We start from the raw sequence: 56,636 nt of genomic DNA, 5'->3' as shown, positions 1-56,636 counted from the left end.
GAGGAGGACCTGCGGAGGGTGATGCGGGAGCAGTAACCCCCGCGCGAACACTTCCACCAAAGCTGCCCACCTGCCCTCCACACTGTGGAAAACACCGGGAAGACCCAGGGGGTGTTCTAGGCTCTTCTGGTGCATGATGTCGGCGGAGGCGGCGGATCCCCATGACTGTGAGCTGGTCCGCCTACCGCCGTGCCCGCCGTCGCTCACGGCAGGCCTGGGGCATCCTGGCAGTGGCCGCCGTCGTTGCACTGGCGGCACTGTCCTGGTTCTTTACTGCCGGCCAGTTTGCGTTGACGGAGCCCGCCGCTTCCGGCCCCACCGAAGCTCCGGTGTTCGACCCCGACTGGATGAAGCCTGTTGTGCCGGTGCATCCCGTGCCCTCCGGTACTGCCATCACCGCGCTGGAACGGCTTTCCGTCAAGGGCCGGGCCGCGAAGGACAACTATGACCGCGAAGCGTTCGGCCAGGCGTGGCTTGACGTGGACCGGAACGGGTGCGACACCCGCAACGACATGCTCAGGCGTGACCTTACCGCAGTGGTATTCATGGAAGGCTCCAGGTGCCGGGTGGCAGCGGGCTCCTTCCGCGAGCCCTATACCGGGCAGCCCGTGGACTTCCGGCGGGGCTCCGAAAGCAGCCGGGCAGTCCAAATAGACCACGTCGTGGCCTTGGGTGACGCTTGGCAGAAGGGTGCCCAGGGACTGACAGCCAAGCAGCGCCAGAGCCTGGCCAACGATCCGCTGAACCTCATCGCGGCTGACGGCCCGGCAAACGAGCAGAAGGGTGCCGGCGATGCCGCAACCTGGCTTCCCAGGAACAAGTCCTTCCGCTGCCACTACGTGGCCCGCCAAATATCGGTCAAGGCAGCCTACGGACTATGGGTCACCGAGGCGGAAAAGGACGCCATGAAGCGCGTGCTGGGGTCCTGCCCGGACCAGCCCACCATTGCGGCGAAATGACCCGGTTGTCCTAGTGTCCGAACGGATCCGGGTCGACGCCCGGCATCCAGGTCAGTCCGGGAACGCCCCAGCCGCTCTTCTTGGCCTGCCTCATGGCTTTGCGTGCATAGCGGTCAATCAGCCGGTTGACATACAGTTTTCCGTCCAGGTGGTCATATTCGTGCTGGATGACCCTGGCAAACCAGCCGGTGGCTTCGAACCTGACCGGCTGTCCAAAGCCGTCAAACCCTTCAACACGCGCCCACTCGGCGCGCTTCAGGGGATACTGCCCGCCGGGGAAGGACAGGCAGCCTTCTTCTTCCTCGTCCGGGTCCGGTACCGCGCCGGAAACCTTTGACAGGGTCAGTACCGGGTTGACCAGCACGCCGGTAGGCGGAGCGCCGTCGTCGTTGGCGTACTTGTAGACAAAGATCCTCTTGCCCACGCCTATCTGCGGCGCCGCGAGGCCCACGCCGTTGGCGGCGTCATTCGTTTCAAACATGTCCGCTATCAACGTCCGCAGCTCGTCGTCGAACACTTCCACTTCGGAAGCCCGGCGGTGCAGTACGGGTTCTCCCCAGATGGTGATTGGCAGAACGGTCATCTTCAGCGGTCCTTCAGCGGTGTCTCGTGCCAGGGGCAAGTGTGCAAGACGGTGAAAAAAGAAGAAGGCCGCACCGGATATCCGGTGCGGCCTCCTTCTTGGACGGCTGCACATACCGTCCCGTGAGGGTGAGCTACGGGGGTTGAACCCGCGACCTCCTGGACCACAACCAGGCGCTCTGCCAACTGAGCTAAGCCCACCATGTGCCTGCAGATTTACCGGCGTACCGGCCCTCTGGAAAGGCAACTCATATAGCTTACCTGCTCTTCAGGGGTGCTTCGTCCACTTTTGGGGTTTTCGCGGAAAATTCCGTCGAAGGTGGCGCAGATTACCCTCCCTGCTGCCCCGCATTCCCGGCGGATGTGATGCGGCGGGCAATCTGAAGGGCGGTGGCACTGTCCGGTCCCGGTGCAGGCACGAAAACGGCCTCCCGGTAATAACGGAGCTCGTCGATGGAGTCCTTGATGTCCCCCAGCGCACGGTGTCCGCCCTTTTTGGCCGGCGACTGGAAGTATGCCCTCGCGAACCAGCGGCGCGAGAGTTCCTTGATGGTGCTGACGTCGATCACCCGGTAGTGCAGGTGTTCAACCACTGCGGGCATGTCCCGGGACAGGAACACACGGTCGGTCCCCACGGAATTGCCGCCCAGCGGCGCCTTGCGGGGGTCCGGCACCCATTTTGAGATGTATTCCATGACGGCGGCTTCCGCCTCGGCCATCGTCTTGCCGTGCGGCAGTTCCTTCAGGAGTCCCGATTTGGTGTGCATGTCGCGGACGAAATCGTTCATCTGGGCCACCGCTGCATCATCCGGCTTAATGACCACGTCGACGCCGTCGCCGAGGATGTTCAGCTCGGAGTCGGTGACCAGGGCGGCCACCTCGATCAGGGCGTCGTTCTTAATGTCCAGGCCGGTCATTTCGCAGTCGATCCAGACGATGCGTTCGTTAGATATAGGCACCGGACAAGCCTACCGTTACCCCTCCAGGGCACCGGCCGATGCTAGGATTTCGAAGACGCGGCGGGTCATCCCGCTCCCGTGAGGATGCGCCACGGCCGGCCGTTGGCCCGCCGGGCAGAATCGCAGACGAGATAGATTGGACGATCCTGAAATGACGGCGCCTGTGCCCGCGGCGGGGGAGATGGCGCCCGCCGCCACTGTCGCAGCGGGCGGCGCGGAAGTGGATAATCCCCGGTCCCCGCTGCTTGCCGGCTTCGTGGGCTCCATGTTCATGCTCATCGGATCCTTGGGCGTTGGCTGGCTGGCCCCCGTCTCGGAACTCCGCCGGATGCCGCTGTTCATTTGGATGCGTGCCGAAGCGGTTGGCGTTGCCCTCTCGATTGTCCTGCTGGCCATAGGAGGGATGCTCCTGGTCCGCGCCTGGCTCAGGCTGGGGCAGCGGGTCAGGGTGTGGGGCGAGCAGGCCCGTAAAGCTACCCTGATGGCGGTTGTGGCGTGGGGCCTGCCCATGATGTTCAGCGTGCCGCTCTTCAGCCGTGACGTCTACGCCTACATCGGGCAGGGACGGCTGATGGTTGAAGGATTCAACCCCTACGAGAACGGCATTTCGGCACTGTCCAACTACTTCCAGCTGGGCGCGGACAAAATGTGGACGGAAGCCCCCGTTCCGTATGGCCAGCTGTTCCTGTGGATTGAACAGTTCGTTGTGTGGTCCACGAATGTCCAGCCAGAGGCAAGCGTGATGCTGTTCCGGCTGGTGGCCATGGCCGGAGTCATCCTCTGCGTGATCTATGTTCCGCGGCTCGCCGAGCTGCACGGCGTCAATCCGCACCGGGCCCTGTGGCTCACCGCGGCGAACCCGCTGTTCCTGACGAACTTCATCGCCAGCGTCCACAATGACGCACTGATGATCGGCCTGGCGCTGGCCGGACTGTACTACTCCGCGACGCACCGGGTGGTCCGCGGCATTGTGCTGGTAACACTTTCCATTGCGGTGAAGCCCATCACCATCGTCTTCCTGCCCTTCATCGGGCTCCTCTGGGCGGGCAAGGACGCAGGCTGGCTCCGCAAGTTCGCGTTCTGGGGCCTGACTGCTGGATTGAGCCTCGGAATCCTGGCCTTGATGAGCCTGGTGAATGGTTTCGGCTTCGGCTGGGTCAATGGGCTCTCTGCCCCCGGAAGCATCTCCATCTGGTATGCGCCCGTGGGGCTCATCGGAATGGTGGTTGCCTCCTTGGCCAATGCGTTTGGACTCGACGGGCCCACCTTGGCCGGCTTTGTGTATAACGTGGGCAAGCTTGTTGCCGTGGGTATTGTCGCCTGGCAGATCTTCCGCGGGGACTATGACCGTCTGATGCGCCGCCTCACACTCGCTCTTGCTGCGATTGTCCTCCTGGCTCCGATCATCCAAGCCTGGTACGTCGTATGGCTGATACCGCTCTTTGCCGTCACCGGGATCAGGAATGACTGGCAGGTCAAGGCGCTCTACTTCGTTGTCTCTTTCTTCATGATCTATGCCATTTCGGACCAGCTGGAAGTCTTCCCGTACCTCCAGACCGAGGACCTCGGCTTTGCACTGGCGCTGGCCCGGGTGGCCGCGGCGGTGACCGGCCTGCTCTTTGGCCTGTACCTGGTTTTCTGGGACCCCCGCACCCGCCGGCTGTTCCGCAAGACGCACGAGGTCGTCGTCGAACGCCCCGTCATCTAGGTAGCGCTGTGCGTCGGTTTGGCGGTTCAAAACGGCACGTGGCGCTTTCTTTCCGGGGTTAGGGGATGCGCTGCCCGTACGGTCGAAGCATCCCGGACTTCCCTGACTCCAGGATGCCTGCCACCGCCGTTATGCGTCGGACGCGGCGGCAGGGAGGCGCCGGACAGCCTCCCTCCGGGACAAGGGGCTGAGGGTGGCCGCATGTTCCGCCACGAAGGCCGCCACCCACTCCGGTGCCGTCTTGGAATACTCGCGCAGGGCCCACCCGATCGCTTTCCGGATGAAGAACTCCGGGTCTGCCATTGTTGTTTCCAGGACCTGGGACAGGAGCACGGTGTCAGTGGCGGCCTTCGCCTTAAGCTGCGAGAGGATGGCAGCCCTCCTTATCCAGAAGTCCGGATCGCTGCTCCAACGGACCAGGACTGCTGACATCTCCTCACGGTTGGCTTGCAGCAGGCCGCACAGGCGCATTGCTACCGGGTCCACGAAGTCCCACCACGCGCCGCTGCGAATCATTTCCTCATAAACGGGCAGCATCAGCATGTCACCCGCTGCCAGCGGCGCCCCGGTCAGGTCGATGGCCGCATAGCGTTCCTCGCGGGCCGCAGCCTTCCGCCAGAGCCCAAGGACGGTGGCGCGCAGTTGGCCGGCCGAGGCGAAGGGAGTGCCGGCAACCGCGGCGGCGGCGATACGGCGGACTTCAGGGACGCGCACACCGAGGCAAGGCATGGTGGACTTCATGTAGGCCTGCGCTCCGGCACCCCGTACTGGATCTGCCCGTTCACGCAGTGCGCGGCGGACGGCAGAGAGCACTTCGCTGTTCACCGGGTCCGGTCTGGCCATGGGGCAACTTTATCCAGCGGAGGGCTTTCCCAGTGCCGCGCCGGGATACATGCGCTAGGCTGGTTAGCGCTCACAAGAGTCTCGGCCTCGAAGGGGATTTTCATGCCATCCACGGAACACAGCATTGTAAGTGGCCCCTACACCGCCGTGGTTACAGCCCGCGGAGGCGCCCTTCGGGAACTGCGGCACAACGGCCGGGACCTGGTGGTGGGCTTTGGTCCGGATGGCCCGGTTCCTGACTACCGCGGGGTTGTCTGCGCCCCGTGGCCGAACCGCCTGGCGGACGGCAGGTATACCTACGCCGGAACTGCCTACCGGGCCGCCGTCAACGAGCCTGAGCGCGGTTCGGCGTTGCACGGCCTGGCCACGGAGCAGATGTGGCAGGTGCGGGAGGCGGCTGAGGACCGCGTGGTCCTGGCGTGCACGATCGGCGCGGGCCCGCACTACCCATCGGATCTTGAGGTCTCCGTTTCCTACTCGCTGGATCCCGGTGGGTTGCGGAGCATGGTGAGGACTGTGAATACCGGGTCCGCCAGCGCCCCTTACGGCGTGTGTCCCCACCCCTACCTGGTGGCCGGCCCGGGACGGCTGGACCAATGGACGCTGGAATTGCCGGCGCGCCAATTCCTCGAGGTGACGCCGGACCGGCTGCTCCCCATGGGCATGAAGGGCGTGGAGGAGAACAACTTCGACTTCCGCAGTCCCCGGCCGCTGGGGCCGGTGAAGATTGACCATGCCTTCACAGGGATTTCCCGCGACGCCGCCGGGCTGGCCCGGGTCCGCGTGCAGGATCCCGCGGGAACGGGCGTGGAGCTGGAATGGGGCACGGAGTGGTCCTGGGTCCAGGTCCACACTGCCGACAAGCCGGTTGGCCCGGACAGGCTGGGGCTGGCCGTTGAACCCATGACCTGCCCGCCTGACGCCTTCAACTCGGGGACGGACGTCGTGCACCTCAAGCCGGGGGAGTCGCACTCAGCGTCCTGGACCATCCGGGCCCTCGCCTAGTTTTACACCTGGTCCCGCCTGCCGGCCGGCATCCACGGTGAGGTCCAGCCTGCTTGCGCCAGCCAGGCTGCACACAGCCGCGTCCACTGGTCCGGCCCCGGTTCCCCTGCGGCGAGGCCCAGTCCGTGGCGGCCATGGGGAAAGACATGCAGCTCGGCAGGCACGCCCGCGCCCATAAGCGCCCCGGCGTAGCCCAGGCTGTGGCTGACGTGGACGGCGTCGTCGTCCGCGGTGTGCCAGATAAATGCGGGAGGGGTAGCGGCAGTCACCCGCCGTTCTGCGGTGAGTTCCGCAAGGATGTCCGACGACGGCGCGTCGCCGAGAAGGTTGTCCACCGAACCCTGGTGCACTGACGTGGTGTAGGACACCACGGGATAGCACAGGACGGTCAGGTCCGGGACCGCACCGGGAACGTCGAAGCGCTCGCGGCCTGTTGCCACGGCGGTAGAGAGCGTGGCGGCAAGGTGCCCGCCGGCCGAAAATCCGAGGACGCCGACCCGCTGCGGATCGACGGCCAAACCATGGGACCCGCCACGGATATGCAGCATGGCTTCCTTGGCGTCCTGCAGCGGGGCTGGATGCCGGTCCGGGGCCACGCGGTACCTCAGCACGAAGGCGTGGATGCCTAGCCCGGCGAGCCATTCGGCCACGGGCTCCGCTTCGTGGTCCGCCTGGCGGCCGTAGCCGCCGCCGGGCAGGACCAGCACGGCGGGCCTGGCACCTCCGGCGCTGCCCGCTCCGGCACGTGCAGGGACAGCGGTCAGGCCGGACACCATGCTCAGGCCACGGCCTCCGTGCTGCGGCGAAGCGTGACTTCGCCCCTCACGGGCTGTGGATCTTCGACCTCCTGGCCATCGCTGCTGCCGGAACCGGCGGCCGTCGCCCGGGTAGCAAGCCGGCCGATGTCTTCCAGCGGCAGGCGGACCGTGGAGAGGGCAGGGCGGAAATCCCGCAGCGTCTCGATATCGTCGAATCCGGCAATCCTGGCGTCCCGCGGAACCCGGAGCCCTTCAGCCCGCAGTGCTGCCGAGGCCCCGATGGCCATGACGTCGTTGACGGCGAAGATGCACATCTTCGCCGTGCCAGGACCATCGCCCTCCGGTGTCCGCTCAGCCTTGATCCTGGCAGCCAGCTTGATGCCCGCGTCGTAGCCTCCGGCGCGGTTGAACGAGGTGCGCAGGATCTCCGCAGGGCCCCGGCCGGCCTTGGCCAGGCCTTCCTGGAAGCCGCGGATGCGGTCGTCCGACGTAAAGAGTCCCTCGGGACCTCCGATGATGACGAAATTGCCAACCCAGCCGGCAGCAAGCTCGGCTGCCAGGTCGCCGGCGAGTTCCTGGTTCGGCACGGCAACAACGTGGTACCCCTCAGGGGCGGTGGCACCCACTACCGGATGTCCCACCACGGCCACCCGGCCGCCGTTGCGGCAGTACCGGTCAAGCTCCGCTGCAAGGTCCGCGTTGTCGTCCCGGTCCTCCTCCCTGGACGAGCGGGATCCCGCAATCACGATCGAATCGGCACGCCGTGCGGCGAAGGCGGCCACCGCTTCCCGCTCCTCCGCCGGCGCCCCGCCGGTGGTCGCCAGAAGCACCATCTTGCGCTGTTCCCGGGCCGCTGCCTGGACTCCCCGGGCGATGGCGGCGAAATAGGGGTCCGCGATGTCGTGCACGATCAAGCCGATAAGGCCCGAACTGGACTTTGCCAGCCCCTGGGCCTGGGCGTTGGGAATGTAGCCAAGCGAGTCGGCGGCCTGCCGGACACGGTCCGCAATGTCCTGCCCCGGCTTGCGCGCGGAACCGTTGAGGACCCGGCTGGCGGTGGCGGGAGATACCCCGGCCAGCCGCGCCACCTCGGTAAGGGTACTTGCAGCCACAGCGTCTCCTGGTCGGCTTTGTTGGGTCAATGGGCGTTACCACATTATGGCAGTTTTTAGCCGCGCCGGAAAGCGCTTGCCAACAAGTGTGCCGACGTGCATCATTGACGTAGTGGGAATGCGCTTTCCCAATTTAGCTGCAGTAGAACTACAACTTCAGTAGGACTGCTCACTCACCGTGGAGGACTTATGGGCGTCGAGACAAAAACAATCCGCATTGCCATGAACGGCATTACCGGACGGATGGGGTACCGCCAGCATCTGCTGCGCTCCATCCTTCCCATCCGGGACGCCGGTGGATTCACGCTGGAGGACGGCACCCGCATCCAGGTTGAGCCCATTCTGGTGGGCCGCAACGAAGCGAAGATCCGGGAACTCGCCGAAAAGCACAAGGTCTCCGAGTGGAGCACCGACCTGGACGCCGTCATCAACGACCCCACCGTCGACGTCGTTTTCGATGCGTCCATGACCAGCCTCCGCTGGGCCACCCTGAAGAAGGCCATGCAGGCCGGCAAGCACATCTTCACCGAGAAGCCCACTGCCGAGACACTTGAAGAGGCCATTGACCTGGCCCGGATCGGCAAGGAAGCCGGCGTCACCGCGGGCGTGGTCCACGACAAGCTGTACCTGCCCGGCCTGGTCAAGCTCCGCCGCCTGGTGGACGAGGGCTTCTTCGGCCGCATCCTCTCCATCCGCGGTGAGTTCGGCTACTGGGTCTTCGAAGGTGACATCCAGGCCGCCCAGCGTCCGTCCTGGAATTACCGCAAGGAAGACGGCGGCGGCATGACCACGGACATGTTCTGCCACTGGAACTATGTCCTCGAAGGCATCATCGGCAAGGTCAAGAGCGTCAGCGCCAGGACCGCCACCCACATCCCCACCCGGTGGGACGAGGCAGGCAAGGAGTACAAAGCCACCGCAGACGACGCCTCCTACGGCATTTTCGAGCTGGAAACCCCGGGCGGCGACGAAGTCATCGGCCAGATCAACTCGTCGTGGGCGGTCCGCGTCTATCGCGACGAACTGGTGGAGTTCCAGGTGGACGGCACGCACGGCTCCGCCGTCGCAGGCCTGAACAAGTGCGTCGCGCAGCAGCGCGCGCACACGCCGAAGCCCGTCTGGAACCCGGACCTTCCCGTCACGGAATCCTTCCGTGACCAGTGGCAGGAAGTCCCGGCCAATGCTGACCTGGACAACGGCTTCAAGCTGCAGTGGGAAGAATTCCTCCGCGACGTCGTCGCCGGCCGCGAACACCGCTTCGGTCTCCTGTCCGCCGCCCGCGGTGTCCAGCTCGCCGAGCTCGGCCTGCAGTCCAACGACGAACGCCGCACCCTCGACATCCCGGAGATCACCCTCTAATGACCTCACTCATCCTGCCCTCACACGACGGCGGCACCCGGGAATACCGCCTCCAGGGCGGCACGTCCTGGGCCCGGCCCACCGCGCCGCTCATCGCCCGCCGCGCCTATGCCGCAGCGCATGTGATCCCCGAAGTCCTGGCCGACAACACTCCCGGCGCGCCCGCCCGGCTCGACTGGGACGCCACCATGGCCTACCGCCACGAGCTGTGGTCCTACGGCCTGGGTGTGGCCGACGCCATGGACACCGCCCAGCGCGGCATGGGCCTTGACTGGGCGGCCACCCAGCAGCTCATCAAGCGCACCGGCGTCGAGGCAGCCTCGGTGGTTTCGGCCGGCAACGCGGCAACGGCCGGCAAATCGGTGCGGGACCTCGTTTCCTGCGGTGCCGGCACCGACCAGCTGGACAGCGCCTCCCTGCCAGCCGGGGAGGCCGGCATCAAGGCCGTCCTTGAGGCCTACCGCGAGCAGATCGCCGTGGTCAGTGAAGCCGGGCCGAAGGTGATCCTCATGGCCTCACGCGCCCTGGCCAAGGTTGCCCGCGGTCCCGAGGACTACCTGAAGGTCTACGCCACCCTGCTGCAGGAAGTGGACCAGCCCGTCATCCTCCACTGGCTTGGCACCATGTTCGATCCCGCCCTCGCCGGCTACTGGGGTTCGGACGATGTCGCAACGGCAACCGAAACCTTCCTTGGCCTCATCAAGGACAACGCGGCCAAGGTGGACGGCGTCAAGGTCTCACTGCTCGACGCCAGCCACGAGGTTGCCCTGCGGGCGGCCCTGCCCGACGGCGTCCGCCTCTACACCGGCGACGACTTCAACTACCCCGAGCTGATCGACGGCGACGGCAGCCACCATTCGGACGCCCTGCTGGGCATCTTCGCGGCGATCTACCCCGCCGCCTCGGTGGCGCTGCAGAACTACGACGCCGGCAACGCCGCGAAGGCGCGCGAAATCCTCGACTCCACGCGGGAACTGGGCAAGCACATCTTCAGCGCCCCCACGTTCTACTACAAGACCGGGATCGCGTTTATGTCCTGGCTCAACGGCAGGCAGCCCGGCTTCCAGATGGTGGGGGGCCTCCACTCGGGCCGCTCGGTATGCCACCTGGCAAGGACCTTCGAACTGGCGGACAAGGCGGGCCTGCTGCGGGACCCGGCACTGGCAGCTTTCCGGATGTCCGACTACCTGCGCATCAACGGGGTGGGCGTATGACCAGCACATCGGGAACGGCAGACTTCGCGCGCCTTTCCCTCAACAGCGCCACCACCAAGAAGTGGACCTTGGCCCAGGTGGTTGACGGCTGCGTCAACGCCGGTATCCCCGCCATCGGTCCCTGGCGGGACCGCGTGGAGGAGGCAGGCCTGGATAAGGCGGCACGCCTCATCAAGGATGCCGGGCTCCGCGTCTCATCCCTGTGCCGGGGCGGGTTCCTTACCGCACCCGATGCCGAAGGGCAGGCCGCAGCCCTGGCTGACAACCGCGCCGCCATCCTGGAAGCCGTTGCGCTCGGCACCCGGGAACTGTTCCTGGTGGTCGGCGGGCTGGCCCCGGGGGAGAAGGACGTGGTGGCTGCGCGCCGGCGCGTGGCGGACCGTCTCGCCGACCTGGTCCCCTTCGCCGAGGAGAACGGCGTCCGGCTGGTGCTGGAGCCGCTGCACCCGATGTACGCCGCCGACCGTGCCCTGATCTCCACCCTGGGGCAGGCCCTGGACCTCGCGGCGCCCTTCGCCGCCTCAGCGGTGGGCGTCGCCGTCGACACTTTCCACGTCTGGTGGGATCCGGAACTGAAGGCGCAGATCGAGCGCGCCGGCCGGGAGGGACGCATTGCGTCCTACCAGGTGTGCGACTTCAACATGCCCATTGCAGCCGATCCACTGCTGTCCCGCGGGTACATGGGTGACGGCGTGGTGGACTTCGCCGCCATCGGAACCTGGGTGCGCGATGCCGGGTACACCGGTGACATCGAAGTGGAAATCTTCAATCAGGACATCTGGGACACGGACGGCAACGCCGTCCTGGCCACGGTGAAGGAGCGCTACGCGGAGCTTGTCCTCCCGTACGCCTGACCTGATCCAGACCGCGGGCTCCTGCCACGTTCCCAACACAACTGGCAGGAGCCTGCGCCCCACCCTAAAAGGGGACCCGGAACGCGCCGTGAATTCGCCACAGTGCGGTCCGGGTCCTTTTCTTGTGGAATGTCAGGCGTACGTCGAGGCGCAGCGGCGGTAGCGTGCCAGCACGCCGGCGTCGTCCTGCCCTGCAGGGAGGTCGACGGCGTCCAGCACCCACTGCGGAAATTCCCCGGTGAGTGCCGCGGCGGCCTGGCGGGCGGCGCCGTCGGCCACGTACTCACCCGGGCGCGGCACGGTGATGCTGATTCCCAGCAGCTGCGCCGCCGCTTCCTGGACTGCCGGGGACTGCGCTCCGCCGCCCACCAGGATGATGCGCCGCGCCTCCACGCCCTGTTCCTGCAGGGCGGCCAGCCCGTCCGCCAGGGAGCACACAACGCCTTCGACGGCGGCCCGCGCCAGGTTCGCCGGCGTGTAGTTCCCGCGGGTGATGCCGTGCAGCGAACCGGTGGCGTCGGGCAGGTTCGGCGTGCGCTCGCCGTCGAAATAGGGAACGAGGGTGAGGCCCCCGGCGCCTGGTTCGGCGGTCAGCGCCAGCTCGTTGAACTCCGCAAGGCTGACGTCCAGCAGGGCCGCAGTGGCGTCAAAAACGCGGGTGGCGTTCAGGGTGCACACCAGCGGCAGGTAGTTCCCGGAAGCATCGGCGAACCCTGCCACCAGCCCGGACGGATCGGCGGCGGGAGTATCTGACACGGCAAAGACCGTTCCCGAGGTGCCCAGCGACATCACCACATCACCCACGCCGGCGCCCACCCCCAGTGCCGCCGCCGCGTTGTCCCCGGCGCCGGCGGCCAGGAGGGCGCCGTCCGGTGTCTTGCCGGCGACCTCCAGCGGGCCCATGACTCCGGGCAGCAGCGGAACGTGCCCCAGCGAGGACTCCAGGAGCCCTGGCAGGTACTCGCCCGTCGCCGTCGAGTAGTAGCCCGTGCCGGAGGCGTCGGAACGGTCAGTGGCGAGGGCCTCGAGGTTTCCCGGACCGCTGCCCGGCCCATGGCCCGTCAGCCGCCAGGTCAGCCAGTCATGGGGCAGGCAGACTGCCGCAACTTTGGCCGCGTTCTCCGGCTCGTTGGCGGCGAGCCACTGCAGTTTGGTCAGGGTCAGCGAAGCGACCGGGACGGTGCCGGTTGCACGGGCCCAGTAGCGGGCGCCGGCGGCGGTGTCGCCGTCACCGGCGGTGCTGATCAGGTCCAGTGCCGCGCCGGCACTGCGGGTGTCATTCCACAGCAGCGCCGGCCGGACAACCTGGCCCTCGCTGTCCAGGCAGACCATGCCGTGCTGCTGCCCTCCCACCGAGACGGCTGCCACATCCTCCAGGCCGCCGGCCTGGTGCAGTGCGTCCTGGAGGGCGGCCCACCAGTGGTCCGGGTGGATCTCGGTCCCGTCCGGGTGGCCTGCCCTGCCCTGCCGGACCAATGCTCCCGTGTCCGAATCGCGAATCACCACTTTGCAGGACTGGGTGGAGCTGTCGATCCCTGCTACGAGTGCCATGGTTTAGCGGGCGCCCAGGAGGTGTTCGATGGCGAGCTGGTTGAGGCGGACGAATGCGAAGGAGCGTTCGCCGGCCTTGTCGGCGTCGAAGTCCTCGAAGGCGGTGGTGTCTGCGAGCAGGTCCGCGGTGGTTTCGCCGGCGGCGAGGGTGGACTCGCCGAGTTCGAAGACGCCTGAGGTGCGGAGGGCTTCCTGGACCTCGGGGTCTGCGCGGAACGCGAGGGCGCGTTCCTTGAGGAGCAGGTAGGTGGCCATGTTGGCTTTGGCCGAGTCCCAGACGCCGTCGTAGCCGTCGGTGCGGGAGGGCTTGTAGTCGAAGTGGCGGGGTCCCTCGTAGCGGGGGCCGCCGCCGGGGAAGCCGTTTTCGAGCAGGTCAACGGTGAAGAACGCGCTGGTGAGGTCGCCGTGGCCGAAGACGAGGTCCTGGTCGTACTTGATGCCGCGCTGGCCGTTGAGGTCGATGTGGAAGAGCTTGCCGGCCCACAGGGCCTGGGCGATGCCGTGGGTGAAGTTGAGGCCGGCCATCTGCTCGTGCCCGGTTTCGGGGTTGAGGCCCACGATGTCGCCGTGCTCGAGCTGGGCGATGAACGCCAGGCCGTGCCCGACGGTGGGCAGGAAGATGTCGCCGCGGGGTTCGTTGGGCTTGGGCTCCAGGGCGATGCGCAGGTTGTAGCCCTTGTCCTTGATGTAGGCCGCGGCGGTGTCCACGCCTTCCTTCATCCGGTCCAGGGCGGCCGAGAGGTCCTTCGAGCCGTCGTATTCGCTGCCCTCGCGCCCGCCCCACATGACGAACGTTTCGGCGCCGAAATCGGCGGCGGAATCGATGTTGCGCAGCACCTTGGACAGGGCGAAGCGGCGGATCGAGCGGTCGTTGGAGGTGAAGCCGCCGTCCTTGAACACCGGGTGGCTGAACAGGTTGGTGGTCACCATCGGGACCTTCAGGCCGGTCTCGGCCAGGGCTGCCTTGAAGTTCTTCAGGATCAGGTCCCGCTCTGAGGCGCTGGCGTCGAAGGGCACCAGGTCGTTGTCGTGGAACGTGATGCCGTAGGCGCCAAGCTCACTGAGCCGGTGGACCGCCTCCACCGGGTCCAAGGCGGCCCGGGTGGCGACACCGAACGGGTCGGCGCCCGTCCAGCCCACGGTCCAAAGACCGAAGGTGAACTTGTCAGCGGGGGAGGGGGAGATAGCCATGTTGCGTCCTTGCACTCGGGTGTCGCCGGTTACGGCATGATTAGTTTATCGCTTGAACTATATAAGAGTGTTTACGCTAAGGTCAATAGCCAAAGGGTCCGTGAGGGACGGGTCCGCTTCCACTCCGAGGAGAACGGCCATGGCCAGTACCGCAGCTGCCACTGCACCCGACGCAGCCAGCCCGGGAAACATGGCCCATGTGCGGCGGAATAACCTCGCCCTGGTCCTTGCCCGGGTGGCGCAGGCGCCGGCTGGCATACATCTGACCCGGGCACAGGTTGCCGCAGCCACCGGGCTGACCAAAGCCTCTGTTTCGAGCATCGTCCTGGACCTTTTGGGAGCCGGACTGCTGCGGGAGGTCGGCCTGAGCCGGCAGGGGGAGCGGGGCCGGCCGGGGGTCGGGCTGGAACTGAATCCGGCCCGGGGTGTCATGGGCATGGAAATCAACGTCGACTACATTGCTGCCGGAGTGACAGACCTTTCCGGAAGCCTGGTGGTGCAGGAAATCCGGGAACGGGACAACCGCGACAGCGCCAGCGCTCCCGTGCTGTCCGCACTCGCCGCGCTCGCCGCCGACGTGCGGAAGGCGGCCGCGGCGTCGGGTGTTGAGGTCCTGGGCGGAGGACTCGCCGTACCGGGCCTCGTTGACGCCGGCAGTTCAACAGTGACCGCCGCCCCGAACCTGGGCTGGCTGGACACAAAGCTGGACATGGAGCGGCTGCTTCCCGACGTGCCGTTGGGTGTCTCCCTCTTCAACGAGGCCAATGCTGCCGCGCTCGCGGAACTGGCCCACGGCCCCCACGGAAGGCGGAACTTCCTGTTCGTCTCCGGCGAGGTGGGCGTCGGCGGAGGCCTGGTGATCAATTCGGAGCTTTTCACCGGGCCGCAAGGCAATGCCGGGGAGGTGGGCCACATCGTGGTCCAGCCGGAGGGGGTCCTCTGTTCCTGCGGCGGAACGGGGTGCCTGGAGACGATAGCCGGGCAGGACGCAATATTTTCTGCTGCCGGCATCACCGCGAAGGGGTGGTCACGGTCTGAAAGCATGTCCCGCCTGCTGGGCGCGCTCGGCGCCGGGGACCCTGCTGCCCTGCTCGCCGTCCAACAGGCGGGGAGGGCGTTGGGCGTGGCGGTGGCGTCGACGTCCCGCGTGGTGGACATCAGGGCCGTGGTGCTTGGTGGACACTTCGCCGTGCTTGACCAGTGGCTCCGCGCGCCTCTCCTGGAAAGCCTTGCCAAGTACGCGCCGGGGGCGGTTGCTCCCGGTCGGGTCACCACCTCCGAGGTAGGGGATGCGGGGGCCTTGCTGGGCGCTGCCGGCAGCGTGGTCCGTTCCCTGGTGGACGCGCCGCACCGGCTGCATTCCTGAAACCGTGCCGGCGCCCGGGGGCCCCGTCAGCTGTCGCTGCTGCTAAAAAGCAAAACGCCCCGGTCCGTGAACCGGGGCGTTTGCCCATGGGTGCCCCAGGAGGGAATCGAACCCCCGACCGGCGGATTAGAAGGCCGCTGCTCTATCCCCTGAGCTACTGAGGCATTTGATTCCGGACCTGAAGTCCGGCGCCTCAAAAAGTTTACATTGCCCGAAGTCCCGGCGTAGTCACTGAACGGAGGCCCTTACCAATCCTCCACAGGCAGTGTGCTGCCGCGGGTTATGCACATAGGGCAACCCCGGCCTCCCCGGGGGCCGGCGCCGGCGCCATGCTGGTCTTGCCTGCTAGGGCACCACCATTGACGACAGGACGTGAAGATGAGCGACACAATCACCATTCGGGGCTTCGTTGCCACCGAGATCAAAAGCGCCACAACCCCAGGGGGAGTTGCCACAGCCTCTTTCCGTATCGGTTCCACCTCGCGCCGGTTCAACAAGGAATCCGGCACCTGGACAGACGGCCACACGAACTGGTTCCTGGTCCAGGGCTATCGCCACCTCGCGGGAAGCATGGGCTGCAGCATCAGGAAAGGCCAGCCGGTCATCGTGGTTGGCAAGCTGAAAATCCGCAGTTGGGAAAGGGACGGCAGGGTCTACTACTCACACACCATTGACGCCGACGCCGTGGGTCACGACCTGACGTGGGGTACGGCCAACTTCATCCGGTCCTCCACAAAACCGCTTCTCTCGCTCGTGGAGGAAGTGCCTCCCCTCGACGCCGGGCAGCGGGGCGGTACGGAGGGAACGTTCGACGAGCCGGAGGACGGCGATGACGATCTCGACGGTGGCGATCCTGCCGCGGCGTTCATTGAGGACAGCAACGGCGACCTCGTGTCACTGGATCTGGAGACGGGGGAACTCGCCGAATCCGGAGTCTAGTATTTCCCTATCAGCGTCCCCCTCAACGGTTCCCACGGTTCCTTGGCGGGCAGTGGCGCGGCACCCCCCGGGCCGTGCACTGCCCGCCCAGGTTGCGGAGCCGGACCAGGCCGCGTGGCAGAATGACACCATGCGGCATACCCCTGACCACCGGCAGAGCCCCACAGCCGGTGCCTCACCGGACAGCCCCCCAGCCAGCATTCCCGGAGCGGGGGCTCCCGGAGTTGCCCCGCCCAGCGCCGCGCGCCGGTTGTGGGCGGCCGTAGCTGCCACAGCGCTGGCGGCAGGTTTATCGGGCTGCGTCAGCGGAACATTGTCGGCTGCACCATCCACTGCAGCCTCCGCCGGCCCCGCAGCAACAGAAGCGCGGTCTGCAGCACCAGAGACGAATGCCGCCGGACCGCTGGCGGATACATCCGGGACGGCATCGGCCGCGGCAGCGGCGGCTGCCACTGAAAGAACCAAAAAGACCGTGACGGAGGCGCTGGGCAGGTTGGCTGCGGGATCGCCAAAACCCGCTACCGCACAGGTCTCGGAAGCCCTCACGGGCGCGGGAATCGCACCCGCGGCATTGGAGGTTTCACAGAGCCGCACCCCCACCGGCCTTGAAGCGGATGCCATCGAGGCGGCAGTGCTCCAGGGCGGTGACTGCGTGATCGGCCAGGTCCGCGACGGCGCCGTGACAGTGACGGTGTTGCCCGTGCTGGCCAGCGGAAAGTGCTTTGTAGGCTCGTAAGCCCGGTGCGCGGAATGTGAGATATGCCTGCCCACCCACTAGATTTGGAACCATGGCGGAATTTATCTACACAATGACCAAGGCCCGCAAAGCCGTTGGCGAAAAACTCATTCTTGATGACGTAAGCATGTCCTTCTTCCCCGGCGCCAAGATCGGTGTTGTGGGCCCGAACGGTGCCGGTAAGTCCACCATCCTCAAGATCATGGCCGGACTGGATACTCCCTCCAACGGTGAGGCCCGGTTAAGCCCCGGCTACACCGTGGGCATCCTGCTCCAGGAGCCCCCGCTCAACGAGGAAAAGACCGTCCTGGGCAACGTCCAGGAAGGTGTGGGCGAGATCTACGGAAAAATCCAGCGGTTCAACGAGATTTCCGAAGAAATGGCCAGCCCCGATGCTGACTACGACACCCTCCTCGAGGAAATGGGCCACCTGCAGGAAGCCATCGATGCCGCGGACGCCTGGGACCTGGACTCCCAGCTGGAGCAGGCCATGGACGCCCTCCGCTGCCCGCCCGCGGACGCCGACGTCACCAACCTCTCCGGTGGTGAGCGCCGCCGCGTAGCCCTGTGCAAACTCCTGCTGCAGAAGCCGGACCTGCTGCTCCTGGACGAGCCCACCAACCACCTGGACGCCGAAAGCGTGCTGTGGCTCGAACAGCACCTGTCCAGCTATGCGGGCGCCGTCCTCGCCGTAACCCACGACCGGTACTTCCTGGACCACGTCGCGGAATGGATCGCCGAAGTGGACCGCGGCCACCTGTACCCCTATGAGGGCAACTACTCCACTTACCTGGAGAAGAAGCGCGCCCGCCTGGAGATCCAGGGCAAGAAGGACGCCAAGCAGGCCAAGCGCCTCAGCGAGGAACTCGAGTGGGTCCGCTCCAACGCCAAGGGCCGCCAGACCAAGTCCAAGGCCCGCCTGGCCCGCTACGAGGAGATGGCCGCAGAGGCGGACCGCACCCGCAAGCTGGACTTCGAAGAGATCCAGATCCCGCCGGGACCCCGCCTGGGCGGCCTGGTGCTGGAAGCGAAGGACCTCCAGAAGGGCTTCGAGGACCGCACCCTCATCGACGGCCTGTCCTTCAGCCTTCCCCGCAACGGCATCGTCGGCGTCATCGGCCCCAACGGCGTCGGCAAGACCACGCTGTTCAAGACCATCGTGGGGCTGGAACCGCTCGACGGCGGTGACCTGAAAATCGGCGACTCCGTCAAGATCTCCTACGCGGACCAGAGCCGCGGCGGCATCGACCCCAACAAGACCCTGTGGGAAGTTGTCTCTGACGGCCTGGACTTCATCCAGGTGGGCCACGTCGAAATGCCGTCCCGCGCCTACGTGGCTGCCTTCGGCTTCAAGGGCCCGGACCAGCAGAAGAAGGCCGGTGTGCTTTCCGGCGGTGAGCGCAACCGGCTGAACCTGGCGCTGACCCTCAAGCAGGGCGGCAACCTGCTGCTCCTCGATGAGCCCACCAACGACCTCGACGTCGAAACCCTCAGCAGCCTGGAAAACGCACTGCTTGAGTTCCCGGGCTGCGCCGTGGTGGTCTCCCACGACCGCTGGTTCCTGGACCGGGTGGCCACGCATATCCTGGCCTACGAAGGCGACGAGGAAAACCCCTCCAAGTGGTACTGGTTCGAGGGCAACTTCGAATCTTACGAGGAGAACAAGGTGGAGCGCCTCGGCCCGGATGCCGCCAAGCCGCACCGCGTCACGCACCGCCGCCTCACCCGCGACTAAACGCGTAACGCCCCAGGGCAAACCACACCAGAGGCCGGCACCCATCAAGGGTGCCGGCCTCCTTGGTGTCCGGGCGGGGAGCGGTGCTAGTCCCGTCCGGCCCTGCGGATCTGGTGCTCCATCAGCTTCGACTGGAAAGCGCCCACCACTTTGTTCTTCAGGTCGGTGGGGACGCGGACCATTCCCTCCTGCGCGACGGAGGCAACGTGCTGCCCGGCCTGGTTAAAGATCTTGCCGGTCGCGAGTCCACGGGCCCCCTGGGCGCTGGGTGACTCCTGGACATACAGGAGCCATTCGTCCACGCGGGCAGGCCGGTGCCACCACATGGCATGGTCCAGGCTTGCCACGTTCATTCCCGGCGTGATCCAGCTCAGCCCGTGGCGCCGCAGGATGGACTCAAGGAGGGTGTAGTCGCTGGCGTACGCCAGGGCTGCCCGGTGCAGGTTGGGGTTGTCCGGCATCGGCCCGAAGGTCTTCATCCACACCGCATTCCGTGCTTCCCTCTTGCCCTTCGCCGACACATACAAGGGGGGATCGACGTGCCGGATGTCGAACGGGCGCTCGTAGGCCCAGTGCCGCGCTACCGGATGGTCGAACTTGCCGAGCAGGTCTGCCGTGCTGGGCAGCGACTCCGGGTCCGGGATGCCGCCGGGCATCGTGGACTCGTGCTCCACTCCTTCGTCCTCGCCCTGGAAGGACGCGATCATCGACAGGATGGGCACACCCTCCTGGTAGGCATGGACCCGCCGGGCGGAGAAGGACCGGCCGTCCCGCAGGCGCTGGACGCCGAAGGTGATGGGCTTGTTCGCGTCGCCCGGGCGCAGGAAGTAGCCGTGCATGGAATGGACAAAACGTTCGGGGTCCACAGTCCTGATGGACGCGATGAGCGACTGTGCCAGCACCTGGCCGCCGAAAACCCTGTGGTGGGGCTGCTGCTGGGACGGGCCCAGGAAGATGTCTTCGTCCGTCCGTGCACCCTCCAGCTCACCAAGGTCAAGGAGGGAGATGAGCGATGAGGTGGGGTCCCCGCTGGGGAGCGCCAGGATTTCGGCGTCGGCTTCAGTCATGGTTTGACTCTAGACGGCCCCCGGGCACTGCTCAACAAAGGACCACCGGGTAGTGTTCTTGGTGTGTCTGATCTCCTCACCTCGTCCTTCCGCTTCGCCGATCCCCAGGATCTCGCCGACCTGAAGACCTTCGCCACGCGCGCAAAGTCCATTGACGACGGCGCCATCAGGCTCCAGGCTGCGGGTTCCGTTCTCGCCGCGTACGTCTGCGTGCTGCGGCCGAGGCTCCTGGGTGAATCGACTCCCACCATTTTGGGGCTGCGGACCATGGCCCTCGCGGAACCTTCGGCGACGGACGTGACAGTGTCTTTGTCCGCCGTCCTGGACCGCCTCGCGCGGGCAGGGGCGGACGACGTCGAGCTGCCGGTTCCGCCGTCCACCGTCACCGAGTCGTGGACGGGGGTGGGTGCCCCCCGGAGCGGGTGGGAGCTGATGGGTTCACGGAGCGATGCAGCGCTGCGGAAAGCCGCCGAAGCAGGTATTGCGGAAGTGGCGGGAATCGTGCCTGACAAGCCGGGGGCGCTGATCGTCAACAACGCCCGTGCCGCCGTGTGGGGCAGGGAACTGGACGGATCGGGCCTGCCGGCCGGAGCCGCTTTCGCGGCCCTGGCCCTGGGATTCCTGGCCGACGGCGACCAGAAGCTCTACCGGGCAGGGCGCTGGTTCCGGCTTACAGGCACGCGCGGCCACGTGCTCGCGCGGACCGGAAGCGCACTGCTCTAACGGCGGCTAGGGCAACATCAGCCGGGGCTGTTCACCATGGACAGCGCAGCCCGCTCCATGTAGTCCCACAACGTTCCCTCGTAGAGCGGCGGCAGTTCCAGGGAGTCCACAGCCCTCCGCATGTGGAAGAGCCAGCGGTCCTTGGCCTCCGGCGTCACCTTGAAGGGCATGTGCCGCATGCGGAGCCGGGGGTGGCCGCGCTCCTCGCCATAGGTGGTGGGCCCGCCCCAGTACTGTTCCAGGAACATCAGGAAACGGCGCTTCGCAGGCGCCAGGTCCTCTTCGGGATACATGGGGCGGAGGAGCGGATCGGTTGCCACTCCGTCGTAGAAGACGTCGATCAGCTTCACGAACGTTTCATGCCCGCCCACGGCATCGTAGAAGTTGTCGGTGTAGCCGGGCTTGCTGAACGGATCATTCTGCATCAGCTGCGGCCGTTGGGGTTCGATGGGGATTGTCATTCCTAGTCTCCGGCCTTCTGGTCAGTCTTCTTGGGTTCGGCCTGATCCGTGCCCTGGTCCGTGGTGCCGTCCTCCGACTCGTGCAGCGGCACGTAGTTGCCTTGCGAACGGTTGCCGACGCGCAGGATCTCGCCGTTGCGCAGGTACCAGATAGCGCCGTCGTCCGAACGTACGCGGGTGATGCGCAAACCCATTGACTCCACCACGCCAACAACCTCGCTGGTCTCGATCACGTCGCCGATTCCGTACTGGTCTTCAATGGTAATGAAGATCCCGGCCAGGAAGTCGCGGATCAGCTGCTGGGCACCGAAGCCGATGGCCACACCCAGGATGCCGACGCTCGTCAGCAGGGGTGCGATGTTAATGTCCAGGTTCTGCAGGACGTACATGCCGGTGATGATCACCACGAGCACGCCGACCACGCTGTTCAACAGCGAGCCGATGGTTTCCGCACGCTGGACGCGCCGTTCATGGTCCAGGGCCCTAAAGGCAGGGGCAGCCCATTTGAAGGTTGGCTTCTTGAAGAAGTTGCTGCCTGCCGCCACGCGCCTGGTGATCCGGGAAATCACGAACGTGGCTACCAGCCAGATGGCGACGCCAACGCCGAGGCTGATCACGATGCCCGTGACGCTGATGCCGTCCGGCTGGCTGGCGGAGTTTGGAAGGATCGACAACGTGCTGACCATAAGGGGGAAGTGCTCCTGCTGTTCTTCGGCTGCGCCGGGAAGGGATGCCGCAGCGCCGGTTACGCCCGGCGCGGAAGGCTCTGTTCTTCTTCAACACTATCGCCGTAGCGTCTGAACATGCGCATTCTTGTCCTCGGCGGAACGGCCTTCCTGTCCGCAGAAATTGCCCGCCAGGCGGTGGCGGCGGGACACGACGTCACCTGCCTTGCCCGTGGTTCCGCGGCGGCCCCGCCAGCGGGAACCACGTGGCTGAGGGAGGACCGTTCACTGGGCGCGAACGCCTACGCGGGCGCCAAGGGGGAGTGGGACGAGGTGGTTGAGGTGGCCCGGGACCCCGTCCCCGCCACCGAAGCCCTCGACGCCCTCGCGCACCGGGCAGCGCACTGGACGTTCGTTTCCAGTTGCTCCGTCTACGCCGACGCCTCGCTTGCGAACGAAACTGAGGACGCCGCGCTCCTGCAGCCCCTGGCGCCGGGAATTCCCTCCACTCCGGAGAATTACGGCGAATCGAAGGCGGCCATCGAGGCCGCCACCCTCGAAGCGGCAGGCGGGAAAGCCCACTTGTGCCGTGCCGGCCTGATCGGCGGCCCGGGGGACAGCTCGGACCGCTACGGCTACTGGCCCGCCCGCTTCGCCAGGGACAAGAATCCGGTGGTGGTTCCCGCGGCCGGTCATCATCCAACCCAGGTCATCGACGTCCGCGACCTTGCTGCCTGGGTCCTCAAGGCGGCCGGGAAGGGTGTCGCCGGAGCGTTGAACGCCCTGGGCGGGCAGGTAACCTTCGGGACGTATCTTGCCGCCGCCAGGGAAACCGCCGGCCACGACGGCGAGGTCCTTCCGGCGGAAGAAGAGTGGCTTGCGAACCAGGGCGTCAACTACTGGGCAGGCCCGGACTCCCTGCCGCTCTGGCTCCCGCCCGGGCATGAGGGCTTTATGGCGCGGAGCAACCGGGCAGCGGTCGCTGCCGGGCTTCAGCTGCGGCCTTGGCAGGAGACCCTGCAGGACACCCTGGCGGACGAACGCCGGCTCGGGCTGGACAGGCCGCGGAAGGCGGGACTGTCCCCCGGAACCGAGGCGCGCCTCGCCAAGAAGCTCTGAGTCCCGCTGCCCCAACTAGGGAGCGCTAAGTGTCGTTTTGGAGCTCCAAAACGACACTTAGCGCTACTTACTTGGGCATCAGGGCGCTAGCGTCACCGGTTCATGCTCCACCGGGAAGTTCACGCTGCGGGCGATGAAGCACACCTGGTTCGCCTCATGGTGGAGCCGGCCGGCCAGCTCCACCTGCGCAGCGTCAGCCACGGTCACCTGCGGCCGGAGCGTCACTCGCTCGAACTGGCCGCTGCCGTCCCGGTTCAGCCTCATCAGCCCGAAAGCCTCGTCCCGGTAAGCCGTGACCACCACGCCATGCTTCACGGCCACGTGCAGGAAAGAGAGCATATGGCACTGGGCAAGGGCCGCCAGGAGCAGCTGCTCCGGGTTGTACCGTTCCCGGTCTCCGTGGAAGGCGGGGTCCGCGGAGCCCTTGAGGACAGGGAGCCCCGGAATAAGGATGTCGTGGTCGCGCGAGTAGCCGCGATAGGACGCCGTCCCGCTGCCCGAGTTGCCCGTCCACTGGACCGTCAGCCCGTAGCGGTGCTCGTGCAGGCTCATGACGCAGGCACCGTTTCGCCGGGAAGGACATCCGCAGCGCGAGCACGCAGCGCCCGGGCGACGCCATCGCGGTTTTCCAGCATCATTCGCCGCAGAGCGGCGCTTGCGGGCGGAAGCGCCGCCAGGAAGCCGTCGGTCCGGTCCACGGTTGCCTGGGTGGTCAGCAGCGCAGGATAGAGTCCGACGACGATCTGCTGGGCCAGTGCGTGGGTGCGGGTTTCGACGATTCCCGGCACTGCCTCGAAGTACTTTTCGGCGTAGGGCTCCAGCAGGGACCGGTCCAGCACGCGCATGAAGCCGGTGACCGCTGAGCCCTGCAGTGCATTGGAGAGCTCGCCCTTGACCACAATGGATTCCCAGGCGGCTGCCTTCGCCTCCGGCGTGGGGATGGCGGCCTTTGCAAGGGCAGCGGCATTCTGGCCGCTGGAGGTGTTGTCCCGCGCAAGTTCCGCGTCGATTCCGTCCTGGCCGAGGCGTCCGCCCACCACAAGTGACGTGACCAGCTCCCAGCGCAGGTCCTGGTCAACAGTCAGCCCGTCCAGGACCAGGGCGCCGTCCAGGAGTCCCGCCACCTTGTCCAGCTGGGCGTCGCTGCCCGCCAGCAGCGCAAACGACTTCACGAACTGCAGCTGCGCGTCCGACCCGCCCGGCACCTGGGACGCCAGTTCCCACAGCCGGTCCGCCGCAGCCACCGCCGTCCGCTCGCGGTGTTCCTCGGCCACGTAGAAGTTCAGGGTGGTGGCAAGCTGGCGGAGCTGGACCAGGATCACCGAGGAATCGGATTCGGCGGCCACGTTGGCCAGGACCAGCTCCACGTACCGCCGTGCCGGGGTTTCGCCGTCGCGGGCAGCGTCCCACGCGGAGTTCCACACGAGCGTCCGTGGCAGGCTGTGGCTGAAGTCCTTCAGGTGGGCGGTCGCCGTCGCGAGCGACTTTTCGTCCAGCCGCACCTTGGCGTAGGCGAGGTCGTCGTCATTGACCAGGACCAGGTCCGGCCGGGCCAGCCCCACCAGCGACGGAACCTCCGTGCGTCCGCCGTCGACATCCAGTTCCTCGCGGTGCACCCGCTCAAGCTTGCCGGCGCCGTTGAGGTTGTAGAACCCCACGGCCAGCCGGTGCGGGCGGATGGTGGGCCACTCGTCCACGGCGGACTGGACGATGGCGAAGGACGTGAGCCTGCCCTCGCCGTCCACCTCAAGCTCCGGCTTCAGGGTATTGACGCCGGCGGTCTCCAACCACTGACGTCCCCAACCGTCCAGGTCGCGGCCGCTGGCTTTCTCCAGCTCCAGCAGCAGGTCGCCCAGTTCGGTGTTCTGCCATGAATGCTTGGCGAAGTACTCGCGCACACCGGCCATGAACTGGTCCGGGCCCACCCACGCCACCAGCTGGCGGAGCACCGACGCGCCCTTGGCGTAGGTGATGCCGTCGAAGTTGACCTCCACGTCCTGCAGGTCATTGATCTCGGCGAAGATGGGGTGCGTGGTGGGCAGCTGGTCCTGGCGGTAGGCCCAGGACTTCTCAACGGACGCGAACGTGGTCCAGGCGCTGGTGAACTCCGTCGCCTCGACGGCTGCGAGGTGGGACATGTACTCGGCGAAGGACTCGTTGAGCCACAGGTCGTTCCACCAGCGCATGGTTACCAGGTCGCCGAACCACATATGTGCAAGTTCGTGGAGGACGGTGATGGCCCGGCGCTCCACCTGCGCGTCGGTGACCTTGCTCCGGAAGACGTAGCCCTCCAGGATGGTCACCGCGCCGGCGTTTTCCATGGCGCCGGCGTTGAACTCGGGCACAAAGAGCTGGTCGTACTTCTCGAACGGGTAGGGGCAGCCGAACTGCGACTCGAAGAATTCAAAGCCCTGCCGGGTGAGTTCGAAGATGTTGTCAGCGTCCAGGTACTGCATCAGCGACTTCCGGGCGAAGACGCCGAGCGGGATGACGCGGCCGTCCGAGCTGGCCACCTCGCTGCGCACCGACTGGTAGGGGCCTGCGATCAGGGCCGTGACGTAGGAGGAGAGCCGGGGAGTGGGGGAGAAGGCCCACACAGAGCGGGCAGCGCCGTCGTCCCCTGCCGCGGCTTCCACGGGCGCCGGCGTGGGCGAGTTCGAGATGACGTCCCAGTGGGAGGGGGCGGTGACGGTGAACGTGAAGGTTGCCTTCAGGTCCGGCTGCTCGAAGACGGCAAACATCCTCCGCGCATCAGGGACCTCGAACTGCGTGTAGAGGTAGACCTCGTTGTCCACCGGGTCCACGAAGCGGTGGAGTCCCTCGCCGGTGTTCATGTATGGCGCGTCGGCCACCACCGTAAGTTCGTTGTGTTCCCCGAGCTCCGGGAGCTGGATCCTGACGCCGTCCGCCACCGTGGCCGGATCAAGGCTCCTGCCGTTCAGGGTGACGCTGTGCACCGCGCGAGTGACTGCGTCGATGAACGTTGAGGACCCCGGCGTGGCGCTGAACTTCACCGTGGTGGTGCTGCCAAAGACCTCTCCGCCCCGGGTCAGGTCCAGGCTGACGTCATACGAGTCAACGGCGATCAGGGCGGCACGTTCGCTGGCTTCAGCTCGCGTCAGATTCATACCTGGCAAAGTGGGGCCTCCAGAAAGGTTGCGCCGCCTGCTGGCGTGCCCAGCGGCGGCATTGATCATTCTTGCATCCCCCGGCCGTGGCCAGTAGCCCGGCACGCAGGTGCCGCTGCGGGAGGCGGGAAGCCGCCGGCGGGCGGTGGGAGTAGCGTTAATTCATGGGAAAGTTCATGGAGTCGGTGGACACGAAAGCCCTTCGGTTTGTGGTGGGGTTCCCGGTGCTGGTAGCGGCGGCCTTCGTGGTGTGCGCCTTCCTGCTCCGGCCGGACCTTCCGGAGCCGCTCGCCATCCGATGGACGGACGACGGCGGGGCCTCCTTCGCGCCCTTCGGCGCCTACGTCACGGCAGGAGCCTTGATGATCCTGGCCGGCGGCTGGCTGGTCCTCTTCCAGGCCGTGCCCATCAACAGGCCCGTGCTGATGCGCCGGATCATGATGGGCGCCGGGCTGTTCTTCACGCTCCTCGTCACCAGCGCCCTCGCTGCCGGGATTGTGGGACAGGCAGGGCTTGCGGACGCCCGTGAATCCCATGTGGACATGACCGTCCTGGCACTCGGAAGCGGGGCGGCCCTGTCGCTCGGCGTGATCGTGGCCTTTGCCTTCAAAGCTGACCAGCAGTGGTCACCGGATGACGACCGGGCCCTCCAGCTGGCCATCGCGAGGGAGGCGGACCCCGACCTGACGCGGGACGACATCCGGCTCTGGGTCCATGCCCGCAGTTCGGTGTTCGTCATGATCGCCATCGCATCGCTGTTTCCGGCTGCCCTCATCGCCGTTGCAGTGCCTTGGCTCGGTGCGCTCCTCGTGCTCCTCGCCGTGGTGGGCGCGGCGTTCCTGTTCGCGCGCATCAAAGCCGACCGCCGCGGCCTCAAAGTCCTGCTGGCCGGCATCGTGCCGGTCATGAACGTCCCGGCCGGAGCCATTTCAGTGGCCATCGCCGCCGAGGTGAAGGCCGCAGACTATGGCGGGTGGGGCTACCGGCACCACGGCGGTACTGCCGCCATGCTCGTCAGCAGCGGTCCCGCCGTCGTCGTCAGCAAAACCGACGGCCAGCGCCTCGCGGTGAGCGGGGGCAGTCCTGCCTCGGCGGCGAGGCTGGCCGAGGTACTGACGCGGGTTGCTGAAAGGGCCCGGCCCGGCGGCGGGGCCGCGCCGACGCCCGGCCAGCCGGAGTCCTAGTATTCTTGACCCTGTTGTCCTGACCCTGGCCTGCGCCGTCCCGGCCGGCTGCCGGCGCCCTCAACCGAACGGATTCTGCTCGTGACATCATCCCCTGCCTTCCCCCGGGTCCACATCGCCACCGACCATGCGGGCATGGAACTGAGCGCCCACCTGGTGTCCCACCTGACAGCCAAGGGCTACGAGGTGGTGGACCACGGTCCCAAGACCTACGACGCCCAGGACGATTACCCTTCTTTCTGCATCAATGCCGCCCTTGCCGTGGTTGCCGACCAGCAGGCAGGCATCCACGCCCTGGGCATCGTGCTGGGCGGCTCAGGCAACGGGGAGCAGATCGCCGCCAACAAGGTCAAGGGCGTCAGGGCCGCCCTTGCCTGGAACCACTCGACCGCCACACTCGCCCGCGAGCACAATGACGCCAATGTTGTTGCTGTCGGCGGCCGCCAGCACACGGTGGAGGAAGCGACCCGGCTGGTCGAGGCCTTCCTGACCGAGCCCTTCAGCAATGACGAGCGCCACGTCCGCCGCATCGGCAAGATCGCCGCCTACGAAGCAACCGGCGAGGTCATCGAGTAGTGCCCGAAGGGCATTCCGTCCGCCGCCTGGCGCGGCAGTTCGGGGACGTATTCGGCGGCCAGCGGCTCACTGTGTCCAGCCCACAGGGCCGGTTCAGCGGAGGCGCCGCGCTCCTGGACGGGCACACCCTGCTCGCGGCCGAGGCGCACGGCAAGCACCTGTTCCTGCACTTTGACAACACCCTGGTGCTGCATGTGCACCTGGGCCTGTACGGCGCCTGGAGTTTCGGCGGCGACAGCACGTTCGCCGGCTCCTCCAGCATCGGTGCCCCGCGCCGGGTGGGGGAGCGGGAGACGTTCCCGGACGCGAACGACGGCGACGGCGGCGGTAACAACGGGGACAGCGCCTATGCCGGTCCGCCGGACCCCGTGGGCGCCGTGCGGGTCAGGCTGGCCAGCAGCAACGGATGGGCTGACCTAAGGGGTGCCACCACCTGCGAGGCAATTACCGCGGCCGAGGCTGACGCCGTCCTCGCCCGGCTGGGGCCGGACCCGCTGCGGAACCTGCGGGGCGACGCCGGACGGTTTGCGGCCAATGTACAGGGCCGGAAAACCCCGGTGGCTGCGCTCCTGATGGACCAAAAGATCATCGCCGGGGTTGGCAACGTCTACCGCGCCGAGGTCCTTTTCCGCCGGCGTATCGATCCCTGGCTGCCGGGAACCGCACTGCCCGACGCCGAGGCACGCAGGCTGTGGCGCGACGTCGTGACGGTCATGAACGACGGCGTTGCCGACGGCCGCATCATCACCACGACGCCCAGGTACTGGTCCGGCAGCGGTAAACCAGCCGCGGCCGCTGTGAAAAGCGGGACTTTCCCCGCACGCGACAACGCCCATTACGTCTACAAGCGGGACGGGATGCCGTGCCGGGTCTGCGGCACCACGGTGCTGCTTGCCGAGATGGCGGGCCGCAAACTCTACTGGTGCCCGTACTGCCAGCAGTCCTAGGACAACGGGCACAGAACAACAAAGGCCCCTCTGACGAGGGGCCTTTGTTTATGGAGGGGACGACGGGAATCGAACCCGCGTAATCAGTTTGGAAGACTGAGGCTTTACCATTAAGCTACGTCCCCGGAAGAACTGCATCTGCAATATTAGCAGGCCTGCAACTCCGGGCTGGCTGTTCAAGCCGGATACAACTAAACCTAATCCATGGGCTACGTGTCAAATGTGCAAACAGGGCGCGGATCACCGTAGACTTGCCTGTGCACTAACGGGGTGTAGCTCAGCTTGGCTAGAGCGCCTGCTTTGGGAGCAGGAAGTCGCAGGTTCAAATCCTGTCACCCCGACTCTGCGGCCCGGACCACTCGGCCTGGACAAAACATTGCGTTTGCAGAAACCCATCCCACAATCCCAGGAGTACTTAGACCGTGAAGAGCGCTGTCGAGAACCTCACCCCTACGCGGGTCAAGCTCAATGTTGAGGTCCCCTTTGAGGAACTGAAGCCCAGCATCGACTCGGCCTACAAGACCGTTGCTTCGCAGATCCAGGTCCCGGGCTTCCGTAAGGGCAAAGTCCCCGCCAAGCTCATCGACCAGCGCGTCGGCCGCGGCTACGTCCTGGAGACCGCCATCAACGAAGGCCTCAACGGCTGGTACCAGGCCGCTGTGCAGGAATCCGGCATCCGCCCCCTGAGCCGCCCCGAGGTTGAGATCACCGAGGTCCCGGACCCCACCGCAACGGACGGCGGACTGAAGTTCGCTGCCGAGGTGGACGTCCGCCCCGAAATCGAACTCCCGGACTACGCCGGAATCAAGGTTGAGGTTGCGGCGGCCACCTCCTCCGACGAGGACGTGGACAAGGCCCTCGACGAACTGCGCGGCCGCTTCGGCACGCTCAAGTCCGTGGACCGCCCCGCCGCGGACGGCGATTTCCTCACCATCGACATCACTGCCAGCATCGACGGCGAAGAGGTTGATTCCGCTTCCGGCCTGTCCTACCAGGTGGGTGCCGGCACCATGCTCGACGGGCTCGACGAAGCCGTCACCGGGCTCAGCGCTGATGAGGACGCCATCTTCGACACCACCCTGGTGGGCGGCGACCACGCCGGCGAAGCCGCCCAGGTCAAGGTCGTCGTCAAAGCCGTCAAGGAGCGCGAACTCCCCGAGGCAAACGACGACTTCGCCCAGCTCGCTTCCGAGTTCGACACCCTCGCCGAACTGCGCGAAGACCTGGCCAAGCAGGCCGCGGACTCCAAGGTTGTGGAGCAGGGCGTCGAGGCCCGCGACAAGGTCCTGGACAAGCTCGTTGAGCTCGTTGAGGTCCCCGTTCCGGACTCCGTCGTTGAAGAGCAGCTCGAAGCCCACTTCAAGGAGGGCAGCGGACACGGTGAAGGCGAGCACGACACCGAGGAGCACCGCGAAGAGGTCCGCGCCAACACGGCCCGCGCCTTCCAGAACGAAATCATCCTCGACGCCATTGCCGAGAAGGAAGAAGTCAATGTCAGCCAGAACGAGCTGATCGACTACATCGTCACCACCGCCAGCCAGTACGGCATGGACCCGAACCAGTTCGCCCAGATCATCGACCAGAGCGGCCAGGTTCCCATGATGGTTTCCGAGGTCCGCCGCCGCAAGGCCCTGGCCGTCGTGCTGGGCCAGGCTGAGGTCACCGACACCGAGGGCAAGGCCGTGGACCTGAGCGACTTCGTCCGTCCCGGCGGCGAAGAGGAAGCTCCCGCAGCCGAAGCTGCCGAGGCGGAGGCTGAGGCCGTAGAGGCAGCCGCTGAGGAAGACAAGGCAGAGGCCAAGGCCTAGGCCTGAGAGCCACTGTGTGAACGGCCCCCGGATCATTGGATCCGGGGGCCGTTTGCCTTGGATCCTGATGCTCCGAACAGGCCCCGCCGATCGTGCGCCGTCAGCGAACAGCCGCGGATGCGCGAACAAAACAGCCCTGAAACCGGTTAGTGTCCAAGTAGTGATTTTCAGTGATGTCACCGTCACCAGCGAGAGGTAAGTACACATGTCACAGCACCCTGAGTCCCCCCGGATGGCGACTGTCGATCCCGCAGCCCAGGACAACTACATCTACAACCGGCTCCTGAAAGAGCGGATCATCTGGCTGGGCTCAGAGGTGCGTGACGACAACGCCAATGCCATCTGCTCGCAGCTGCTGCTCCTGTCCGCCGAGAACCCGGACAAGGACATCTACCTCTACATCAACTCCCCGGGCGGCTCGGTGACGGCAGGCATGGCCATCTACGACACCATGCAGTTCATCCCCAACGACGTCGTCACGGTAGCCACCGGCCTGGCCGCCTCGATGGGACAGTTCCTGTTGTCCTCCGGCACCAAGGGCAAGCGGTACGCCACTCCGAACGCCCGCGTCCTGATGCACCAGCCGTCGGGCGGCATCGGCGGCACGGCTTCGGACATCAAGATCCAGGCCGAGCTCATCCTGCACATGAAGAAGGTCATGGCCGAGCTGACTGCCGAGCAGACCGGGCAGACCGTTGAAACCATCCTCAAGGACAACGACCGTGACAAGTGGTTCACAGCCACCGAGGCCCTGGAATACGGCTTCTTCGACAAGATTGCGGCCCACGCCGGTTCCGTTTCCGGCGGTGGCGGAACCGCAAATGGTTCGTCCGGCGAACCGGCATCCGAGAAGTAACCCGGCATTTAGAACACTAGATCAGGAGCACCAAAAATGACCTACAACTTCGGATCGACTGCCGGTAACCTCCCGACCAGCCGCTACGTCCTGCCCCAGTTCGAAGAGCGCACGCCGTACGGCTTCAAGCGCCAGGACCCCTACACCAAGCTCTTCGAGGACCGCATCATCTTCCTCGGCGTCCAGGTGGATGACGCCTCTGCCGATGACGTCATGGCACAGCTGCTGGTCCTTGAATCCACCGACCCGGACCGCGACATCACCCTGTACATCAACTCGCCCGGCGGTTCGTTCACGGCCATGACGGCGATCTATGACACCATGCAGTACATCCGTCCGGAGATCCAGACGGTGTGCCTGGGCCAGGCTGCAAGCGCCGCGGCGGTCCTGCTGGCGGCGGGTACTCCCGGCAAGCGCCTTGCCCTGCCCAACGCCCGGGTCCTGATCCACCAGCCGGCACTGTCCGGCGGCCAGGGCGGACAGGCTTCAGACCTGGAGATCCAGGCAGCCGAAGTCATGCGCATGCGCTCCTGGCTCGAGGACACCCTGGCCCACCATTCGGGACGGACCTCGGAGCAGGTCAACAACGACATCGAGCGCGACAAGATCCTGACCGCCGAAGAAGCACAGGCGTACGGCCTGATCGACCAGGTCCTGGACTCACGCAAGATCAAACCGCAGGCAATCACAAGGTAGCGGGAAAGCAAAGCGCCGGTGGCGCCAATCATTTGGCACCACCGGCCTTTTCCTTCCACCCTCGGACGCGAATGTGACCTAGAGTGGATGTTGTCACAACCGGTCCACGCAGGCTGGTGGAGATTCCAGCAACGGTGCAAGGCTGCCAGGCAGCAAGATACTAAGGGGTTCACATATGGCTCGGATTGGCGAGAGCACGGATCTGCTGAAGTGCTCTTTCTGCGGAAAGAGCCAGAAGCAGGTGCGCAAGCTCATAGCCGGGCCCGGTGTCTACATCTGCGATGAGTGCATTGAGCTTTGCAACGAGATTATCGAAGAGGAACTGGCGGAAGTCGCCGATCTGGGCAGCTTCGAACTGCCCAAACCCCGTGAGATCTTCGATTTCCTGCAGGAATACGTCATCGGCCAGGAGCCGGCGAAGCGTTCCCTCGCCGTCGCTGTCTACAACCATTACAAGCGGATCCAGGCCGGCCATGCGCCCAAGTCGGGGAGCCTCGCTGACGGCGGCCACCACGACGACGTCGAGATCGCCAAGTCCAACATCCTCCTGATCGGCCCCACGGGCTGTGGCAAGACCTACCTCGCCCAGACCCTCGCCCGCCGCCTGAACGTGCCCTTTGCGGTAGCCGATGCCACGGCCCTGACCGAGGCCGGCTACGTTGGCGAAGACGTGGAGAACATCCTCCTCAAGCTCATCCAGGCCGCCGACTACGACGTCAAGAAGGCTGAGCAGGGCATCATCTACATTGATGAGATCGACAAAATTTCCCGCAAGAGCGAGAACCCCTCCATCACCCGCGACGTTTCCGGCGAAGGCGTCCAGCAGGCGCTCCTGAAAATCCTGGAAGGCACGGTGGCGTCCGTCCCGCCGCAGGGCGGCCGGAAGCACCCGCACCAGGAATTCATCCAGATCGACACCACCAATGTCCTCTTCATCGTGGCAGGTGCTTTTGCCGGCCTGGAGGACATCATTGGCTCAAGGTCCGGCCGGAAGGGCATCGGTTTTGGCGCGCCGCTCAATGATGCCAGCAAGAAGGTGGATTCCTACGGTGAAGTGATGCCCGAGGACCTGCTGAAATTCGGCCTGATCCCCGAGTTCATCGGCCGCCTCCCGGTGATCACCACCGTCTCCAACCTGGACCGCGACGCCCTGATCCAGATCCTGTCCACCCCTAAGAACGCCCTGGTGAAGCAGTACCAGAAAATGTTCCAGATCGACGGCGTGGAGCTGGTTTTCGATGAAACCGCCCTCAACGCGATCGCCGAGCAGGCCCTGGAACGCGGCACCGGTGCCCGCGGACTGCGGGCCATCATGGAGGAAGTGCTGCTTCCCGTGATGTTCGACCTCCCCAGCCGCGAAGACGTTGCCAGCGTGGTCATCACCGAGGACGTTGTGCTGAAGGGCGTCGAGCCAACCATCATTCCCCACGTCGCCAAGCGCCGTAAGTCTGCCTGACTCCCGGCCGGGCCTGGTTACCAGCAGTACCCCGTAAACGCCGTGGCTGCCCCGCGCCACCGCAACCAGCGAAGGAATTCCCCATGACTGAGCCTGCTAAGAACAAGGCCGACTTCTGGTTCGATCCGCTGTGCCCGTTCGCGTGGATCACCTCGCGTTGGATCGGTGAAGTGGAGGCCGTCCGCGACATTGCGACAGAGTGGCACGTCATGAGCCTGGCCGTCCTCAACGAAGGCCGCGACCTTGAACCTTCCTACCGCGAATCCATGGATAACGCCTGGGGCATAGTCCGCGTCATCATCGCTGCCCAGGAGGAACACGGCAAGGACACGGTCAAGGCACTCTACGACGCCATGGGCACGTTGATCCATGAACAGGGCGAAAAGGACCGCGACACTGTGATCCGCAAAGCGCTTGCGGAGTGCGGCCTTCCCGCAACACTGGCCGGCGCCGCGACCACGGACGCCTACGACCGCCAGCTCCGGGCCAGCCACGGGGAAGGCATCTCGCTGGTGGGCCAGGACGTTGGAACGCCCGTGGTGGCCTTCAACGGGACGGCTTTTTTCGGTCCCGTGCTCACCCGGATCCCGCGGGGCGAGGAAGCCGGCAAGCTGTGGGACGCCACCACTGTGATTGCTTCCTACCCGCACTTCTTCGAACTGAAGCGGAGCAGGACCGAACGCCCCGAATTCAACTAGGCACGGCCCTTCCGGAAACCCCGGAGGGAGCGGCAAGAGCCCCCGCAGAACTACTCGGTTGTAGTTCTGCGGGGGCTCTTGCGCATAGCGGTGGCCGGGACAACAATAGTTCTTACCCACTTCGAAAGAAGCGGGACGCAGAAACCAAAGATTCAGTGATATGCATTCGACGCAGCCATCGGCAAAGTCAGGATGCAAGCTACTAGTGACGAACGTAGGAAGACCTGAAGATCAGCGGATTCTGCCAGACCATCAAGACGTCACCGGATGGCCGAAAAGTCGAAGCCCCACCAACGGCAAAACGCTGATGGGGCTTCCCCTTTGCCCAAAAACAGGGCCACGGTAGCTATGCTTTCGCGGGCTCCTCAGTGGGGGCCAGCTCTACATCGGTGACGCTCAGTTCGCCCTCGCCCACCACTATTGAAATTTCGCGGGCATTGGAGGCGGCCTTCAGGTCGGCCAGGCCGGCATTCAGTTGCCCGGCGAGTCCAGCCGGAGCCGTGATGGTGGCAGTCAGGACCTCTGTGCGCTGCTTCACCTTCGCCTCGGATTTGGCCTTCCGGACACCGCTGAGGGCAACACCAACCGTTGCGAGCATGGTGGTGTCGCCACCCGGCACCGCCAGGGCGGCCGGCCACGCGGCACGGTGGACCGAGCCCTTGCGCCACCAGCTCCACACCTCTTCGGTGGCGAACGGCAGGAACGGCGCGAAGAGCCGCAGCAGGGCGTCCAGCGTGGTGGCCAGCGCTGCCAGCACCGAGGCCTGCTCCGCGGCGCCCGCTGCGCCGTAAGCCCTGTCCTTGATGAGCTCCACGTAGTCGTCGGTGAACTGCCAGAAGAAGCTCTCCGTGATCTGCAGCGCCCGTGCGTAGTCGTAGTTCTCGAAGGCCTTCGTGGACTGGGCCACAACCTCGGCGAGCTGCGCCAGGACCGCACGGTCCAACGGATTGGTGAGGACGGAAAGGTCCGCCGACAGCACCGAGTCCTCTGTGGCGCCCAGGTTCAGGACGAACTTGGAGGCATTGAGCAGCTTGATGGCCAGGCGGCGGCCGATCTTCATCTGGGCGATCTCGTAGGCGGTGTCCGCGCCGAGCTTGGCAGAAGCGGCCCAGTACCGGACAGCGTCCGAGCCGTATTCGTCCAGCACGTCGGTGGGCACCACCACGTTGCCCTTGGACTTGGACATCTTCTTCCGGTCCGGGTCCAGGATCCAACCGGAGATGGCGGCGTGCTTCCACGGCGCGCTGTTTTCCAACGCGTCCGCGCGCACCACAGAGGAGAACAGCCAGGTCCGGATGATGTCGTGGCCCTGGGGCCGGACGTCAAACGGGAAGACCTTGGCGAAGAGGTCCTCGTCGCGCTTCCAGCCGCCCACGATCTTTGGAGTCAGGGAGGAAGTGGCCCAGGTGTCCAGGATGTCCGCGTCACCGGTGAAGCCGCCGGGAACGTCGCGCTGGCTTTCGGTGAAGCCGGGGGCGGCGTCCGCTGCCGGGTCCACGGGCAGCTGCTCGTCGGAGGGCACGATGGGGGAGTCGTAGTCCGGGTTGCCGTCGGCGTCCAGGGGGTACCAGACGGGGATGGGCACGCCGAAGAAGCGCTGGCGGGAAACCAGCCAGTCACCGTTCAGGCCTGAAATCCAGTTCTCGTAGCGGGAACGCATGAAGGCAGGATGGAAGTCGATCTCCTGGCCACGGGCAATAAGCCGCTCCCGGCGGTCCTCATCGCGGCCGCCGTTGCGGATGTACCACTGGCGGGACGTGACCACTTCCAGGGGCTTGTCGCCTTTTTCGTAGAAGTTCACGGGATGCATGATCTTCTTGGGCTCGCCCTCGAGCAGGTCCGCCGCGGCGAGGAGCTTCACCACCTCTTCCTTGGCGCTGAAGACCGTCTTGCCGGCAATTGCGGCGAAGGCCTCACGGCCGGCATCGGTGGTGATCCACTCGGGAGCCTCGCTGATGATCCGGCCGTCCCGGCCAACGATGGCGCGGGTGGGCAGCTGAAGTTCGCGCCACCAGGTGACGTCGGTCAGGTCACCGAACGTACACACCATGGCAATGCCGGAGCCCTTGTCCGCCTTGGCGAGCGGGTGCGCCTTCACCTCAACCTCGACGCCGAAGACGGGTGACGTGACCTTCTTGCCGAACAGCGGCTGGTACCGTTCGTCGTCGGGATTCGCCACCAGCGCGGCGCAGGCTGCCAGCAGTTCGGGACGGGTGGTCTCGATATGGATCTTCTGTCCGTCCTCGGTGAAGAACGGGTAGCGGTAGTAGGCGCCGGGGACCTCGCGGTCCTCAAGTTCGGCCTGGGCCACGGCTGTACGGAACGTTACGTCCCAGAGGGTGGGCGCCTCGGCCATGTAGGCGTCGCCCGCCGCCAGGTTGGCCAGGAACGCGCGCTGCGAGACTGCCCGCGAGTTGTCGTCGATGGTGCGGTATGTCAGATCCCAGTCCACGGACAGGCCCAGTGTCTGGAAGAGGTTTTCGAAGACCTTCTCGTCCTCAACCGCCAGCTCCTCGCAGAGCTCGATGAAGTTGCGGCGGGAGACGACGTCGAAGTCCCGCTGGTTCTTCGCAGGTTGCGCCGGCGGCCGGTAGCCAGGGTTGTACGGGATGGAGGGGTCGCAGCGGACGCCGTAGAAGTTCTGGACACGGCGTTCGGTGGGCAGGCCGTTGTCGTCCCAGCCCATGGGGTAAAAGACGTTTTTGCCGGTCATGCGCTGGTAGCGCGCCAGCACGTCAGTCTGAGTGTAGGAGAACATGTGCCCCACGTGCAGTGAACCGGAAGCGGTGGGCGGGGGAGTGTCGATCGAGTAGACCTGGTCCCGGGTTGTCTCCCGGTTGAACTTGTAGGTTCCCTCGGCTAGCCAGCGCTGCGTAAGGGCAGCCTCGAGGCCCTCGAGGGCCGGCTTGTCCGGAACGTTGATGGGGGCGGTGGTGGGCGTGTCTGTACCCTGTTTGTCTTCAGCCATCTGCCAATTGTTTCATGTCCCGCCCCGTCCGCCCGCCTCGCGTCCACGAGGCGCCGGCCGGCGCGTTGGTTCATCCGGCGACTCATCAGGAGGCGGCCGTCCGGTGGCCCCCGCTAGGGTGGTGCCATGACTGACGTTTCACAGAAAAAAGCAGCAGTGGTGACCGGCGCAAGCAGCGGAATCGGGGAGGCCACTGTCCGTGCCCTCGCGGCGGACGGGTGGACCGTGTTTGCCGTGGCGCGCCGCGCGGACCGCCTCGCCGCCCTGGCGGAGGAAACGGGTGCAGTCGCCGTCCCTGCCGACATTTCGGAGGACGACGACGTGTCCCGGCTTGTGGCGCAGGTCGCCGAAGCGGGCGGCATCGACACGCTGATCAACATCGCCGGCGGTGCCCGGGGCGCCGACACCATCGGTTCGGCCGACACTGGGGACTGGGAGTGGATGTACCGGGTCAACGTGCTGGGCACCATGAAACTCACCCGGGCCTTCCTGCCGATGCTGCGCGCCAACGGCGAAGGGACCGTACTCAACCTGACCTCCACGGCCGGGCTCGCAGCCTATGAAGGCGGTGGCGGCTACAACGCGGCGAAATTCGCCCAGCACGCACTGACGGGTGCCCTCCGCCTGGAGGAGGCCGAGCACAACGTCCGGGTCATCGAGGTGGCACCCGGGCTGGTCCAGACCGAGGAGTTTGCTTTGAACCGGCTCGGTGACCGGCAGGCTGCGGACAAGGTCTACCAAGGGGTGGAGAAACCGCTCACTGCAGGTGACGTGGCCGGAGTGGTGCGGTACGCCGTGAGCGTTCCGCACCACGTCAACCTCGACCAGATCGTCATCCGGCCGGTGGCCCAGGCAGCCAACCACAAGCTGATCCGCAAGAACTGACCGCTGGAACGCTGCCGGGAACCCCATGGCCGCGGGGCTCCAGGGATCAGCCCGCGGGGACGCCAAGGACCGCCGTGACCGCCGCATGGTCGCTGCCGGCTACCCGGTGCACCGCGTAGCCGGAGCTCCCCACATCCGGGCTGGTCACCACGTGGTCGATGGTGATGCCGGGCAGCAGCTGTCCGTCCATGGGCCAGGTGGGCACCAGCCGTGCGCCGGCCGCCACGCCCACGTCCACAAGTCCCGGACCCTCCCCGCCGCGCAGGAGGCTGCGGAACTCGGCGTGGTCGTAGGTGGCGTTGAAGTCTCCGATGAGGAGCCTGCTCCCGCCGCCGGCGGCCACCCTTCCGATTGCGGCCAGGTCGCTGCGCCACTGCCGTGCCATGTGCTCCACGGGCGCCCTGGCGTGGACATTGATCACTTCCAGCACCCCTGCCTTGCCCTGTGACGTGACGGTAACCCGGACGATCGGCATCGGGAACGCAGTGCCGGGAACCCGTCCGGCCTCCTCAAGGGGAAACCGCGAGTACAGGGCGCTGCCACCGGCGTTTTTGGCAGGTTCGGTCGCGCTTTCCGGCAGCAGCGTGTCCAGGCCTTCGGCAGCCAGGCGCTCCTGGAACGCCTGGGAATGCTCCTGGACGGCCAGCACATCGATCCGGTTCTCCTGCACCAGGCGGACAACCGTGCGGGCATCGGCCTGGCCCAGCTTCGAGTTGAAACTCATGACCCGTAACTCCACGGTCGGCCCGTCGCCGGTAACCCGCTTGCCTGCCTGGAGCGGGAAGAGCCAGAAGGCCAGGCAGGCCAGCAGCGCCGAGCTGACGGCAGCATGCCAGCGGTTCCGGCCCAGCACGGCCAGCAGGAGGGCCGCTCCGGCCGGCGCCGCCAGCCACGGAGTGAAGGCCAGCAGCTGGATTATGCCCACCGGCCACGCGGCAGGGATTGCGCGAAGGATGGACAAGCCCACCAGCGGCACCATCAGGAGGAACCAAAGCCATGCGTATGCCTTGCCCGGGCGCAATGCTGCCCGAAGCCGTGCAGAGTTGGCCATGTGCTTGAGTCTAGGCATCTGGCCGTTGTTGCGCAGCAGGGTTTGCACGCCCCGGTGCCGGAATGGCGATGGACCGGCGGCGATAGTAGACTCAGAGATGGCTATGACCCGGCAATCACCGGTGAGCTTCCGGAAGAACACGCGAACTGCCGTCACGGGGTCCGCGCCAGTAGAACCGGACGGGTAAGCCCGTCACAGCAGTCAATGAGCGGCCGGCGTGGCGCCTGTTCCTTTCGGGGAACACGCAACGCCGGTAAGTGAGGTGGTACCGCGGCAAGCGTGGGGTCCGGCGGACAACACGGCAAACCGTCCTCGCATCCTGAACGGAACAAGACGGCGCAGGCCGGCAGTTCGCCAAGCTCAACCCAGGATGTCGACATGACGTATTACCCCAAGGCCTCAGCCTCCACTTCTGCCAGCGCGTCGTCCAGCGGCGGTGCCGCTGTTTCCGCCTCCGTGAAGTTTCCGGAGATCGAAGAGCGCATCCTGAAGTACTGGGACCAGGACGGCACCTTCCAGGCCAGCATCGACCAGCGCAGCGCGGATGCCCCCGGCGGCGAGCCCGGCAGCAACGAGTTTGTCTTCTACGATGGACCTCCCTTCGCCAACGGACTGCCGCACTACGGGCACCTGCTGACCGGCTACGCCAAGGACCTGGTAGGCCGCTACCAGACCCAGCGCGGCAAGCGCGTGGAGCGCCGTTTCGGTTGGGACACCCACGGCCTGCCCGCCGAACTTGAGGCCATGAAGCAGCTGGGCATGACGGACAAGACCCAGATCGAAGCCATGGGCATCGACAAATTCAATGACGCCTGCCGCGCCTCCGTAATGAAGTACGCCGACGAGTGGCGCGATTACGTGACCCGCCAGGCACGCTGGGTGGACTTCGACAACGACTACAAGACCCTCAACGTGGAGTACATGGAGTCCGTCCTGTGGGCGTTCAAACAGCTGCACGAAAAAGGCCTCACCTACAACGGCTACCGGGTCCTTCCGTACTGCTGGAAGGACGAAACACCGCTGTCCAACCATGAGCTGAGGATGGATGACGACGTCTACAAGAACCGCCAGGACCAGACGGTCACCGTGACCTTCCCCATCATCGCGGGGGAATCGGAGCTGTCCCGGCAGTTGGCCGGCGTGCAGGCGCTCGCCTGGACCACCACGCCCTGGACGCTGCCCACCAACGCCGCACTCGCCGTCGGCCCTTCCATCACCTACGCCGTGCTGCCCGCCGGCCCGAACGGGATCAAGGCTGCCTCCTCGGAGGCGCCTGTCACGGGAAGCTTCCTGCTTGCGGCCGACCTGGTGGGCAACTACGCCAAGGACCTGGGCTATGAGGATTTCGAGGCTGCCCAGGCCGCGGTGGTGTCTACCCACACCGGCGCGGAATTGGAGGGGCTTAAGTACCAGCCGCTGTGGCGGGACTTCGCAGACAACGAAAAATACGGCATGGAGAACGCGTGGCGGTTCCTGGTTGCCGATTACGTCACCACCACTGACGGCACCGGCATCGTCCACCAGTCCCCTGCCTACGGCGAGGATGACCAGAAGGTGTGCGAGGAGGCCGGCATTCCGGTGATCCTCTCCGTGGACGAGGGCGCAAATTTCCTGCCCCTTTTCAAGCACGGGGACCTGCACGACATCGCGGGCCTGCAGGTGTTCGAGGCCAACAAGCCCATCACGCAGGTGCTGCGCGCCCAGGGACGCTTGGTCCGCCAGGCAAGCTATGAGCACAGCTACCCGCACTGCTGGCGGTGCCGCAACCCCCTGATCTACCGTGCTGTGTCCTCCTGGTACGTGGAAGTCACCAAGTTCAAGGACCGCATGTCCGAGTTGAACCAGGAGATCAACTGGATCCCGGGCAACGTCAAAGACGGCCAGTTCGGCAAGTGGCTGGAGAACGCCCGCGACTGGTCCATCAGCCGCAACCGCTACTGGGGCAGCCCCATCCCCGTGTGGCAGTCCTCCGACCCCGAATACCCCCGCACCGACGTCTACGGCTCGCTGGCCGAGATCGAAGCGGACTTCGGCCGGCTGCCGCTGAACAAGGACGGCCAGGTGGACCTGCACCGCCCGTTCATCGACGAACTGACCAGGCCCAACCCGGACGATCCCCGAACCCCCGAAGAGGGCCAGTCCGTCATGCGCCGCGTGGAGGATGTCCTGGACGTCTGGTTCGATTCGGGTTCCATGCCCTACGGCCAGGTGCACTACCCGTTCCAGAACGAGGCCTGGTTCGACACCCACAACCCCGCCGACTTCATCGTGGAATACATCGGCCAGACCCGCGGCTGGTTCTACATGCTGCACATCCTGTCCACCGCACTCTTCGACAGGCCGGCCTTCCGCAACGTCATCAGCCACGGCATCGTGCTGGGCTCGGACGGGCAGAAGATGTCCAAGAGCCTGCGCAACTACCCGGACGTCTCCGAGGTCCTGGACCGCGACGGCTCCGACGCCATGCGCTGGTTCCTGATGTCCAGCCCGATCCTGCGCGGCGGCAACCTGGTGGTCACCGAGCAGGGAATCCGCGACGGCGTCCGCCAGGTCATCCTGCCGCTGTGGAACGTGTACAGCTTCTTCACGCTCTACACCAATGCCTCCAATGGCGGCTCAGGCTACGACGCGAAGCTGCGCTACGACGGTTACGACGACACCCTGGACCAGTACCTGCTGGCCAACACCGGCGACCTGGTCCGCAATATGACCGCCCAGCTCGACAGCTATGACATCTCCGGCGCCTGCGACGAACTGCGCAGTTACCTGGATATGCTCACCAACTGGTACGTTCGCCGGAGCCGGCAGCGGTTCTTCGACGAGAGCGTCGACGCCTTCGACGCTCTCTACACCGCGCTGGAAACCGTTGCGCGCGTGGCTGCGTCCCTGCTGCCGCTCGTTTCCGAGGAGATCTGGCGCGGCCTCACGGGCGGCCGCTCCGTGCACCTGGCCGACTGGCCGGACGCCGGGCTGTTCCCGGCCAACCCGGGACTGGTCGAGGCGATGGACAAGGTCCAGCAGATCTGCTCCACCGGGTCCTCGCTCCGCAAGGCAGCCAACCTGCGCGTGCGCCTCCCGCTGCAGGAACTCACGGTAGTGGCACCCGGTGCAGGCGCCCTGGAAGGCTTTGCCGCCGTCGTCGCCGATGAACTGAACCTGCGTTCGGTCCGCCTGCTCGACGCAGAGGCCGCCTCCCCGGAGGAGTTCGGCATCGAGCAGAAGCTTGTGGTTAACGCCCGGGCTGCAGGACCGCGGCTGGGCAAGAACGTACAGCAGGCCATCAAGGGCTCCAAGTCCGGGGACTGGTCCGTCAGCGAAGCAGGCGTGGTCACCGCGGGCGGCCTTGAGCTTGAGCCGCAGGAATACATCCTTGAGACCGTCGTGGCTGAAGCCGCAGAAGGTGCCGGCTCACGTGCAGCCGCTGTCCTTCCCGGTGGCGGCTTCGTTGTCCTGAACACCGAGGTCACCCCGGAACTGGAAGCCGAGGGACTGGCCCGGGACATGGTCCGCGCCATCCAGCAGGCCCGCAAGGATGCCGGGCTGAACGTCAGCGACCGGATCCGGACCACGGTAACTGCCCGGCAGAACGTCGTCGACGCACTGCTCGCCAACGCCGACCTGGTCAAGGGCGAGACCCTCACCGTTGACCTGATGGCAGAACCTTCGGACGCCGCCGAGCCGGCTGTCGCCGTCGAAAAAGTAGAGGCCTGATCCATGACTGACGAATTCTCCGTGGAGAGCGTTTACGCCGAACTGCTGGGCCGGGCGCCGGAAAATAAGATGGAGCCGCGCCTCGAGCCGCTGTTCCGCGCCATGGACGTGCTGGGAGAACCCAACAAGGCGTTCCCGATCATCCACGTGACCGGCACCAACGGCAAGACCTCCACCGCCCGCATGATCGAATCGGTGCTGAGGGCCCATGGCCTCAGCACCGGACGGTACACCAGCCCGCACCTGTCCAAGGTCACTGAGCGGATCAGCATCGACGGCCACCCGGTTCCGGACGAGACCTTCGTCCGGATCTGGGACGAAATCCGTCCCTACCTGCAGATCGTGGATTCCGAGCTTGAGGCCGCGGGCCAGCCCCGGCTCACGTACTTCGAATGCCTCACCATCCTGGGCTTCGCGATCTTCGCGGACCAGCCGGTCAACGTGGCCGTCATCGAGGTTGGCCTGGGCGGGATCACCGATGCCACCAACGTGGGCGACGGCCAGGTCTCCGTCATCACGCCCATTTCCCTCGACCACACGGACCTGCTGGGCGACACCACCGAGGACATCGCCCATGAGAAGGCCGGCATCATCAAGCCGGGCGGCTACCTTATCAGCGCCGCCCAGCCCCTGGACGCGGCACAGGTCCTGCTGGAGAAGGCAAAGGACGTGGGCGTGCCGTTCCGTTTCGAAGGCGTGGAATTCGGCGTTGAGTCCCGGACTGTGGCGGTGGGCGGGCAGATGGTGAGCATTCAGGGCCTCGCCGGCCGGTACCCGGAGCTGCTGGTCCCGCTGCACGGCGCCCACCAGGCACAGAACGCCGCGGTGGCCGTGGCCGCGATTGAGGCATTCTTCGGGGGCGAAAAGGAACTCGACTTCGACGTGCTGCAGGAAGGCTTCGCCAACGTGACGTCGCCGGGCCGGCTTGAGGTGGTGCGGACCGCGCCCACCATCATTGTGGATGCTGCCCATAACCCGGACGGCATCAAGGCATCCGCTGCCGCCCTGCAGGAAGCCTTCAACTTCACCAGGCTGGTTCCGGTTGTGGGGGTGCTGAAGGAAAAGGATGCTGAGGAGATCCTCCGGCAGCTCAAGGAATCGCTCGGCGGGATTGCGGAGGAATTCTGCTTCACCCAGTCGAACTCCCCGCGGGCAGTGCCTGCCGCGGAACTGGCCGAACTCGCGGTTGAGCTTGGCTTCGGCGAGGACAACGTGCACATCGCGGAGAAGCTTGACGACGCACTGGAGTGGGCAGTGGAACGCGCCGAAGCCAACGACGACCTGTCAGGGGGAGTCCTGGTGACTGGCTCCATCACCCTGGTTGCCGAGGCCCGGATCCTGCTCGGAAAGACGGAGGCCTGAGTGGCCAGGCTGACCAAAGCCCAGCGTGAATGGCACCCGGGCATGCCCAGGAAGCGCCGCTCCACCAAGGTGATGTTCGCGTCCACCGTGCTGCTGCTGGAAGCCTTCGTCATGTTCTTCGCTACCCTGGCGGTGTTCGGACTGCGCCGCGGGGAGTTCCCGCCGGCCCTCATCCTGGGTGTGGGGATCGGGCTCAGTGTTGTGATGATCGTGGCCTGCGCCTTCCTCACGAGGCCTTGGGGCATCGGGCTGGGCTGGATCCTGCAGCTCGTCCTGGTCCTCACCGGCATCTTCGAGCCCGCCATGTTCCTGGTGGGCGCCCTGTTCGCAGCCGCATGGTGGTACGGCATCCGCACCGGAATCCGGCTTGACCGCGAGGCCGGGGAGCGCGCCCGCGAGCAGGCGGAGTGGGAGGCCGCGCACCCGGACCAGGCGGCCGGACCGGGAGAGCAGCCGCAGTCCCCGTAAGCAAGTTCCTGTAGGCAAGTCCCCGTAGACTTGTCCCCGAAACCCATCCCAACGCATTGGAGCAGTCGTGACCACTGAGCGCACCCTCGTCCTGATCAAGCCCGACGGCGTCGCCCGTAACCTGACCGGCGCCATCCTGGCCCGGATCGAAGCCAAGGGCTACACCCTGGCCGAACTCAAGAAGGTAGACGCCTCGCGCGAACTCCTGGAACAGCACTATGAGGAGCACGTGGGCAAGCCCTTCTACGAGCCCTTGGTGGAATTCATGCTCAGCGGCCCTGTTGTTGCAGCCATCTTCGAGGGCCACCGGGTCATCGAGGGATTCCGCTCCCTGGCCGGCACCACCGATCCCACCACGGCGGCCCCCGGTACCATCCGCGGCGATTTCGGCCGTGACTGGGGCCTGAAGGTCCAGCAGAACCTGGTGCACGGCTCAGACTCCACCGATTCCGCGGAGCGCGAGATCAAGATCTGGTTCCAGGCATAGGTCCGGAGACTGCCAGCTGCGTGAACAGACACCTGGGGCCCCGGGAAACCGGGGCCCCAGGTGTCTCTTGGAATGTGGTGAGCCCAAGGTGCCTCAGGCGGGCGTGCCGGTGTGGAACTGCGCCGTCAGGAAGTTGGGCAGGCGCCGTGCCAAGGCCCCTTGTCCGTTCCCGTTACGGCGGCGGCACGATGCATGCCCCTCACATCGGGCTCAAACAGCACCTGGTTGATGTCCACGCAGCCGTTGCCGGTCATGACAAAGTGCGGATGGGCGTGGTCTCCGCCCACCGGTGATTGTTCTGCCGCGGGCGGATCTGCAGCGAGGGCGGGGATTCCGGCCATTCCGACAAGGCAGACCCCCAGTGCCAGTGGCAAGGCTGCCCTCGTAAGGAAGATTTTCATTGCAGCTGATCCTCTCTCGTTGAAGGAACTGCCGCTGGCCCCGGATCCGGGTTTCCGGCAGTCCTGCCTCAATTAGAGCGCGGCCGGGCTGCTGGCGCACGAGTACAGGGTACTCATCTTTGCCGACGAGGAAGCGCAGCCCTAGAACCCTGACGTTCCGGCGAAAACCTGGATAAAGGCGAAGAAGATGGTGGCGATAGCGGCGACGTAGAGCAGGGCCGTGATGATCCAGCCGGAGTCACCCAGAATGCGTGCGGCCTTGGCCGGCACCGGGATCACGCCGGCGCTGATGTTCCGGATGGTCACCCACACGAAGAGCGGAATCATTGCCGCCCATACAATCATGCAGAACGGGCACAGGATGTGGATGACGTACAGCGCCTGCGACCACAGCCACACCACAAACGCGAAGCCGAGTGTGACGCCGGCCTGCAGGCCAAGCCAGTACCACCGGGCAAAGTTGGCGCCGGCGAGCAGCGCCATTCCCACCGTGATGGTGATGGCGAAGGCCACGATTCCGATGAACATATTGGGGAAGCCGAACAGCGAGCTTTGCCAGGTCTGCATCACCTGGCCGCAGGAGATCCAGGGGTTCACATCGCACACCGTGGTGTGGTTAGGATCCTTGAGGACCTCCAGTTTCTCCAGGACCAGTGTTCCGGAGGCAAGCCAGCCAACCACCCCGGTGACCACCAGCAGCCAGCCGAGGGGCCGGTCGCGGGTCATGGGCGGGCGGGCTCCGGCCTCGCTGGTGTCCGGATCAACAGTCCGCTCCGGCGTGTGGGTGCCGCTGACGGGGGAAATGCTGGGCATTGGCAAGGCGTCCTTTTCATCGGGTGCTCCTTGCCCGATTGTAACGCCGGCGGCTGAAAAGACCCTTCAGGGAAGGGAACAGGCAGCGCCCCTTCCGCCGTGGAATAGTCCGGGTATGAGAGAATGAACGTGGCTGGAACCCGATCCACATTCGGACTCCGGTCCGGTGGCTTGTTCGCAAGACCGCCAGTGACGAGCAGCGCGGGCTTTGGGTTTGTTGATCCGGCCTCCCGCAACTCCATTGGGCGGCACCTGGTTGTGGCATTTGGAAACAACGGGTTTTTGAACATCCTGCCGGCCCCCACGGGCTGCCGCACCCCACTGCCGGTGCGAACCTGGGGGTATCCACTTGACTTCTGTCAACGCCTGCGGGTTTTGACAATATGTGCCCCAATGGGTGCCGGATGTGGCGGTACGTCAGGGGCAGGAGTGTTGCCACATATGGATAATGAACAAGTTTTAGCCGTTAACGATGAAGCAGCGGCCACGGGTGCCGCGGCCGAGCCGAAGAAGGCCACGAGGACCAGGCGGAAAGCCGCTCCCAAGGCCAGTGACGCCCTCGCCGAAACAGACGTCGCGGGCGCAGATTCCGTGCAGGCAGAGGCCAGGGCCGCAGAGCCCGGCACGAACGCAGTGCCGGATCCTGACGCCGCTGAGGCGAAGGCCCCCGTCCGCAGGAGCCGTTCCAGGAAGAAGGTTGACCCCGCCGAGCCGCTTCCGGCTTTCGCCGAGGAGGCAGCCGCCGCTGCCGGTAACGACGCCGGCACGCAGGCTGCGTCAGCCGGCGCGCCTTCGGAAGCCGCCGGGGAGGACGCAAAACCCGTCCGACGCCGGCGGGTTGCCACCCGCAAGACCTCCGCCCCCGCGGTGGCGGCCGCGGCGGAGCAGGCAGAGACGCCGGCGGCAGAAGCCGCACCCGCTGAAGCTGCACGCGCTGAAGCTGCGCCCGCCCCCGAAGCTGCACGCGCTGAAGCTGCACCCGCCCCTGAAGCTGCACCCGTTGCCGGCCCGGCGGCTGCCGCAGCTGAACCGGCAGCCGCCCCTGCTGCAAAACCTGAAGCCGCCTCCGCCGCGGCAAGCCCTTTCGGCTCCCTCTTTTTGGAGCCCGGCTCCGCCACCTCCGTCCTGTTCCAGGCCCCGGATCTCAGCGCCGTAGTCCGGCCCGCACCGGCCGCCATGGAAGAAGCTGAAGAAGAGGACACCGAGGACGATTCAGACGACGCCGGTAACCGCCGGAGGCGCCGCGGCCGCGGCCGCCGCGGACGCAGCAGGACCGGTGAGCGTGACGGCGAAGACGCCGAGAACTCTGATGCAGAGACCGATGCTGCCGATGACGCCGATGAGGAATCCGGTGCGCAGGCCGACGAGGGCGTGACGTCCCGCCGTCGGCGCCGCCGCCGCCGTGGCGACCAGGACCTTGAACTGACGGGCGGCGGAGACGACGATCCGCCCAACACGGTGACCCGCGTCCGCGCACCGCGCGCCGTGAGCGAACCCGCGGTCAGCAACCGGGTCACCAGCGTCAAGGGTTCCACCCGCCTGGAGGCCAAGAAGCAGCGCCGCCGCGAATCACGCGACACCGGCCGCCGCCGCACCGTCATTACCGAAGCCGAGTTCCTGGCCCGCCGGGAGTCTGTGGACCGGCAGATGATCGTGCGCCAGCGCGATGACAGAATCCAGATTGCCGTCCTGGAAGACGGCGTCCTGGCCGAGCACTTTGTCTCCAAGACCCAGCAGGATTCCCTGATCGGCAACGTCTACCTGGGCAAGGTCCAGAACGTGCTGCCGTCCATGGAAGCTGCCTTCGTGGACATCGGACGCGGCCGCAACGCCGTCCTGTACGCCGGCGAAGTCAACTGGGACGCCGTGAACCTCGAGGGCAAGCAGCGCCGCATTGAAAACGCGCTCAAGTCCGGCGACACCGTGCTGGTCCAGGTCACCAAGGACCCCGTGGGCCACAAGGGCGCGCGCCTGACCAGCCAGATCTCGCTGCCGGGCCGCTACCTGGTCTTCGTTCCCGGCGGTTCCATGACCGGCATCTCCCGCAAGCTGCCCGACGTCGAACGCAACCGCCTCAAGCGGATCCTCAAGGACCGCCTCCCCGAGCAGGCCGGCGTGATTGTCCGGACCGCTGCGGAAGGCGCCTCCGAGGAAGAGCTGACCCACGACATCAACCGGCTGCGGGCACAGTGGGAAGGTATCGAAAGCCAGTCGAAGTCCACCAAGATCCTTGCTCCGGAGCTGCTGTACGGCGAACCGGACCTGACCATCAAGGTGGTCCGCGACGTCTTCAACGAGGACTTCTCCAAGCTGATCGTCTCCGGCGAGGAAGCCTGGGACACCATCGAGGCGTACGTCACCTACGTTGCTCCCGATCTCGTGGGGCGCCTCGAGAAATGGACCAAGGACCAGGACATCTTCAGCGCATGGCGGATCGACGAACAGATCCACAAAGCACTGGAACGGAAGGTCTTCCTGCCCTCCGGCGGCTCGCTGGTGATCGACCGCACCGAGGCCATGACCGTGGTGGACGTCAACACCGGCAAATTCACCGGCAGCGGCGGCAACCTTGAAGAGACCGTCACCAAGAACAACCTGGAAGCTGCGGAGGAAGTGGTCCGCCAGCTCCGCCTGCGCGATATCGGCGGCATCATCGTCATCGACTTCATCGACATGGTCCTGGAATCGAACCGCGACCTCGTCCTCCGCAGGATGGTGGAGTGCCTGGGACGTGACCGCACCAAACACCAGGTTGCCGAAGTAACGTCGCTTGGCCTGGTGCAGATGACGCGCAAGCGGATGGGCACCGGGCTCCTTGAAGTGTTTGGCGAGCAGTGCGAGGCCTGCGCCGGCCGCGGCGTGGTGACCCACGATGACCCCGTGGAGCACCGCCGGGCCAACATCGTGGCGGCTGAACACCATGTTCAGCGCTCGGACGCCCGCCCGGACGTCCGGAACGAAAGCCACCGTACTGAGGCGCAGCGTGGGGACAGCAGCCAGCCCGGCGTCCGTCCCGACCGGAAGCGCCGCCGCGGCCGCGGCGGCCAGCAGGTGGACGCTGCTCCCGCAGCTGCCCTCCACGTGCACACGGTCCACGCCGACCCCACGGACGCCGAGCGGCACGCCAAGGCCGAAGCCACCCGGCTTGCCCTTGCCAACATTGCTGCGGCAGCGCACGCCGCCCATCTGCACGACGACGAGGTGGCCGCGGCCAGGCAGGCTCCGCAGGCCCAGCCCGCGGCGCCGGCGGAAACAGGGAAGCACGACGGCGACGCCTCCAGGCCCGCCGCCGTCCTCACCTTCGGCGGGGAGGAAGTTGCCCTGCCGTTCGTGGAGCACGCGGAGGAGCAGCAGCCGAAGCCCGCCCTGACGCTGGACCGCCTCGCTGAGGCCTTCGCCCACCTCGGTGAACCCGCCCCGGCCGCCGAAGCCACGGCCGGGCAGCCGGGACTGCCGGCGCCGGAACAGGCGCAGCGGGAACCGGAACAGGTCCGGGCGCCGCAGGCGGAGTCTCCGCAGGTCCGGTCCGAGCAGCTGCAGGCTGCCCCTGCCGCGCCGGAGAAGGACTATTCCGACCACACCGTGGAACAGTCCCGCCCGCGCCGGGCACGCCGCAACCGCAGCGCCAGCCGCGCCCAGGGGGCGGCCAACCAGACCTCCGTCCAGCAGCACGAGAATGTCCCCGCCGAGGCGGCAGGGCACTCACACTCAGCAAAGGCGCCGGAAGCTGGCCAGGCAGGTGCCCCTGCAGCAGGCAACGCCAAGCCTGCCGCGGAACCCATCATCCTGGGCGTCGGGGTTCCGGCTTCGGAGCTCTAGGCCACCGCACGCGACACGCCAGGATGCCCGGCCGCCCACCACGCGTGGGCGGCCGGGCATCCGGCATTTAAGGCCGCAACAGTCGCACGGCGTCACCTTCGCCCTGAGCCCAGCAAAAAAGCTAGGCTGGTGAACCGACACGGGGTGCCGCGCAGAGGGCCGGCTGAGATCCACACCCGTTGAACCTGTCCGGCTAGCACCGGCGAAGGGATGTCTCTTGTCTTCAACTCTCGAAATGCCTGCTGCCACCGTTGAGGGCGCGCCTGCTCCTGCAACACAGTCCGGCCAGCGGCGGGACGTGCCCCGGGTCCTCTCCATTGCAGGCTCCGATCCTTCCGGCGGAGCCGGCGTCCAGGCGGACCTGAAAAGCATCGCGGCCCACGGCGGCTTCGGAATGGCTGCCATCACTGCCCTCACCGTGCAGAACACCCGCGGCGTGCGCGGCGTCCACGTTCCCCCCGCGGCCTTCCTTACCCAGCAACTTGACGCGCTCAGTGAGGACATCAGCATCGACGCCGTGAAAATCGGGATGCTGGGTGACACCGGCGTGATCGAAGCTGTCCGGGCGTGGCTCGAAAAAGTGCGTCCCGGCGTCGTGGTTTTGGACCCTGTCATGGTGGCCACCAGCGGTGACCGGCTCCTGCAGGAATCCGCCGAAGCCGCGCTACGCGGGCTGCTGCCGCTGGCGCACCTCATCACGCCCAACCTGGCTGAACTTGCCATGCTGGTGGGCGGGGACGTGCAGGAGAGCTGGGAAGGCGCCCTGGAACAGGGCCGCGAGCTCTCCTCCGCCACGGGGGCGACGGTGCTTGTGAAGGGCGGGCACTTGGCGGGGGAAGAATGCCCCGACGCCCTTGTCAGCACTGCGGGCACGCTTGGCCAGGACGTGGTGGTGGTCCCGGGCAAGCGCGTGGCCACGCGGAACAGCCACGGCACCGGTTGTTCGCTGTCATCAGCCATGGCCACAGTCCAGGTGCGGCTGGGGGACTGGGAGGCAGCCCTCCGGGAGGTCAAGCCCTGGCTGTCCGGCGCGCTGGAGGCCTCGGAGGCGTTGCAGGTGGGAACAGGCAACGGGCCCGTCCACCACTTCCACCACCTTCAGCCGCAGCCTGCTGAGGGCAGCTTCGCAGCGCAGCTGTGGGCTGAAGCGGAGAAGCACCTGGAGGCCATTTATTCCCTGGGGTTTATCCAGGGACTGGCCTCCGGCGACCTGGCCGAGAAGCACTTTGGCTACTACCTGGCCCAGGACGCCATCTACCTTAACGGCTACTCACGGGTGCTCGCGCGTGCCAGCGCCCTCGCCCCAACGGAAGCCGAACAGCTCTTCTGGGCGCGCTCCGCCCAACAGTGCCTCGAAGTCGAATCTGAACTGCACCGCTCCTGGCTCAGTACACGGACCGTTGAGCCGCGGCTGGGGCCCGTGACCAAGTCCTACGTGGACCATCTGGTGGCGGCATCGGCGTCGGGCAGTTACGCCGTGCTGGCGGCAGCAGTCCTGCCGTGCTTCTGGCTGTACGCCGAGGTGGGCAAGACGCTTCACGCCCAGTTCGTTGCTGCCGGGGAACCAGCAGGCCACCCCTACGCGGAGTGGCTGCGCACGTACGCGGATGAGGACTTCGCTGCGGCCACCCGCAGGGCGGTTGCCATTGTGGACGGGGCCGGCCGCGCAGCTTCCGCAGGGGACCGGACAGCCATGGCCGCGGCGTTCAGGCAGTCGTGCCGGCTGGAAGTTGAATTTTTCGACGCGCCGCGCCTTCATTCCTGACGGCCGCACGGCCACAGCACCGGTACTATGGTGGGGCACCCCCCCGGCCAGGGAAATGTGTTGTGGTACCTATCACAGACAACCCGCCGGAACCAGCCTCATTTGCGGCCGAAGGCAAAATTAGCGTATTCTAGATCTTCGGTGCTTACGCCAACACTTGGGTTATGACCCCACGGCGTTGAGGCACAGCGAGAGCCCAACCAATTCAGGCACCGGGTTCCGCACGCAAATTTGTAATAAACGTCGAGAGAAGTGAGTTCCCAAGTGGTGTACGCGATTGTCCGCGCAGGCGGCCGCCAAGAGAAGGTTTCCGTTGGAGACTTCGTTACCCTGAACCGCGTCGCCGGTGGAGCTGGCAGCACCATTCAGCTGCCCGCACTGCTCCTGGTTGACGGTGACAAGGTCACCTCCGCCGCTGCTGACCTGGCCAAGGTAACTGTTACGGCTGAGATCCTCCAGGACCTCCGTGGTCCTAAGATTGTGATCCAGAAGTTCAAGAACAAGACCGGTTACAAGAAGCGCCAGGGTCACCGCCAGGAACTGACCAAGGTCAAGATCACTGGTATCAAGTAACCTTCCGTTACTGTTCAGGTTTTTCAGCAGATTCCCCAGAATTTAGAGGCAGGCATTTCAGATGGCACATAAAAAGGGCGCGAGCTCCACTCGCAACGGTCGTGACTCCAACGCACAGTACCTCGGCGTCAAGCGCTTCGGCGGCCAGGTAGTTTCCGCCGGCGAGATCATCGTCCGCCAGCGCGGCACCCACTTCCACCCGGGCGCCGGTGTTGGCCGCGGCGGCGACGACACCCTGTTCGCCCTGACCCCGGGCGCCGTTGAATTCGGCACCCGCCGCGGTCGCCGCGTCGTCAACATCGTTGCTGCTGCAGCTGCAGAGTAACAACCAGTTCTGAAGCGGTGGAGCGGGCCATATGGTCCGCTCCACTGTTCTTTTAACCGCATTACAATCGTCTTGGCGCCTGAGGGTGCCGAGGAACAGCTTTGAGGAGATCCACGTGGCCAGCTTTGTAGACCGGGTAGTACTGCACGTATCCGGCGGTAGCGGCGGCCACGGGTGCGTCTCCGTCCACCGCGAAAAGTTCAAGCCGCTGGGCGGTCCCGACGGCGGCAACGGCGGCAATGGCGGCGACGTGATCCTTCGCGTGGACCACCAGACCACCACCCTCCTTGACTACCACCACGCGCCCCACCGGCACGCCACCAACGGCGGTCCGGGCATGGGTGACTGGCGCGGCGGCAAGAACGGCGAAACGCTCATCCTTCCCGTCCCGGACGGCACGGTGGTCAAGTCCAAGGACGGTACCGTCCTCGCCGACCTCGTGGGTGAAGGCACCGAATATGTGGCGGCAGCCGGCGGCATCGGCGGCCTGGGCAACGCCGCGCTCTCCTCACAGAAGCGCCGCGCCCCCGGCTTCGCCCTGCTCGGCATCGAAGGCGAATCCAGCGATATCGTCCTGGAACTGAAGTCCATCGCGGACATCGCCCTTGTGGGGTTCCCGTCCGCCGGCAAGTCCAGCCTCATCGCCGCCATGTCCGCGGCGCGGCCCAAGATCGCCGACTACCCGTTCACCACGCTGGTTCCCAACCTGGGTGTGGTGCAGGCCGGCGACGTCCGCTTCACCATCGCCGACGTGCCCGGGCTGATTGAAGGCGCCAGTGAGGGCAAGGGCCTCGGCCACCACTTCCTCCGCCACGTGGAGCGCTGCGCTGCGCTGGTGCACGTCCTGGACTGCGGCACCCTTGAGGCTGACCGCGACCCCCTTTCGGACCTGGCCGTCATCGAGGCAGAGCTGGAAAAGTACGCGGTGGACATGAGCTATGCGGGCCAGGACGGCGATGTTGTTCCGCTCAACCACCGCCCCCGCCTGGTGGCACTGAACAAGGTTGACCTGCCCGACGGCAAGGACATGGCGGAGTTCGTCCGCCCGGAACTCGAGTCCCGCGGCTACCGTGTCTTCGAAATCTCCGCCACCAGCCATGAGGGCCTGCGCCAGCTGGGCTTCGCCATGGCCGAAATCGTCAAGGCCGCCCGTGATGCTGTTGCCGCTGCGCCGCCCAAGGTACAGCCCGTTGTCATCAAGCCCCGCGCGGTTAATGAGGCAGGCTTCCGGATCCGCCGGGAAGAAAAGGGCCTTGAGCCGCTGTTCCGAGTACTGGGCGAAAAGCCGGTGCGCTGGGTCAAGCAGACGGACTTCACTAACGAGGAAGCCATCGGCTACCTCGCTGACCGCCTGGCAAAGCTCGGCGTGGAAACGGAGCTGTTCAAGCAGGGCGCCAAGCCGGGCGACACAGTCGTTATTGGCGAGGATGACGGCGTCGTCTTTGACTGGGAGCCCACCATGATGGCCGGTGCCGAACTGCTGGCCTCGCCTCGCGGCACCGACGTCCGGTTCGCCGACATCGGCGACCGCCCCACGCGCGGACAGAAACGTGAAGAGCAGCAGGAACGCAAGGACGCCAGGGCCGCCGCCCGCGCCGAGCTTGAAGCCGAGCGCAAGGCCGGCATCTGGACCGAGTCCGTGAGCAGCCGCCGGGTTGCCAAGCCGCTCAAGGAGAGTGGACTGGACGCAGACAATGACTTCTAGCGCTGCAGCAGCGGAGCCGCTGGCGCGGCCCGTGGACAGAAGCGTGCTGGCCAACGCGCGCCGGATCGTGGTGAAGGTTGGCTCGTCGTCGCTGACCAGCATCAAGGGCGGCATCTCCGAAGAGGCGCTGACTGCCTTGGCCGACGCGTTGGCGGCCAAACGCAACACCGGCACCGAAATCATCCTGGTGTCCTCCGGTGCCATCGCCGCGGGCCTGGCCCCGCTGGGCCTCTCCAAGCGGCCGCGCGACCTTGCGACGCAGCAGGCAGCGGCCAGCGTGGGGCAGGGCCTCCTCATGGCCCGCTACACCCATGCCTTCGGGGCGCACGGCGTGACGGTCAGCCAGGTGCTGCTCACCGCCGAAGACCTCATGCGGCGCAGCCAGCACACCAACGCGTTCCGCGCCCTGGACAGGCTGCTCAACCTTGGCGTGGTGCCGGTGGTCAATGAAAACGACACCGTGGCCACGCACGAAATCCGCTTCGGGGACAATGACAGGCTCGCTGCCCTGGTGGCCCACTTGGTCCGGGCTGACGCCCTCGTGCTGCTGTCCGACGTCGACTCCCTCTACGACGGCCCGCCGTCGCTTGGCGCGAAGCGGATCCCGCTTGTGGAAGGGGCTCATGACCTGGAGGGTGTTTCCATCGGGAAACCAGGCAAGGCCGGCGTGGGCACCGGCGGGATGCTGACCAAGGTGGAAGCGGCCACCATGGCAGCCGGTTCCGGCATCCATGCCCTTGTCACTTCCACCCCCAACGCTGCGGCTGCCCTAAACGGCGAGGACGTGGGCACCTGGTTCACGGTCAACGGTGCCCGCAAGCCCGTCCGCCTCCTGTGGCTGGCGCATATCGCCTCCGTCCAGGGGCGGCTGGTGCTGGACGAGGGTGCAGTCAAGGCTGTGCGGCACCACCGCACTTCGCTGCTGCCGGCAGGCATCTCCGCCGTTTTCGGTGATTTTGAAGCGGGCGACGCCGTCGAAATAGCAGCTGCCGACGGCACCGTGGTTGCGCGGGGACTGGTGAACTATTCGTCCGCCGAGCTGCCACAGATGCTGGGCCGGTCCACCAGGGACCTGGGTGAGGCGCTGGGCAGCGGCTACGACCGCGAAGTTGTTCACGTTGACGACCTGGTGCTGGTCTGAGCTTCCCGCTCGCCTAAACTTGGAACATGACTGAGGCCCTGATCCACAACAAGACTGCTGAGAATCCCGGAGATACTGCCGCCACCGAGGCGCAGCCGGCTACTTCATCCGTGGCGCAGGTGCCGGCTGATTCCCCGCTGTCTTCCGGCGATATTGAGGCAGCAGTCCATGCCATTGCGGACCGCTCCCGTGACGCCGCACGCCGGATGGCCATGGCAAACCGGGCCTGGAAGGACCGCGCCCTCCGCACCGTCGGCACAGCCCTGCTGGAGAACACCGAGGCCATTCTTACGGCCAACGCCATGGACGTGGCAGCAGGAAAGGCCAATGGCACCTCCGCTGCCCTGCTGGACCGCCTTACCTTGACGGAAACCCGCATCTCGGGACTTGTGGCGGCTTTGGAAAACCTGGCCAACCTCCCCGATCCCGTGGGAAACGTGGTCCGCGGGCAGACGCTTCCCAACGGCCTGCGCCTCCGGCAGGTCAACGTTCCCATGGGCGTGGTGGCGGCCATCTACGAAGCACGGCCGAACGTCACCGTGGACATTGCCGGACTGGCACTCAAGAGCGGCAACGCCGTGATCCTGCGCGGCGGCACTGCCGCCCAAGCCACCAATGAGGTGTTGGTGCGGGTACTGCGGGAAGCGCTGGAGTCAGTGGGCCTGCCTGCCGACGCCGTCCAGACCGTCGACCAGTACGGCCGGGCAGGTGCCAACGTCCTCATGAAGGCGCGCGGCAGGGTGGACGTGCTGATTCCCCGCGGCGGCCGGGAGCTCATCCAGACCGTTGTCCTCAACTCCGCCGTGCCTGTGATCGAGACCGGTGAAGGAAACGTGCACATCTTCATCGATGAATCGGCCGGCGAGGACATGGCAGTGGAGATCCTCCTCAACGCCAAGACCCAGCG

At 66.1% G+C, this 56,636-nt stretch carries 49 protein-coding genes, 4 tRNA genes and 1 riboswitch (2 of these 54 only partly in view); of the genes, 34 read left to right on the top strand and 19 right to left on the bottom strand.

Translation table 11 applies throughout. The features are described from left to right. Positions 1-36: the 3' end of a hypothetical protein gene (locus Q9R30_RS02185; protein ID WP_104998252.1), read on the top strand. 174 nt of this gene lie to the left of the window's left edge; only the last 36 of its 210 coding nucleotides appear in the window; its start codon lies off the left edge, out of view; the stop codon is at positions 34-36. Positions 37-161: 125 nt separating this feature from the next. Beyond that, positions 162-959 carry an HNH endonuclease family protein gene (locus Q9R30_RS02180; protein WP_311216636.1) on the top strand — a complete coding sequence of 266 codons (798 nt, stop codon included), beginning with the start codon at positions 162-164 and terminating at the stop codon, positions 957-959. 10 nt (positions 960-969) lie between these two features. On the opposite strand, the gene def is transcribed toward Q9R30_RS02180, so the two are convergent. The 3 genes from def to orn form a co-directional block, all read right to left on the bottom strand. Beyond that, a complete protein-coding gene (def, locus tag Q9R30_RS02175; RefSeq protein WP_158677243.1) occupies positions 970-1,542 on the bottom strand; it encodes a peptide deformylase in 573 nt (190 codons plus the stop codon). A gap of 127 nt (positions 1,543-1,669) precedes the next feature. Continuing rightward, positions 1,670-1,742, bottom strand: a tRNA-His gene (locus Q9R30_RS02170). A 128-nt stretch (positions 1,743-1,870) separates the two neighbouring features. Continuing rightward, positions 1,871-2,500, bottom strand: coding sequence for an oligoribonuclease (gene orn / locus Q9R30_RS02165; RefSeq protein WP_104998249.1), 630 nt, complete (start codon positions 2,498-2,500; stop codon positions 1,871-1,873). A 151-nt stretch (positions 2,501-2,651) separates the two neighbouring features. On the opposite strand from orn, the gene mptB reads away from it, so the two are divergent. Beyond that, the gene (mptB, locus tag Q9R30_RS02160) at positions 2,652-4,208 is read left to right on the top strand and encodes a polyprenol phosphomannose-dependent alpha 1,6 mannosyltransferase MptB (RefSeq protein WP_199775241.1); all 1,557 of its coding nucleotides are present in this window, start codon (positions 2,652-2,654) and stop codon (positions 4,206-4,208) included. A 129-nt stretch (positions 4,209-4,337) separates the two neighbouring features. Here the strand turns inward: mptB and Q9R30_RS02155 are convergent, their stop codons facing one another. Next, on the bottom strand, positions 4,338-5,051 hold the full coding sequence (locus Q9R30_RS02155; protein WP_311216635.1) for a DNA alkylation repair protein: 714 nt from the start codon (positions 5,049-5,051) through the stop codon (positions 4,338-4,340). 102 nt (positions 5,052-5,153) lie between these two features. Here Q9R30_RS02155 and Q9R30_RS02150 point away from each other — a divergent pair, with 102 nt between their 5' ends. Then, positions 5,154-6,056: an aldose 1-epimerase family protein gene (locus tag Q9R30_RS02150; protein ID WP_311216634.1), complete on the top strand. Its 903-nt coding sequence runs from the start codon at positions 5,154-5,156 to the stop codon at positions 6,054-6,056. Positions 6,057-6,058: 2 nt separating this feature from the next. Here Q9R30_RS02150 and Q9R30_RS02145 read toward each other — a convergent pair whose 3' ends face one another. Beyond that, complete coding sequence (locus Q9R30_RS02145; protein ID WP_311216633.1) at positions 6,059-6,832, bottom strand: alpha/beta hydrolase; 774 nt, start codon at positions 6,830-6,832, stop codon at positions 6,059-6,061. A 2-nt stretch (positions 6,833-6,834) separates the two neighbouring features. Further along, a complete protein-coding gene (locus Q9R30_RS02140) occupies positions 6,835-7,926 on the bottom strand; it encodes a LacI family DNA-binding transcriptional regulator (RefSeq protein ID WP_311216632.1) in 1,092 nt (363 codons plus the stop codon). Positions 7,927-8,115: 189 nt separating this feature from the next. Between Q9R30_RS02140 and Q9R30_RS02135 the strand changes: the two genes are divergently transcribed. The 3 genes from Q9R30_RS02135 to Q9R30_RS02125 are packed head-to-tail and all read left to right on the top strand — an operon-like array spanning position 8,116 to position 11,353. Continuing rightward, the gene (locus Q9R30_RS02135) at positions 8,116-9,285 is read left to right on the top strand and encodes a Gfo/Idh/MocA family oxidoreductase (protein ID WP_311216631.1); all 1,170 of its coding nucleotides are present in this window, start codon (positions 8,116-8,118) and stop codon (positions 9,283-9,285) included. Next, a complete protein-coding gene (locus Q9R30_RS02130) occupies positions 9,285-10,499 on the top strand; it encodes a dihydrodipicolinate synthase family protein (protein ID WP_311216630.1) in 1,215 nt (404 codons plus the stop codon). Before Q9R30_RS02135 ends, Q9R30_RS02130 begins: the two co-directional genes overlap by 1 nt. Continuing rightward, complete coding sequence (locus Q9R30_RS02125; RefSeq protein WP_311216629.1) at positions 10,496-11,353, top strand: sugar phosphate isomerase/epimerase family protein; 858 nt, start codon at positions 10,496-10,498, stop codon at positions 11,351-11,353. Before Q9R30_RS02130 ends, Q9R30_RS02125 begins: the two co-directional genes overlap by 4 nt. 132 nt (positions 11,354-11,485) lie before the next feature. On the opposite strand, the gene xylB is transcribed toward Q9R30_RS02125, so the two are convergent. Next, on the bottom strand, positions 11,486-12,904 hold the full coding sequence (gene xylB, locus Q9R30_RS02120; RefSeq protein ID WP_311216628.1) for a xylulokinase: 1,419 nt from the start codon (positions 12,902-12,904) through the stop codon (positions 11,486-11,488). A gap of 3 nt (positions 12,905-12,907) precedes the next feature. Then, a complete protein-coding gene (gene xylA, locus Q9R30_RS02115) occupies positions 12,908-14,095 on the bottom strand; it encodes a xylose isomerase (protein ID WP_311216627.1) in 1,188 nt (395 codons plus the stop codon). Positions 14,096-14,234: 139 nt separating this feature from the next. Between xylA and Q9R30_RS02110 the strand changes: the two genes are divergently transcribed. Continuing rightward, on the top strand, positions 14,235-15,461 hold the full coding sequence (locus Q9R30_RS02110; RefSeq protein ID WP_311216626.1) for an ROK family protein: 1,227 nt from the start codon (positions 14,235-14,237) through the stop codon (positions 15,459-15,461). Between the two features lie 91 nt (positions 15,462-15,552). Here Q9R30_RS02110 and Q9R30_RS02105 read toward each other — a convergent pair. After that, a tRNA-Arg gene (locus tag Q9R30_RS02105) sits at positions 15,553-15,625 on the bottom strand. A 214-nt stretch (positions 15,626-15,839) separates the two neighbouring features. Here Q9R30_RS02105 and Q9R30_RS02100 point away from each other — a divergent pair. The 3 genes from Q9R30_RS02100 (at position 15,840) to ettA (ending at position 18,871) form a co-directional block, all read left to right on the top strand. Further along, positions 15,840-16,400, top strand: coding sequence for a single-stranded DNA-binding protein (locus tag Q9R30_RS02100; RefSeq protein ID WP_104998237.1), 561 nt, complete (start codon positions 15,840-15,842; stop codon positions 16,398-16,400). Between the two features lie 130 nt (positions 16,401-16,530). Next, positions 16,531-17,136, top strand: a complete 606-nt coding sequence (locus tag Q9R30_RS02095; RefSeq protein WP_311216625.1) for a DUF6993 domain-containing protein — start codon at positions 16,531-16,533, stop codon at positions 17,134-17,136. A 52-nt stretch (positions 17,137-17,188) separates the two neighbouring features. Next, complete coding sequence (ettA, locus tag Q9R30_RS02090; protein WP_104998236.1) at positions 17,189-18,871, top strand: energy-dependent translational throttle protein EttA; 1,683 nt, start codon at positions 17,189-17,191, stop codon at positions 18,869-18,871. Between the two features lie 86 nt (positions 18,872-18,957). Here the strand turns inward: ettA and Q9R30_RS02085 are convergent, their stop codons facing one another. Beyond that, a complete protein-coding gene (locus Q9R30_RS02085) occupies positions 18,958-19,938 on the bottom strand; it encodes an acyl-CoA thioesterase II (RefSeq protein ID WP_104998235.1) in 981 nt (326 codons plus the stop codon). Between the two features lie 63 nt (positions 19,939-20,001). Here Q9R30_RS02085 and Q9R30_RS02080 point away from each other — a divergent pair, with 63 nt between their 5' ends. Next, complete coding sequence (locus tag Q9R30_RS02080) at positions 20,002-20,661, top strand: hypothetical protein (RefSeq protein WP_104998234.1); 660 nt, start codon at positions 20,002-20,004, stop codon at positions 20,659-20,661. 17 nt (positions 20,662-20,678) lie between these two features. Here the strand turns inward: Q9R30_RS02080 and Q9R30_RS02075 are convergent, their stop codons facing one another. Continuing rightward, on the bottom strand, positions 20,679-21,122 hold the full coding sequence (locus Q9R30_RS02075; protein ID WP_104998233.1) for a globin: 444 nt from the start codon (positions 21,120-21,122) through the stop codon (positions 20,679-20,681). Positions 21,123-21,124: 2 nt separating this feature from the next. Beyond that, on the bottom strand, positions 21,125-21,808 hold the full coding sequence (locus tag Q9R30_RS02070) for a mechanosensitive ion channel family protein (RefSeq protein ID WP_104998232.1): 684 nt from the start codon (positions 21,806-21,808) through the stop codon (positions 21,125-21,127). Between the two features lie 117 nt (positions 21,809-21,925). Here Q9R30_RS02070 and Q9R30_RS02065 point away from each other — a divergent pair, with 117 nt between their 5' ends. Beyond that, positions 21,926-22,906 (top strand): NAD-dependent epimerase/dehydratase family protein, encoded by a 981-nt coding sequence (locus tag Q9R30_RS02065; RefSeq protein WP_311216624.1) that lies wholly within the window; start codon positions 21,926-21,928, stop codon positions 22,904-22,906. A 78-nt stretch (positions 22,907-22,984) separates the two neighbouring features. Here the strand turns inward: Q9R30_RS02065 and Q9R30_RS02060 are convergent, their stop codons facing one another. Then, positions 22,985-23,458 (bottom strand): OsmC family protein, encoded by a 474-nt coding sequence (locus tag Q9R30_RS02060; RefSeq protein WP_311216623.1) that lies wholly within the window; start codon positions 23,456-23,458, stop codon positions 22,985-22,987. After that, positions 23,455-26,034, bottom strand: a complete 2,580-nt coding sequence (pepN, locus tag Q9R30_RS02055) for an aminopeptidase N (RefSeq protein WP_311216622.1) — start codon at positions 26,032-26,034, stop codon at positions 23,455-23,457. Before pepN ends, Q9R30_RS02060 begins: the two co-directional genes overlap by 4 nt. A 164-nt stretch (positions 26,035-26,198) precedes the next feature. Here pepN and Q9R30_RS02050 point away from each other — a divergent pair, with 164 nt between their 5' ends. From Q9R30_RS02050 to Q9R30_RS02040, 3 genes are all read left to right on the top strand, one after another. After that, complete coding sequence (locus tag Q9R30_RS02050; protein ID WP_311216621.1) at positions 26,199-27,218, top strand: hypothetical protein; 1,020 nt, start codon at positions 26,199-26,201, stop codon at positions 27,216-27,218. An 81-nt stretch (positions 27,219-27,299) separates the two neighbouring features. Then, on the top strand, positions 27,300-27,794 hold the full coding sequence (locus tag Q9R30_RS02045) for a ribose-5-phosphate isomerase (RefSeq protein WP_104998227.1): 495 nt from the start codon (positions 27,300-27,302) through the stop codon (positions 27,792-27,794). After that, positions 27,794-28,741 (top strand): Fpg/Nei family DNA glycosylase, encoded by a 948-nt coding sequence (locus Q9R30_RS02040; protein WP_104998226.1) that lies wholly within the window; start codon positions 27,794-27,796, stop codon positions 28,739-28,741. The genes Q9R30_RS02045 and Q9R30_RS02040 overlap by 1 nt, the downstream gene beginning before the upstream one ends. A gap of 51 nt (positions 28,742-28,792) precedes the next feature. On the opposite strand, the gene Q9R30_RS02035 is transcribed toward Q9R30_RS02040, so the two are convergent. Beyond that, positions 28,793-28,866: transfer RNA gene (locus tag Q9R30_RS02035), tRNA-Gly, on the bottom strand. Between the two features lie 141 nt (positions 28,867-29,007). On the opposite strand from Q9R30_RS02035, the gene Q9R30_RS02030 reads away from it, so the two are divergent. The 6 genes from Q9R30_RS02030 (at position 29,008) to Q9R30_RS02005 (ending at position 34,255) form a co-directional block, all read left to right on the top strand. Continuing rightward, positions 29,008-29,082: transfer RNA gene (locus tag Q9R30_RS02030), tRNA-Pro, on the top strand. 81 nt (positions 29,083-29,163) lie between these two features. Then, positions 29,164-30,549 (top strand): trigger factor, encoded by a 1,386-nt coding sequence (gene tig, locus Q9R30_RS02025; protein ID WP_104998225.1) that lies wholly within the window; start codon positions 29,164-29,166, stop codon positions 30,547-30,549. 232 nt (positions 30,550-30,781) lie between these two features. Beyond that, on the top strand, positions 30,782-31,405 hold the full coding sequence (locus tag Q9R30_RS02020; RefSeq protein WP_104998224.1) for an ATP-dependent Clp protease proteolytic subunit: 624 nt from the start codon (positions 30,782-30,784) through the stop codon (positions 31,403-31,405). 36 nt (positions 31,406-31,441) lie between these two features. Beyond that, on the top strand, positions 31,442-32,101 hold the full coding sequence (locus Q9R30_RS02015; protein ID WP_104998223.1) for an ATP-dependent Clp protease proteolytic subunit: 660 nt from the start codon (positions 31,442-31,444) through the stop codon (positions 32,099-32,101). 175 nt (positions 32,102-32,276) lie between these two features. Next, entirely contained in the window at positions 32,277-33,557 is a 1,281-nt protein-coding gene (gene clpX, locus Q9R30_RS02010) for an ATP-dependent Clp protease ATP-binding subunit ClpX (protein ID WP_104998222.1), read from the top strand. A gap of 83 nt (positions 33,558-33,640) precedes the next feature. Beyond that, positions 33,641-34,255, top strand: coding sequence for a DsbA family protein (locus Q9R30_RS02005; RefSeq protein WP_311216620.1), 615 nt, complete (start codon positions 33,641-33,643; stop codon positions 34,253-34,255). A gap of 346 nt (positions 34,256-34,601) precedes the next feature. Here the strand turns inward: Q9R30_RS02005 and valS are convergent, their stop codons facing one another. Further along, positions 34,602-37,223 (bottom strand): valine--tRNA ligase, encoded by a 2,622-nt coding sequence (gene valS, locus Q9R30_RS02000; RefSeq protein WP_311216619.1) that lies wholly within the window; start codon positions 37,221-37,223, stop codon positions 34,602-34,604. 126 nt (positions 37,224-37,349) lie between these two features. Here valS and Q9R30_RS01995 point away from each other — a divergent pair, with 126 nt between their 5' ends. Continuing rightward, positions 37,350-38,108 (top strand): SDR family oxidoreductase, encoded by a 759-nt coding sequence (locus tag Q9R30_RS01995; RefSeq protein ID WP_104998219.1) that lies wholly within the window; start codon positions 37,350-37,352, stop codon positions 38,106-38,108. Positions 38,109-38,154: 46 nt separating this feature from the next. On the opposite strand, the gene Q9R30_RS01990 is transcribed toward Q9R30_RS01995, so the two are convergent. After that, complete coding sequence (locus Q9R30_RS01990) at positions 38,155-39,159, bottom strand: endonuclease/exonuclease/phosphatase family protein (protein ID WP_311216618.1); 1,005 nt, start codon at positions 39,157-39,159, stop codon at positions 38,155-38,157. 378 nt (positions 39,160-39,537) lie between these two features. Between Q9R30_RS01990 and ileS the strand changes: the two genes are divergently transcribed. The 4 genes from ileS to ndk all read left to right on the top strand — a co-directional run bounded on the left by ileS (position 39,538) and on the right by ndk (position 45,187). Then, a complete protein-coding gene (gene ileS / locus Q9R30_RS01985; protein WP_311216617.1) occupies positions 39,538-42,870 on the top strand; it encodes an isoleucine--tRNA ligase in 3,333 nt (1,110 codons plus the stop codon). 3 nt (positions 42,871-42,873) lie between these two features. Next, positions 42,874-44,232, top strand: a complete 1,359-nt coding sequence (locus tag Q9R30_RS01980; protein ID WP_104998216.1) for a folylpolyglutamate synthase/dihydrofolate synthase family protein — start codon at positions 42,874-42,876, stop codon at positions 44,230-44,232. After that, positions 44,233-44,700 (top strand): DUF4233 domain-containing protein, encoded by a 468-nt coding sequence (locus Q9R30_RS01975; RefSeq protein WP_311216616.1) that lies wholly within the window; start codon positions 44,233-44,235, stop codon positions 44,698-44,700. It begins immediately after the preceding gene. A gap of 67 nt (positions 44,701-44,767) precedes the next feature. Further along, entirely contained in the window at positions 44,768-45,187 is a 420-nt protein-coding gene (ndk, locus tag Q9R30_RS01970) for a nucleoside-diphosphate kinase (RefSeq protein WP_104998214.1), read from the top strand. A 125-nt stretch (positions 45,188-45,312) separates the two neighbouring features. On the opposite strand, the gene Q9R30_RS01965 is transcribed toward ndk, so the two are convergent. Together Q9R30_RS01965 and Q9R30_RS01960 are read right to left on the bottom strand one after the other, a co-directional pair. Beyond that, entirely contained in the window at positions 45,313-45,588 is a 276-nt protein-coding gene (locus Q9R30_RS01965) for a hypothetical protein (RefSeq protein WP_104998213.1), read from the bottom strand. A 141-nt stretch (positions 45,589-45,729) separates the two neighbouring features. Beyond that, positions 45,730-46,401, bottom strand: a complete 672-nt coding sequence (locus tag Q9R30_RS01960; protein ID WP_104998212.1) for a vitamin K epoxide reductase family protein — start codon at positions 46,399-46,401, stop codon at positions 45,730-45,732. 441 nt (positions 46,402-46,842) lie between these two features. Here Q9R30_RS01960 and Q9R30_RS01955 point away from each other — a divergent pair, with 441 nt between their 5' ends. The 7 genes from Q9R30_RS01955 to Q9R30_RS01925 all read left to right on the top strand — a co-directional run. Continuing rightward, positions 46,843-50,220 carry an Rne/Rng family ribonuclease gene (locus Q9R30_RS01955; protein WP_311216615.1) on the top strand — a complete coding sequence of 1,126 codons (3,378 nt, stop codon included), beginning with the start codon at positions 46,843-46,845 and terminating at the stop codon, positions 50,218-50,220. A 130-nt stretch (positions 50,221-50,350) separates the two neighbouring features. Next, positions 50,351-50,448: riboswitch (TPP riboswitch) on the top strand. Positions 50,449-50,455: 7 nt separating this feature from the next. Beyond that, positions 50,456-51,985, top strand: a complete 1,530-nt coding sequence (gene thiD / locus Q9R30_RS01950; RefSeq protein WP_311216685.1) for a bifunctional hydroxymethylpyrimidine kinase/phosphomethylpyrimidine kinase — start codon at positions 50,456-50,458, stop codon at positions 51,983-51,985. A gap of 264 nt (positions 51,986-52,249) precedes the next feature. After that, positions 52,250-52,558 (top strand): 50S ribosomal protein L21, encoded by a 309-nt coding sequence (gene rplU, locus Q9R30_RS01945; protein WP_066276623.1) that lies wholly within the window; start codon positions 52,250-52,252, stop codon positions 52,556-52,558. A gap of 61 nt (positions 52,559-52,619) precedes the next feature. Further along, positions 52,620-52,883, top strand: coding sequence for a 50S ribosomal protein L27 (gene rpmA / locus Q9R30_RS01940; protein WP_009372867.1), 264 nt, complete (start codon positions 52,620-52,622; stop codon positions 52,881-52,883). 115 nt (positions 52,884-52,998) lie between these two features. After that, positions 52,999-54,588 carry a GTPase ObgE gene (gene obgE / locus Q9R30_RS01935; RefSeq protein WP_104998209.1) on the top strand — a complete coding sequence of 530 codons (1,590 nt, stop codon included), beginning with the start codon at positions 52,999-53,001 and terminating at the stop codon, positions 54,586-54,588. After that, a complete protein-coding gene (proB, locus tag Q9R30_RS01930) occupies positions 54,578-55,729 on the top strand; it encodes a glutamate 5-kinase (RefSeq protein WP_104998208.1) in 1,152 nt (383 codons plus the stop codon). Before obgE ends, proB begins: the two co-directional genes overlap by 11 nt. A 26-nt stretch (positions 55,730-55,755) precedes the next feature. After that, positions 55,756-56,636: the 5' portion of a glutamate-5-semialdehyde dehydrogenase gene (locus Q9R30_RS01925; RefSeq protein WP_104998207.1), read on the top strand. It continues 499 nt past the right edge of the window; 881 of the gene's 1,380 nt are visible here — the first part of the coding sequence; it begins with the start codon at positions 55,756-55,758; the stop codon falls past the right edge of the window.

The organism is Arthrobacter sp. AB6 (assembly GCF_031844545.1).
GTDB lineage: Bacteria > Actinomycetota > Actinomycetes > Actinomycetales > Micrococcaceae > Arthrobacter.
This window is presented reverse-complemented; position numbering and strand designations above follow the sequence as displayed.

Excerpts from the sequence above, each read along its gene's own strand:
- Q9R30_RS02180 (WP_311216636.1), top strand. The coding sequence starts at position 162 with ATGACTGTGAGCTGGTCCGCCTACCGCCGTGCCCGCCGTCGCTCACGG.
- def (WP_158677243.1), bottom strand. The coding sequence starts at position 1,542 with ATGACCGTTCTGCCAATCACCATCTGGGGAGAACCCGTACTGCACCGC.
- mptB (WP_199775241.1), top strand. The coding sequence starts at position 2,652 with ATGACGGCGCCTGTGCCCGCGGCGGGGGAGATGGCGCCCGCCGCCACT.
- Q9R30_RS02155 (WP_311216635.1), bottom strand. The coding sequence starts at position 5,051 with ATGGCCAGACCGGACCCGGTGAACAGCGAAGTGCTCTCTGCCGTCCGC.
- Q9R30_RS02150 (WP_311216634.1), top strand. The coding sequence starts at position 5,154 with ATGCCATCCACGGAACACAGCATTGTAAGTGGCCCCTACACCGCCGTG.
- Q9R30_RS02145 (WP_311216633.1), bottom strand. The coding sequence starts at position 6,832 with ATGGTGTCCGGCCTGACCGCTGTCCCTGCACGTGCCGGAGCGGGCAGC.
- Q9R30_RS02135 (WP_311216631.1), top strand. The coding sequence starts at position 8,116 with ATGGGCGTCGAGACAAAAACAATCCGCATTGCCATGAACGGCATTACC.
- Q9R30_RS02130 (WP_311216630.1), top strand. The coding sequence starts at position 9,285 with ATGACCTCACTCATCCTGCCCTCACACGACGGCGGCACCCGGGAATAC.
- Q9R30_RS02125 (WP_311216629.1), top strand. The coding sequence starts at position 10,496 with ATGACCAGCACATCGGGAACGGCAGACTTCGCGCGCCTTTCCCTCAAC.
- xylB (WP_311216628.1), bottom strand. The coding sequence starts at position 12,904 with ATGGCACTCGTAGCAGGGATCGACAGCTCCACCCAGTCCTGCAAAGTG.
- xylA (WP_311216627.1), bottom strand. The coding sequence starts at position 14,095 with ATGGCTATCTCCCCCTCCCCCGCTGACAAGTTCACCTTCGGTCTTTGG.
- Q9R30_RS02110 (WP_311216626.1), top strand. The coding sequence starts at position 14,235 with ATGGCCAGTACCGCAGCTGCCACTGCACCCGACGCAGCCAGCCCGGGA.
- Q9R30_RS02100 (WP_104998237.1), top strand. The coding sequence starts at position 15,840 with ATGAGCGACACAATCACCATTCGGGGCTTCGTTGCCACCGAGATCAAA.
- Q9R30_RS02095 (WP_311216625.1), top strand. The coding sequence starts at position 16,531 with ATGCGGCATACCCCTGACCACCGGCAGAGCCCCACAGCCGGTGCCTCA.
- ettA (WP_104998236.1), top strand. The coding sequence starts at position 17,189 with ATGGCGGAATTTATCTACACAATGACCAAGGCCCGCAAAGCCGTTGGC.
- Q9R30_RS02085 (WP_104998235.1), bottom strand. The coding sequence starts at position 19,938 with ATGACTGAAGCCGACGCCGAAATCCTGGCGCTCCCCAGCGGGGACCCC.
- Q9R30_RS02075 (WP_104998233.1), bottom strand. The coding sequence starts at position 21,122 with ATGACAATCCCCATCGAACCCCAACGGCCGCAGCTGATGCAGAATGAT.
- Q9R30_RS02070 (WP_104998232.1), bottom strand. The coding sequence starts at position 21,808 with ATGGTCAGCACGTTGTCGATCCTTCCAAACTCCGCCAGCCAGCCGGAC.
- Q9R30_RS02065 (WP_311216624.1), top strand. The coding sequence starts at position 21,926 with ATGCGCATTCTTGTCCTCGGCGGAACGGCCTTCCTGTCCGCAGAAATT.
- Q9R30_RS02060 (WP_311216623.1), bottom strand. The coding sequence starts at position 23,458 with ATGAGCCTGCACGAGCACCGCTACGGGCTGACGGTCCAGTGGACGGGC.
- pepN (WP_311216622.1), bottom strand. The coding sequence starts at position 26,034 with ATGAATCTGACGCGAGCTGAAGCCAGCGAACGTGCCGCCCTGATCGCC.
- Q9R30_RS02050 (WP_311216621.1), top strand. The coding sequence starts at position 26,199 with ATGGGAAAGTTCATGGAGTCGGTGGACACGAAAGCCCTTCGGTTTGTG.
- Q9R30_RS02020 (WP_104998224.1), top strand. The coding sequence starts at position 30,782 with ATGGCGACTGTCGATCCCGCAGCCCAGGACAACTACATCTACAACCGG.
- Q9R30_RS02015 (WP_104998223.1), top strand. The coding sequence starts at position 31,442 with ATGACCTACAACTTCGGATCGACTGCCGGTAACCTCCCGACCAGCCGC.
- clpX (WP_104998222.1), top strand. The coding sequence starts at position 32,277 with ATGGCTCGGATTGGCGAGAGCACGGATCTGCTGAAGTGCTCTTTCTGC.
- Q9R30_RS02005 (WP_311216620.1), top strand. The coding sequence starts at position 33,641 with ATGACTGAGCCTGCTAAGAACAAGGCCGACTTCTGGTTCGATCCGCTG.
- valS (WP_311216619.1), bottom strand. The coding sequence starts at position 37,223 with ATGGCTGAAGACAAACAGGGTACAGACACGCCCACCACCGCCCCCATC.
- Q9R30_RS01995 (WP_104998219.1), top strand. The coding sequence starts at position 37,350 with ATGACTGACGTTTCACAGAAAAAAGCAGCAGTGGTGACCGGCGCAAGC.
- Q9R30_RS01990 (WP_311216618.1), bottom strand. The coding sequence starts at position 39,159 with ATGGCCAACTCTGCACGGCTTCGGGCAGCATTGCGCCCGGGCAAGGCA.
- ileS (WP_311216617.1), top strand. The coding sequence starts at position 39,538 with ATGACGTATTACCCCAAGGCCTCAGCCTCCACTTCTGCCAGCGCGTCG.
- Q9R30_RS01980 (WP_104998216.1), top strand. The coding sequence starts at position 42,874 with ATGACTGACGAATTCTCCGTGGAGAGCGTTTACGCCGAACTGCTGGGC.
- Q9R30_RS01965 (WP_104998213.1), bottom strand. The coding sequence starts at position 45,588 with ATGAAAATCTTCCTTACGAGGGCAGCCTTGCCACTGGCACTGGGGGTC.
- Q9R30_RS01960 (WP_104998212.1), bottom strand. The coding sequence starts at position 46,401 with ATGCCCAGCATTTCCCCCGTCAGCGGCACCCACACGCCGGAGCGGACT.
- Q9R30_RS01955 (WP_311216615.1), top strand. The coding sequence starts at position 46,843 with ATGGATAATGAACAAGTTTTAGCCGTTAACGATGAAGCAGCGGCCACG.
- thiD (WP_311216685.1), top strand. The coding sequence starts at position 50,456 with ATGCCTGCTGCCACCGTTGAGGGCGCGCCTGCTCCTGCAACACAGTCC.
- rpmA (WP_009372867.1), top strand. The coding sequence starts at position 52,620 with ATGGCACATAAAAAGGGCGCGAGCTCCACTCGCAACGGTCGTGACTCC.
- proB (WP_104998208.1), top strand. The coding sequence starts at position 54,578 with ATGACTTCTAGCGCTGCAGCAGCGGAGCCGCTGGCGCGGCCCGTGGAC.